This window comes from Bacillus sp. MHSD_36, assembly GCF_030757775.1.
Taxonomy (GTDB): domain Bacteria; phylum Bacillota; class Bacilli; order Bacillales; family Bacillaceae_G; genus Bacillus_A.
Window position 1 is genome coordinate 1 of the sequence record NZ_JAVBIS010000015.1, and the last position, 48,367, is coordinate 48,367.

Here is a 48,367-nt window from a genome sequence, read left to right on the forward strand (position 1 = left end):
TGTCTGCCGCTCAGAAGCGACTTTATCAATATAACATTTTGTTATATTTTCGTCAACAACTTTTTTCAATAAGTTGTTTTTCGTTTGTTTTGTTTGTTACCTTTCGTGGCAACGAATATAAATATACCAGTTTGATTATTAAAATGCAATAGTTTTTCTAATAAAATTTTTAACTTAGTAAAAAAGTATAAAAACAGCACATTTCTTCTATATAAATATAATTTCTCACACCATCAAACTTTACTACTCATACTTAAATAAAAAAGCTTTGGAGAAATCTCCAAAGCTTAGTCTTGCTTATGACGCATAGCAGGGAATAGTAGTACATCACGAATAGATGGTGCATTTGTTAATAGCATAACAAGACGATCAATACCAATTCCTAGTCCACCTGTAGGAGGCATACCGTACTCAAGAGCTTCGATATAATCATCATCCATCATGTGAGCTTCGTCATTACCTTGTTCACGTTCTTTTAATTGCGCTTCAAAACGTTCTTTTTGATCGATTGGATCATTTAACTCAGTGAATGCATTTGCATGCTCACGCGCAACGATAAATAATTCGAAACGATCTGTGAATCGTGGATCTTCGTCATTCTTTTTCGCAAGTGGCGAAATTTCTACAGGATGACCGTAAATGAATGTTGGTTGAATTAATTTATCTTCTACTTTTTGTTCGAAGAATTCATTTATAATATGACCAACTTCCATTGTATCCTTAATATCTACATTATGTTCTTTCGCAAGTTCACGCGCTTCTTCTACACTCATCGGATTCCAGAAGTCTGCTCCAGAATGTTCCTTAATTGCATCTACCATATGAAGACGTGTCCATTCTGGTTCTAGATTAATTTCATAATCACCATATTGGATTGTCGTTGTACCTAGTACCTGCTTCGCGATATGAGCAACCATATTTTCTGTTAGTTTCATAATATCTTTATAATCAGCATACGCTTCATATAATTCAATCATCGTAAATTCAGGGTTATGACGAGTTGATACACCCTCATTACGGAATACACGGCCGATTTCATAAACTTTTTCTAATCCACCCACAATAAGGCGTTTTAAATGAAGTTCAATCGCGATACGCATATATAATTCCATATCTAACGCATTATGATGCGTAATGAAAGGACGCGCAGAAGCTCCACCTGCAATTGCATGCATCATAGGTGTTTCCACTTCAAGATAACCATTGTCATCTAAGTATCTTCTCATTTCACGAATGATCTTACTACGAGTAACGAATGTTTCACGGCTTTCCATACTTGTAATTAAGTCTAAGTAACGTTGACGGTAGCGTTGTTCAACATCTTTTAATCCATGATATTTATCCGGTAATGGACGCAGAGATTTCGTTAATAGCGTAAAGCCAGTTGCTTTCACTGAAAGTTCTCCAACGTTCGTTTTGAACACTTTACCTTCAATACCTACTAAGTCACCTAAATCTGCTGTTTTAAATAATTCGTACTCTTCATCTCCAACAGCATCTTTACGAACATAAATTTGAACTTGTCCATGTAAATCTTGAATATGCGCAAATCCAGCTTTTCCTTTACCGCGCTTTGTCATAATACGACCAGCGATAGAAACAGAGATTTCTTTCTCTTCTAATTCTTCTTTAGAGAACTCTCCATATAAGCTTAATAAGTCATTTGTTGCATTTGTACGTTCAAATCTTTTACCGAACGGATCGATTCCTTGCTCACGTAAGTTATGTAGCTTTTCACGACGAACAAGCAATTGGTCGTTTAATTCTTCGTGGTTCATGTTATCCATGGTATTGATATCACTCCAGCTCTATTAATTTTTACAATATATACAGTATAGCATTTTCTACTCAACTAGAAAAACTGCCAGCGACTCACTGGCAGTTCTTCTTTCACGTAATTATAGGAAGTGTATAGAAGAATGTCAATCTTCCCTATCTATTATTAACCAACGTGAATTGTTTGTTGTTTCGCTTCTACTTCTTCTACAAATGCACCTAATACATTCGCAAGGTCTTCACGCGTATTACAAGCATTTATACCATTACGTACATTTGCATTACCACGAATACCTTTTAAATACCAAGCTGCATGCTTTCTCATCTCTCTTACAGCGACACTTTCGTTCTTTAAATCGATTAGACGATCTAGATGCAACATACATACGTCAATTTTCTCACGCACTGTCGGTTCCGGCATTAATTCACCTGTCTCTAAATACTTTACCGTACGATAAATCATCCAAGGATCTCCAAGGGCAGCGCGACCAATCATAACGCCATCTACACCAATTTCATCAATCATGCGTTTTGCATCTTGTGGAGTTGCAACATCACCATTTCCGATAACCGGGATATTTACAGCTTGCTTTACTTGTTTAATAATATCCCAATCCGCTTTCCCCTCATACATTTGTACTCGTGTACGTCCATGAACTGCTACCGCTTGTCCACCAGCACGCTCAACAGCTTTTGCATTCTCGATTGCGAAAATATGATCCTCATCCCAACCAATACGCATTTTAACTGTAACTGGTTTTTTTACAGCATCTACAACTGCCGCTACCATCTCATATATTTTATTTGGGTCTAACAGCCACTTTGCTCCTGCATCGCACTTAACGATTTTCGGTACCGGACATCCCATATTTATATCAATGATGTCTGCTGTCGTATATTGATCTACATATTTCGCAGCATCTACAAGAGTTTCTTTTTCTCCACCAAAAATTTGTAAACTTAATGGCTTTTCTCTCTCATCAATATATAACATATCTAACGTTCTTTTATTGTTCAGTAGTATCGCCTTATCACTTACCATTTCAGCACAAACTAGACCTGCACCAAATTCTTTTACTGTCAAACGGAATGCAGAGTTACACACTCCCGCCATCGGTGCTAATACAACTGGATTTTTCATCTCAATATTTGCGATTTTTAACACTCGATTTACTCCTTCCTTCCTGGTCACTTTGGCATTAACTCATCTATCGAGACCTTTAATGCTTTAGCAACTTCCACTACAAAATCTTGGGAAGGCGATCGATTTCCTCTCTCAACTTCACCTAAAACAGATACAGATACCCCTAATTCTTTTGCAAAACCTTCTTGCGTATAACCTTTTAGCTTTCGAAAAGCACGAATGCGTCTTCCCCATTTTTCTGCTTCCATACCGTTACTCCCTCTCGCCTTTTCATTTCTTCTACTTGTGAACGTGAAATGTTTTGTTTTATATCTTGATTAATCTCTAACAACGGAACGATAACAAAAGCTCTTTCGAACATCCGCGGATGCGGAACAATAAGATTCTCTGTTTCAATATTTTCTTGATTATATAGTAAAATGTCAAGGTCGATAGTCCTCGGCCCCCACCTGATTTCCCTTTTTCTTCCTAGGTCATTCTCTACTTTTTGCGTTACTTTCAATAATTCTTGCGGTGATAAATTGGTAGAAATTTTTATAACTAAATTTAAAAAGGAACTTTGGTCAGTATAGCCAACTGGTTCCGTTTCATATACAGACGAAACATTCTCAACTTGGATATATGGATTTTTATTTAGAAACTGAATCGCTTCAGTTAAATACGTATAACGCTCTCCAATATTTGAACCTAATGCAATGTAAGCTACATTATTCATGGACGTTCTCTCGTAATTTCCACTGCTACAGCACGATAATGCCCCGGTATCGGCGGATCTGGTTTAATCACCTTTATCGTACATCTTGAAATACTCTCATATTGTTTCAAGATATCTGCAGCGATATTTTCAGCAATGCTCTCTACAAGCTTATACGTTCTATCTTCAACAACTTTCCTACATAATTCAAAAAGCTCTCCATAATTGACGGAACGCTCTAGGTCATCACTTTCTCCAGCCTGCTTCAAATCCAATTCCACCGTTAAGTCCACTTTAAATCTTTGGCCCAATTTATTTTCCTCTGGGAATACACCATGGTAACCGTAAAACTCCATATCATGAATATAAATTTTATCCAATTACTTTACCCCCTTACCAATCATCGCGTCCATCATCTTAGCCATACGCGCCATTTCCTTCACATCATGAACACGAACAAACTCACAACCCTTTTCAATACCGAGACAAACGGTAGCTCCCGTTCCCTCAAGACGTTCCTCTACCGGTAAATCTAGCACATGCCCAATAAAGGACTTTCTTGAAGTACCTAAGAGAACTGGATAACCTAGTACGTTTAACTGTTCTAAATTACGCATCGCTTCTAAATTTTGTTCTGGTGTTTTAGCAAAGCCGATACCTGGGTCTAAAATGATATTCTCATCTCGTACGCCAGCATCTTTAGCAATTTTAATACTGTCATATAAATCAGCAATCATATCAGCCATTAAATTGCGGTAATTCATGTTATCGCGATTGTGCATTAAGATAATAGGTACATCGTAATGAGCTGCAACGTCAGCGATTTTGGGTTCCGCCTTCGCTCCCCAAATATCATTAATAATATGAGCACCAGCTTCGATTGCTTGTTTTGCAACGTCAGCTTTATACGTATCGATAGAAATAGGTAATTTCACTTCTCTTGAAACTGCCTGAATCATCGGAACAACTCGCTTTATCTCTTCTTCCACTGATACTTTAGCAAAACCCGGGCGAGTAGATTCACCACCGATATCAATAATATGAGCACCTTCATCTCGCATTTCTTTCGCATGGCGCACCGCAGCCTCTACCTCGTTGTAACTTCCACCATCGGAAAACGAATCTGGCGTTACATTTAAAATCCCCATAATTAAAGTTTTTTCATTTAAGTTCAATGTATATTCGCCGCAGCGCAAATCATAATCCCACTTCAAACTACACATCTCCTCTTCGCAATTCATTTCTGCTCCACAACTTCTCTCTCTGCATTTCATAAAGATTCATAAACCTCTTTGTAACCATACCTACTTTACCCGGGAAATCTCGTCCCTCTATACGATTAAGCGGAACAATTTCTTGCACCGAGTTTGTTACGAAGACTTCATCAGCTGAAAGTAATTCATCTTTTGTAAAGAAACCTTCCTTTACTTCTATGCCTAGTTCTTCAGCAACCTTTATAATAAACGCACGAGTGATACCATTTAAAATCCCCGTTTTTAACGAAGGTGTATATAAAATATCACCTTTTACAAAAAAGAGATTCGAAACAATACCCTCTGCAACATAACCTGTTTCAGTAAGGAAAATACCTTCCTTATTCATAACATTTCCTATTTCACGTTTCCCCAAAATGTTATTTAAATAATGGTGAGACTTCAAGCGAGATGCACCCTCTGGTGTATTTCGCACTTGATTTAAGACAACCCCTTCTTTTTCCACTACATCTCCCGGGGCCGCTAAAGGTTTTATAAAAACAATAATAGACGGCTCTTCATACATTTCTGTTTGCAATCCAATTTCATCTATACCCGCCGATACATTAAAACGGACATACGCATTCTCTAATTTATTCTTAATGAGTAAATTCTTCAAAATAAGCATTACTTCATCTTTCGTCATCGACCATTTAATTTGCAACGTATCAAGCGCATCTATTAAACGGTCATAATGATCATCCAATAAGAAAGGATGGCCATTATAAATACGAAACGTCTCAAAAACTCCAAGACCATATAAATAACCGTGGTCATACGGCGAAATTCTCGCTTCACTCGCTTCTACGTACTGACCATTTACGTAAATTAACATGACGTCACACTTGGACTGTATTTACGAATGAAATTCTGCAACAACTCTTTTCCGTGAGAAGTCATAATAGATTCCGGATGGAACTGCACACCTTCAATCGGTAATGTTTTATGACGGAGCGCCATAATTTCCCCTTCTTCTGTCCAAGATGTTACCTCTAAGCACTCCGGTAATGTCTCTTTCTTAACAATAAGGGAGTGATAGCGCGTCGCAGTAAATGGATTAGGAATATCCGAAAAAATCGTCTTTCCATCATGATGCATAGGTGACGTTTTCCCATGCATTAATCGTTCTGCACGGACAACCTCTCCCCCAAACACTTGCGCAATAGATTGATGCCCAAGACAAACCCCAAAAATCGGAATCTTTCCAGCGAAGTATCGAATAACCTCCATACTAATCCCTGCTTCATTCGGACTACATGGACCTGGCGAAATCATTAAAAAGTCTGGTTTCATATTCTCAATGTCTGAAATAGTCACTTCATCGTTACGTTTAACAACAAGCTCTTGTCCAAGTTCTCCAAGAAACTGTACTAAATTAAATGTAAAAGAATCATAATTATCAATCATTAATATCATTTCTCTCACCTAACCATTTCTTCGCTACGTTCTTTTGCACGCCATAAAGCAATCGCCTTTTTGAGCGACTCTTTATATTCATTTTCTGGATTTGAATCAATTACAATTCCCGCTCCTGCTTGTACATGAGCTTTTCCATCTTTAGCAAGAAGTGTTCTAATTACAATATTCAATTCTGTATCTCCAGAATAACCGATCCAACCAATTGAACCTGTATAAATCCCTCTGCGAACAGGCTCTAATTCTTCAATAATTTCCATCGTACGTATTTTCGGGGCACCAGTAATTGTTCCACCAGGGAATACAGCTTTCACTAAATCGAAAGCATCCTTATCTTCTTCCACCTCACCACGCACATTAGAAACGATATGCATCACATGTGAGTACTTTTCAATTACCATAAATTCATCTACTTCTACAGTGCCATATTTACAAATACGCCCTAAATCATTTCGTTCTAAATCTACAAGCATGACATGTTCTGCTCGTTCCTTTTCGTTCTCAATTAATTCCCTTGCTAATTCTTCATCCTCTTGTTCATTCGCACCGCGGGATCTTGTACCAGCAATTGGTCTTGTACTTACTTCTTGTCCTTGTTTCTTAATTAACAATTCAGGGGAAGCACTAACAATTTGAAAATCCCCAAGCTCCAAGTAACCCATATATGGAGATGGATTAATTTCACGAAGACTTGTATAAATTTCTAGCGGGTGTGTTTGTAACGTTCTTTCTTGCCTTGTCGACAAGTTTACTTGGAACACATCACCGGCCCCGATATATTCTTGAATACATTCAACCGCCTTCATAAAGTTTCCTTCGGTAAAAGCAACTGTTTCACTTTTCTTTTCAGGACATGCAAATGGTATAGTCACTTCCGGCGCCTCTGTCGCCCAAAGAATCTTCCACTCATTTAATCGCTCTTTTGCCTCTTCATACTTATCTACATAATGTGTAATAATCCATAATACTTTTTCTTCTTGATCATACACAAACACATCATCAAATAATAAAAAGAATATATCAGGTATATTAATATCATCCTCTGCAAGAGAAGGTAGTTTTTCAATATAACGGATGCAATCATAACTAAAGTAACCAATTGCACCACCTTGAAATGGCGGGTACCCCGGATTATAGTCTGTTTTCCATTGCTCCATATATTCCTGCATTAAGTCTAATGGATTTCCTCGCTTTATTGTTTCCTTACCACTTTCACTTATATGTAACGTTTCACCCTTCCCTTGGATTACCGCTACTGGGTTCAACCCCACAATGTTATAACGACCGCCACGTCCACTCTCTAACAAAATATGTTGCGGTTTATCCTTAGAAAGAAATTTATATTGCTTAAAGAAATCTAACTGATATGGAATAGAAAGCGCTAAAGATTTTCTTCGTTGCATATCAACACCCCGTCTTCTTTTATCCCACCTTCTTAAAGCAACCACCTCAAACTACATTTGTTATGTATACAGAAGGGTTATACTCGAAGGCTAGTGAAAATAAATTAATTATACTACATCTTATTTTACATGAAGTTTTCTAGTCATTCACTCTTTTCCTATTTCCAATCCAAAAAGAAAAAGCATCCTTTTTCAAGGATGCTTTTTCAATCACATATAATTAAGATTCAAATTGATAAAGTGGTGTACTTAAATAACGTTCACCGTTACTTGGGATAATAACAAGTACCTTTTTCCCTTTACCTAACTTTTTCGCAATTTCTGTTGCTGCATAAATAACTGCTCCAGAAGAGATACCCACTAAAATACCTTCCTCTTTCGCCACTCTTCTTGCATATTCAAATGCTTGTTCTGTTTTTACTTGAACAATTTCATCATATACTTCTACATCCAACGTCTCTGGGATGAATCCCGCCCCAATTCCTTGGATTTTATGTGGACCCGGTTTCCCACCAGATAATACTGGTGAATCCGCAGGTTCTACTGCATAAATTTTAATATCTTTATATGCTTCCTTCAGTACTTCACCAGCACCAGTAATCGTTCCACCTGTACCAATTCCTGCAATAAACGCATCTAATTGGTCGCCCATTTGTTCAACAATTTCTGGACCTGTTGTTAAGCGATGAATTTCTGGATTCGATTGGTTTTTGAACTGTTGTGGTATAAAGTAGCCATGCTCTTTCGCTAATTCAGTCGCTTGACGAATTGCTCCACCCATTCCTTCAGGACCTGGAGTTAATACTAATTCAGCACCGTAAGCACGTAATAAATTACGACGCTCAACACTCATTGTTTCTGGCATTACTAAAATTGCCTTATATCCTTTAGCAGCCGCTACCATCGCTAAACCAATTCCTGTGTTACCACTTGTTGGCTCAATGATTGTATCACCTTCTTTTAATAATCCCTTTTTTTCAGCATCTTCAATCATCGCTAATGCAATACGATCTTTAACACTGCTCCCTGGATTCATAAATTCTAATTTTAAGTATATATCTGCGCTGTCTGATTCTACGATGCGGTTCAACTTAACGATCGGCGTTTTCCCGATTAATTCTGAAACTGATTGTGCCACTCGCATTCCTGTCACTCCTAACACCGAGTATTTTTATTGGTTTTGTATATATTTAGATTTTGTCAGAAAATTCCCTGTTTGTCAATCTATTTAGAAGGTGAATCCCCTTAATTTCCCTTATTACAAATTCTCAATTAAATTTGTAATATCTTCTTTAGAAAACTTATATCGCTCATTACAGAAATGACAATGAACTTCTGTTTCCTCTTCTTCTTCACGAACTTGCTCTAACTCCGTTTTACCTAAACTAATTAATACACTCTCAATACGTTCGCGTGAGCATGTGCAATTAAATTGAACATCCATCGTTTCTAATACTTTTACTTTATCTTCTCCAAGAACTGCATACAGTAACTCTTCTGGAGAAAGCCCTTGTTCAATCAATGTTGATACAGGAGGAATCTTCTGCAAACGATTTTCAATGAATGAAATTGTTTCTTCCTGTGCACCCGGCATAATTTGAAGGATAAATCCACCTGCCGCTAATATGCTGTCATCTCCATTTACAAGAACGCCAACACCTACAGAAGAAGGCGTCTGCTCAGAAACTGCAAAATAATACGTGAAGTCTTCCCCTAATTCTCCTGAAACAATTGGAGATTGACCAATAAACGGCTCACGCATACCAATATCCTTAATTACTGTTACAAATCCTTCAGTACCTACAGCTTGATATACACGTAATTTCCCTTGTTCCGTTCCCTCAAAGTCAACATGTGGATTCGTTACGTAACCACGTACATCCCCATTTGCATGAGCATCTACTAAGATAGGACCAATCGGGCCATTACCTTCTACCTTAATCGTTAGCTTTTGGTCACCTTTTAACATTGCGCCCATCATTGTACCCGCAGTTAAAGAACGACCAAGTGCCGCTGAAGCTGTTCTCCATGTATCATGACGTCTTTGCGCCTCACTTACAGTATTAGTAGTACGTACACTATACGCACGCACTTCTCCATCAAACGCTAACGCTTTTACTAAATAATCTTTCATACTTATTTATTCACCTTTCTCATGCTGTAAATTTGCATTACGCTCGTATAACATATACAAACCTTTTAATGTTAGGAATGGATCTACAACATCAATTACATTCGATTCTTCTGAAATTAATTTCGCCAATCCACCTGTTGCAATAACTTTTGGTTCTTGTTTAGCTTCCTCTTTCATACGCTTAACAATACCTTCCACTTGTCCAACATAACCATAAAGAATACCAGATTGCATTGCACTTACCGTATTCTTCCCAACAACACTGCTTGGTTTTGTGATTTCAATACGAGGAAGTTTTGCCGCTCTACTGTATAAAGCCTCTGCTGAAATCATAATTCCCGGTGTAATAACGCCACCCATATAATGTTTTTCTTCGTTAATATAACAATATGTAGTAGCCGTACCGAAATCGACAATAATAAGCGGACTTCCATATAAGTGGATTCCAGCTACTGCATTTACAATTCGGTCCGCACCTACTTCACGTGGATTTTCATATTTAATATTTAGCCCGGTTTTTATTCCAGGACCTACTACAAGCGGTTTAATTTTAAAATACTTTTCACACATGCGCTCTAAAGCAAACATGATTGGTGGTACGACTGAAGACACGATAATACCTTTCACATCTTCAAATGAAAGACCCTCATGCTCAAGCAATTGCTTTACAAGCATTCCATATTCATCTTCTGTCTTATGACGATCTGTTTCCATGCGCCAATGTTGACGGAGTTCCCCCTCTTCAAACACGCCTAGTACAGCATTTGTGTTCCCTACATCCAATACAAAAATCATATTCTCACCACTTATCTTATTTAATCTATATTTGTGCAGTATGTATAAAACTTATAAAAACATCATATCACACATACTTATATAATCAGCTTTTCTATCCTCATCATTTTACAAAAAGATTACGCTTCATTTCAATTTTTAATACCATATTTATTTAAATTCTTTTTCTACTTCATTTCATTCCACAAATAAAAAAAGGAGTGACCATCGTCACTCCTTCATCTCTTACTTATCTTCTGATTCTTCATCGTCCTTCTTCATGTTGATGTTTACTTTCACATCAGCTGAAGATGTTGGACGTTCTGGCAATCTGCCGTAATCACATAAATGATTGATTTGCTCAGCATCTAACGTTTCTACTTCAAGTAACGTTTTTGCAATAAGGTCTAGCTTATCACGATTTTCAGTAAGAATGTCTTTTGCACGAGCATAACATTCTTTCATAATCGTTTGCATTTCCACATCGATGTCGTGTGCAATTGCATCACTGTAGTTTTGTTCTGAATGGAAGTCTCTTCCTAAGAACACTTGACCACCTTGCGAACTACCAAATTGCATTGGTCCAAGCTTATCACTCATACCGAATTCCGTAACCATACGTCTTGCAATGCCAGTCGCACGTTGGAAGTCGTTGTGAGCACCTGTACTCACTTCACCAAAAACAATCTCCTCAGCTACTCGACCACCAAGTAAACCAGTGATTTTATCAAGTAATTCTGGCTTTGTCATGAAGTAACGATCCTCTTTCGGAAGCATTACTGCATATCCACCAGCTTGACCACGAGGGACAATTGTTACTTTATGAACGACATCAGCTTCATCAAGAACAACACCAATTACAGTATGGCCCGCTTCATGGAAAGCAACGATATTACGTTCTTTTTCAGAGATAACACGACTTTTCTTAGCCGGACCTGCAATAACACGATCCGTTGCTTCATCAATGTCACTCATATCAATTTTCTTCTTATCTTGACGCGCAGCTACTAAAGCAGCTTCGTTTAATAAGTTTTCAAGATCAGCACCAGAGAATCCTGGCGTACGAGTTGCAATTGCTCTTAAGTTGATATTCTCATCAAGCGGCTTATTACGAGCATGTACTTTAAGTACAGCTTCACGACCATTTACATCTGGACGATCTACTGTAATTTGACGGTCAAAACGACCTGGACGTAATAATGCTGGGTCAAGAATATCAGGACGGTTTGTCGCAGCGATGATAATAATACCTTCGTTTGCACCGAATCCATCCATTTCAACAAGTAATTGGTTCAACGTTTGCTCGCGCTCGTCATGGCCACCACCAAGACCTGCGCCACGTTGACGTCCTACTGCATCAATTTCATCAATGAAAATGATACAAGGAGCATTTTTCTTTGCATTTTCAAATAAATCACGTACACGTGATGCACCGACACCTACAAACATCTCTACGAAGTCAGAACCACTGATAGAGAAGAACGGAACGCCTGCCTCACCTGCAACAGCACGTGCTAATAAAGTTTTACCTGTACCTGGAGGTCCAACTAATAGAACACCCTTCGGAATACGGGCACCAACTTCAGCGAACTTACGAGGATCTTTCAAGAATTCAACTACCTCAACAAGCTCTTGTTTCTCTTCATCCGCCCCAGCAACATCTCTGAAACGAACCTTTTTCTTTTCGTCATTATATAACTTCGCCTTACTTTTCCCGAAGTTCATAACACGGCTACCGCCGCCCTGAGCTTGGTTTAACAAGAAGAAGAATAAAATGAAGATAATAACAAACGGAATGATAGAAGTAAAGAATGTTACCCAAGCACTTGTTTCTTCTGCTGGTTGATACTTAACTTCAGCACCTTGCGCTTTGTCATTAATTTTCTTTTGTAATTCCTCAGTATTTGGTGCATAAGTAACAAATTGTTCTCCTTGGCTAGAGTTGTTAAATTGTCCTTTTACCTCAAATACACCATTTTTCGGTTGAAGTTGCACATTACGAACTTCACCTTTTTCTAGTTTAGTAATGAATTTATCGTAGCTAACTGATGTCGTTTTTTGTGTCGAACCATTAAAATAGCTCACGATTCCAATTACTACTAGGAATATCAGTAAATAAAAGATGGTATTACGGAAGATACGATTCATTCCTAACCTCCTCTCACGGCATAAACACTATAGTAAATCGTAACATAGAAAAACTTTCCTATACAATTGTGACGCCTGTATTTAATTAATTTGAGTAAACGCTTGGTTTTAATACTCCTACATAAGGAAGATTACGGTACTGCTCTTTATAATCTAACCCATACCCTACAACAAATTCATGCGGTACAGTAAATCCAACATAATCCGCTTTCAAATCTACCTTACGGCCTGTTGGTTTATCTAATAACGTAACAATTTTTACAGACTTCGCTTTACGATATTTAAATAGGTCTACTAAGTAGCTTAGCGTAAGACCGCTATCAATAATATCTTCAACGATTAAAATATCGCGACCTTCTACAGAAGTATCAAGGTCTTTTAAAATTTTCACTTCGCCTGTTGAAACAGTTGAGTGACCGTAACTAGATACAGCCATAAAATCCATTTCAAGATATGTATCTGTTCTCTTTAATAAATCTGCCATGAATGGCATTGCACCCTTTAGTACACCAATCGCAAGAGGTACTGTATTTTTATAATCCTCTGCAATAATTGCACCTAATTCGAGCACCTTTTCTTGTATTTGTTCTTCAGAAATTAATACTTTTTCGATATCTTGATTCATCATTTCATTATCCTCCCGGAAGACTCCTTGCTTTTGTAGTGAATAATCATATATTTATCCTTCTTTGTTACCTCTTTCGAGATAGCAAATGCAGATCGTTTCAACAAGGGTACCCAAATAATGTTCCCACTTGCATCACAAACGACCGGCCATTCTTCTCTTTTTTCTCTTGGTACTTTCGCTTCGATAAAAATAGCTTTTATCTTTTTGGTGCCATTCATACCTTGTATTGACATGCGATCTCCATTTTCTCTAGAACGAATACGAAGTGGATATGATATATCATTATACTTAGCAACAAAAACTGTTTCATTCATGTTACTTGGTATATCTTCGCTCACCTCCGTTACAAGCTTATCCCCGTTCGATAGCGTAATTGTGCCGGGAACTGATAAATCTTGTAAGAAAGGAGAAACAATTTCTTGTTTAAATCCAAAGCTGCACTCCTCGTATGCGCGAACAATTTTTAAATCACCTGGGAAATCAAGTGAACCCGAAGGTTGTGTCCGCTTAAAAAACTCAATCACTTTGTCAATATGTATAGAGGAAAGAGAAGATGGAATCTTATATTCATAAAGATAGTTTAATATTAGTTGAATCCCTCTTCTTTGTAAAGGCATAGACATGGATTCAAAGGCAGGAATTGATAAGCTAATTTGTTTATCACTTTTTTTTGTAATTACTTTATTCATTTTCTCAAAAGCTAATTCCTGCAAATACGCCTCATCCTCTTGCATCTGCATGCTAAATTTTTGGAATTTCTCATGCACTTGTGGATTTTCTTCTTTCAAATGAGGAAGAACATATTTACGTAATCGATTCCTTGTATATACTTCCTTTTTATTACTTGGATCTATACGAGGAATTATTTTTAGCTTATGACAGTAATCAACAATTTCTTCCTTCGTTACTCCAAGTAACGGCCTAATTAAATACCCATTATGAAAAGGACGCTTCACTGCAATTCCTGCATATCCTTTCGGAGTACTCCCTCGTACAAGCCGCATTAAAATCGTCTCTACTTGATCATCACCATGATGTCCAAGGGCTACATATCTCGCATCATATTTCTTCATTATTCTTTCCAAAAATGCATATCTGCATTCTCTAGCAGCAACTTGTGCATTCATCCCATATTGCTGTTGATATTGCGACACATTAATCCTTATCGTTTCGCAAATAACTCCCAGTCCTTTACAAAGGTCCTGCACAAACTGTAGGTCCTCATGAGATTCATCACCTCTAAACATATGATCCACATGCGCTACTACAATCTCAAACTGTTTTGCTGCTCTTTTTTCTAACAAATAATATAGAAGAGCTAAAGAGTCAGGACCACCAGAAACCCCTACAACAATTGTTGAGCGTTCCTTTAATACATCATGCTGCTTTACAAAGTCATCTACCTTTTCAACAAATGTATCTTTCAACTTCGTAATCACCTTTCATTAAACAAGAACAGCAACGTTAGTTACCTTGTTTATAATGGTACAACTTTTACAAACATTGTGCAAAAAAAAGATATACAAAAATTACATTTTTATCTTACATCATCCGTACATATTCACAAAAGTAATAATATTATCTTTTAAAGCAAAAAAACCTAGGCATCCACCTAGGTTTTAGAAAGAAACATCACACTTCAAATTTATTGCGCCTGCATTCCTACAATTGGAATGGTAGCCCACTTCGGCATATTTTTCTTCACTTTCGCTACTACAATAGTCATATCATCATTTATATAACCATCGCCAGAGCGAATCACCTCTTCCATAATGATATCAGCAATTTCTTGTGGATCTTCAGTTTGTAACTCTTTAATTTTCCGCTTCATCCATAACTCGTGATTCTCCACATGTTGCGCGCCCTCAAAAATCCCATCACTCATCATAATAAGAATATCGCCCGTCTTTAATTGCTCACCCACTACATCGACTTCAACATCCTCAATAATTCCCATCGGTAAATTACTTGCTTCAATTTTCAAAATATTATTTGCACGTTTAACAAAACTTGGCGTCGATCCAATCTTTAAAAACTTCGCACTTGCATCTCGCAAATCTACCATAGCTAAATCTAACGTCGTAAACATCTCTTCTGTTGTTCTTAAAGAAAGAATAGAGTTGATAGATTTAATCGCTATCTCCTCATCAATGCCTGACTGAAGTATTTTTTGTAATAATTTCACTGTTTCTTTACTCTCCATATGAGCTCTTTGCCCATTTCCCATACCATCACTAATTGCAAGAGCATATTTCCCAACACTTAAATCCATCATCGCATAAGAATCACCTGAAACAAACCCACCGCCTTTCGCAGCTGTGGCCAATCCAGTATCAAGAGAATACGTTTTTGCTGAACCAAATGATATTAAGCTGTGGCCATTCGGATAAGAAGATTTTTCTTCATGTTTTACAACTATATTTTCCTTTAAGATATCCGAAAGCATTGGTGCAACTAATTTTTCACACTCTCCATGTTCATTAGATGCAACTGGAATCAACATTTCAATATCAATACTTCCTCTATCTAAACAATAAATATCAACATGTTCTATTTCTACACCAAAATCACGAAATGCTTGCAAAATTTGTTCTTCCTGTACTTGATGATTTTCTCTTTCTCTTTGTATCTCCTTGGCAAAATCCTCCATAACTTTTGATACACCTAATAGTTGCTCCGCTACTATTCTACGATTTTCTTTCATCTGTTTTCTTAATTTTTGTCCCTCATAGAAGTGATCTAATTCACCTGCTACTAAATCCGTCACTTTCTTCCCTCTCACGCAATGCTTGTCCCATTCACGAACTAACTTCCGATTATGCTGCAGAGTTCCTTCTTCCGTTTCGCTCATTATTTGTTTCATATAATCGTACGTTTTATCGAAATTAACTACCCAGCATTGATCTTTCTTAAAACATGTTTGACATGTTTTTGCAGTAATTGTACTTAAGAACAAATCTGCCTCTGTCTCTTTATCTTCCTCTTCCACATATCCATATACAGAAAAGCTATTAGATAAAGCAGCAAATACATTGGCAAATTGATTGATTTTATTCGCTGTAACATCACGCATTCTTCTTAAATACTGTTGTTGATCTTGCGAATGCTCCTGTGTACCTGGCATGAATTTAGCAATACGATCCATAACAAGCTTCGGTGTTAATAAGAAGAAAGCAATCGCTACACCAGATTCAATTAAAGTTGTCACAATGTTTGTTTGCTTGTCTACATATAGCGTAATCAAGCTCGTCCCAATTAATAAACCCAAACTAACACCTAACCGCTTTCCTTCTTTTAGCAAACCACCAAGTAGCCCAGAAAAAGCAAGCAGGCTAAGTTGGGACAAACTGGAGACATTTGCCAAACTTAATATTAATCCAGTGACGACCCCCACTGTAGATCCTGTAGCTGCTCCTGCGATAAATGCAAACACGAGCACTAAATATCTAGTGAAAATATGTTGAATAGAAGCGTCATATACAAACCAATCTGTTGTACCTGTTAAAACAGATGCTAGTAATATAATTAAACAAACAATTTCTTCCGTCTCTAACGCTTGTTGTTTCCCTTTTCTTTCTACTAAAAGCGGGACACTTTGTAAAAATATCATAGTTAATACGAAGCTAAGCCCTGCCTCAATCGTACTAACGAGTAAATCGTACATGGTAACAGTTTGTTGTGCAAAATATACAACAACTAAATGTGCGGTTAATGCAGAGATAAATACTTGGAATGGTACAAGTCCAACAGTTTTACGTGTAAACCGACTAAAGAAGATATTATAAATGAAGAAAGTAAAGATAGATGCAAAGGTAAAGAATAAATTATCTATCGACACTGAAAGTGCGCCCCCCATTAGAGCCAAGAACGCGAGCGGCATTTTATCCCGCTTCATAACATAAACAGCAGCAAAAAACGGCAGTGCAAACGGTAAAATGTTTGTTAATATATATGCTCGTCCCAAAAGAAAACCAATAACAACAATAATAAATCCCCATCTGAAGAAAACTTGCTCAAACTTCATTCGCAACTTACTCGTCCACTTTACTCCTCCAAGCTGACCCTCATTCATTGCCAATGCACTTGTATTCATAGTATTCCTTCCTGCTTTAGGCATATTTTTAACACCACCTGCATAGTTTAATTACTGTCATTATAAAAGATGATTATTGGGATTTTTGTCAAAACAACAGTTTTCACTTTTATAATCGTTCGACTTTTTATTCGAAATAACTCTACATATATACACAGTATGTATTTTATCTTTAATATTTTAACCGAACATTCAGAAAATATAGGGTGATTTTGTAGAAGTGTTGTATGTCTTATTTTATTTAACAAAAAAAGATCATGCACATTTGCATGATCTTTTTAGATGACCCGTACGGGATTCGAACCCGTGTTACCGCCGTGAAAGGGCGGTGTCTTAACCACTTGACCAACGGGCCGTTAAATTAAATATAGCGGCGGAGGGGATCGAACCCCCGACCTCACGGGTATGAACCGTACGCTCTAGCCAGCTGAGCTACACCGCCATGTCGTCTTATTTAACGGACAATTAGTATCTTACCTCAGATATAATTTAAAGTCAACACATCTTTAAAACTTTTTTAAAAATATATTTTCACATATAAAAAAGCACCCCGAGCAATCGCCCTGGGCACCTCTCTATATACTAAGAATTAAACGTTCTTATTATCCGCGACGTGCGCCACGGCCACCACGTTTAGATTCTGTGTTACGCTTTAAAGAAGTTAAACGATCTTCGCTATCCTTTAAGAAACGTGCCATCTTTTGCTCGAATGTTTCTTTTGGAGCGCGGTCGTTACCGCCACCGCGGTTATCTCTGTTGAAAGAACGATTACGTTGTGGACGTCCAGAACGTTGTTGATCACCACCGCGTTGATATTCACCACGTGGACGATCTCCTTCTGTTTTTTCACGCTCTTTCGCCTTTTTAATAGATAGACCGATCTTACCATCTTTTTCAACGTTAATAACTTTTACTTCTACTTGGTCGCCCACTTTTAAGTGATCGTTAATATCTTTCACATAATTATCAGCAACTTCACTAATATGAACAAGACCCGTTAAGCCTTCTGGCAGCTCCACAAAAGCCCCAAAATTTGTAATACCTGTTACTTTACCCTGTAACTTGCTGCCTACCTCGATTGACATAAAAAAAATGCTCCTCCTTAGTGGTTAAAAAGTCAAATTTTACTTTATTATATATAATCCTAAAATATAGTGTCAATAAGACATACTCTACTTAGAAACAGGAAAAATTATCTCCCCTTTTCCAGAGAAGAAATAATCCCTTCTAGCAATCTTTAATACGTACTCTTCATCATTCAACTTTTGAACTTCGTCTTTTAGACTCTTTTCTTTATTCGTTAATGAATCCAGTTCTTTTTTCATGTCCTTAACTTTTGCTTCTTTTGCTTTAATGGAACTGTTTTGTTGATAAAACGTTACACTAATACTCGCAATAATTGTAAAAGCAAAGACAAGAAAAACCGCTAAACGGCGATAAAGTCGCTTCCTGTTCTCATCCGTTTGTATTATATGCTCTTTAACAGGATTTGGACTCTGTTTTTCGATTGTTCTTTGTCTCAGTTCCCTCATTTCCGAGGTCCCCCTAACTTCTTTTTTATACGCTCCCATAATTGGAAGATATGTTCCTTCAACTTTGCTATATATTGCAGGAACCCTACATGTTTCATTACAAAAAGTTTAACACGATTAGGGAGAAGTTTCCATATGAGCGAAGCAATAAATCGAACAGGCCAGAAAAAAACTTTCCATATGAAAAGTAATATCCAAATCACCATTTTCCATAACACATGTCCAATTGAAAGCAGTATACGAAATAAGAATAATATAAATGCAATAAATAGCTGCGCTATAATAATAACAGGTTTTATCATGAGTAGCTGTATAATTTGAACAAAAAAGTGTGTTATTTGCACAAAAATATAGATGAGAAAATTTAACAGTCTCATGTATATTGCCTTCAATAAGCTTTGGTATGCCGCAAAACCGCATAATAATGCCAAAAATACATATATACGCAGTTCAGCTTCATTTACAAGAAGCAATACGTAAAAAACGAATAATGCTTGGACAATCCAAAATAGTATATCATGTATAAATACAAGCCAACGTTTACGTTCCTGACGTTTTAAAAATCGTTGGTATGTATCTAAAGACGCTCCAATCCAAGCACCCATTCCGATCATTGAGAGCATCGTATACAACTGAATTGTTAAACTCATTTAAACAACTTACTAAAGAATCCTTTAGTTTTCTCCCCTTGATTCTCATCAATATACAACATCTCATGAACTTTCCCTTTAATCGATACAATGCCTTTTTCTACATCTAAATTTTTCATTTGCAAATTTTGACCACGAATTGTTAAAAAGCCCATTACGGTCTCAAGTAAAAACTCTTCGCTATCAAAACTCTCTACCTGCTTTACACCAGTAATATCAATTACACGCCTACCACGCATAATAATATCATGTTCTACAGAAACATTTTGTTGACTAGAAGACATAGGTGAGTAACCATTATTCACGTAAATCCCCCCATACATTTATACTAGCTAATAGTAATGTATGAAGGGATAATTGATTTTAGAACAAGCCTTCTTCAGCCTTTACTTTTTCTTCGCGAACTAAGCTATACATATTTGCTGCATCTTCTTTTTTAGTCGTTTCTTTCAATTCGTTTATCTTTACAGTTACTATTTTTTGACCAAAACGAATTGTTAATTCATCAGCCACTTTCACATCAGAACTCGCTTTCGCCACTTGACCATTAATGGATATTCTTCCTTGATCAGCTACTTCTTTTGCTAATGTTCTTCTTTTAATTAAACGTGATACTTTTAAAAACTTATCTAGACGCATATTAAATCCCCCTATTAACGCTCTGTTTGTTTTGCCTCTTCCCATAAAACATCCAACTGCTCTAATGATAAATCTTGCATCTCTTTATTCATTTCAGCTACCTTTGCTTCCATGTATAAGAAACGACTGACAAATTTCTCATTTGTTGAACGTAACGCTTCTTCTGGATCTATTTTATAATGACGAGCTATATTAACAAACGCAAATAGTAAATCACCAAATTCACTTAACATCTTTGCCTCATCCATGTTTGTAACTTCTTGTTGAAACTCGTGCCACTCTTCTAAGGCTTTCTCTATCATTGGTTGTACATCAACCCAATCAAAACCAACCTTGCCAGCTTTTTTCTGGATTTCATACGCACGTAGTAACTGTGGCAAACTTTTGGGAACTCCATTTAAAACGGATTCTTTCACAAATCCCTTTTCTTGTTTTTTAATTTCTTCCCAATTGACAAGTACTTCATCGGCACTATTTACATCTATATTCCCAAACACATGCGGATGGCGACGAACCATTTTCTCAGATAAAGTTCGAATAATATCATCTATAGAGAACCAACCTTCATCTTCTCCGATTTGAGCATGCAGCATAACTTGTAGTAATACATCACCTAGTTCCTCTACTAAATGATCGTCGTCCTCTTCATCAATTGCTTCCAACACTTCATAAGCTTCCTCAATTAAATACTTCTTTAAAGATTGATGCGTTTGCTTTTTATCCCACGGACAACCATTCGGGCCACGAAGGTCTGCAATAATTTCTCGAAGTACATCAAACTGTTGATACAAGGAAGCACGTTCCTGAACTGGTGGTACATATACGCTCGTTAAGTTATTCAACTCCGTTTCATGATCTAACATATACAACGGCACCTTTTTAACTTGTTCAAATGAAGTCCCTGCAGCTGTTACGATATACACTTCATAATCATCTGGTAGCATCTCCATTAATGTTAATTTCACATCAGATGCAACGAATGCGTCATATACTTGGCAAAAGATTAAATGTTGACGTAATTCTAATTGTCCTCTTTCAAATGATGTAGCATCAATTAATTGGAATCCTTCAATCGGATCAATCTTAAGACTTGCAAACATAGGATCAAGGAAACTTTGTCCACCTTCAATTCGCACTTCAATATTCGCTACTTCACTTTTTTCCAACAGTAGCTGAACCGTTCTTTCCGCTACAAGCGGATGCCCTGGAACAGCATAGATGATTTCTGCACCTTCAGCTTTTTCTAGCAATGTATTCGCAATTGTTTCATATACAATTTCAAATGTATCATGTGCTTCATATACATTGTCAAAAGCAGTATATTGTATACCTTCTTTTTCCAACTCTTCTATAACGGGATGTTCCTTCGTTCTAACAAACATGTGATCTGCTTCTTTTATTTTTCGATATACACCCATCGTTAACTGATCTAATTCACCAGCACCTAATCCTAAAATAGTAATGATTCCACTCACAACCTGCCACCTCTATCCACTCTTCTTCAATGAACCTTCTTTTTTCTCTTTTTTCATAACGGTTCCTATTTCCGCTTTTGTAAATACACGTAATTTTAAAATGAAAAACATATATGCTAATCCGCCGATAACTACACCTAATAATGCCTCAAGTGTCGCGATTCCTCTATGTTCCGTATCAATTACTAATCCAATCATTTGTAATACATGCATAAACATTATTAATACAAATCCCATACCGATACCACTAATAACTACACCTAACATATTCCCTTTGTCGATAAGCGATTCGGATACAGCCCTCATAAGTAATACACTATTTAGTACAGAAATTACAAGTAACGCAACTAACGTTGCAATTGCAGCTCCCTTTACACCAAAATATGGCATTAATATATAATTTAAAGCTAACTTTAAACAACCCCCAAATATAACGAATATTGCTGGTTTTAATGTTTGTCCTAACCCTTGCAAAATAGAAGCGGTTGTAATTGACAATGAACTAAATAAAATAGATAAAGATAAAATGGATAAAACATCTGACCCATCACTATTTTCAAACAACATAATATTTGTAGGCTGAATAATACAAGTTAATCCAATGGCCGCTGCAAATCCAATAACAAATGTTATTTTCATTGCTAACTTTACCTTTTCTTGAATAAAGGCAAGATCTCCTCTTTCCTTCGCTGCTGTTATAATTGGAATAAGCGACAACGAGAAAGAAGTTGTTACGACAGTACCTAATTGCATAAGCGGGATACTTCTGTCATAAACACCCTTTAACACCTTTGCGCTTTCAGCTTGTTCTCCTGCCCCAATAAGTAAAGAATAGAAAGAAACAGAATCAGCCATTTGTATAAAAATAAGCACTAAGTTACTAACACAAATCGCTAATCCTTGCCAAAACAGGATTTTAATGATTTTCTTTTTCCCTCTAATCCTCTTTACACTTTTGAAGAATATAGAACGAAAATCATGACGCATATAAAGTACAAGTACGATAATCCCAATCAGTCCACCTGCGATTGAACCTAACATAGCACCTGCACCAACTGTATATAAATCAAATCCGTGAGCAATTAGGAATAAAGATAAAAATACAATAATAGAAACACGAATTGTTTGTTCTATCACTTGCGAAACAGCTGTTGGCATCATATTATTGAACCCCTGAAAATATCCTCTTGCTACAGATAAAAACGGCATTAATATGAATGAAAAGGAAATAACACGTAATAGCTTATTTAAGTGTATATCGCCCATAGCTGTTGCAATTGCTTCGGCACCAAAGAACAATGTAAAAAATCCTATGAAACCAATCCCTAATAAAAACCAAAAAGATACACAAATAATTTCTTCTGCTTCTTGCTTTTTCCCTCGCTCTAATCGTTCCGCAACCATTTTTGAAATTATAATGGGGAACCCATAAGTAGCTAAAATTAAACAAAATCCATAAAACGGATAAATTTGCTGATAAATATAAAAACCAATGTCACCCGCTATATTTTGATATGGAATACGGTAAAAGGCGCTTAATACCTTTGTAACAAAACTTGCGATTGTTAATATAATAGCCCCACGCCAAAAGGCTTGATACTTCTTCGATTCCATACAAGAAAACTCCTTTTTCTATTCTCACCCCTCGTATTATATCATAAAGAAAAGGACAAGCTTCCTTACCTACACGAGTAATCATGCGTTCACACAACGCTAGAAATGTTCAACGAAAAAAGGTAGCAAAGCGCTACCTTCATTCAATATACATATATCTCCAAATGATTGATTTCTCAAGAAGAAATATCATAATTAGGAAAGATTGCTACTTCTAAAATTATAAATTCTTACTGTTCCATTTGTTTCGCTAAGAAACTTGCAGCAGTATTAACTGCTTTATGCTCAATCTCGCTTATAATAGCTTCTTTCGAAAAAATAATGACAGCTCCAATTGGGTCTCCATTTGCAACAATCGGTCCAACTGTATAAGAATGAACCTTTTCTGTTACACCATCAATAATGGAAATATCACTTTCGTCTGTCATAATAACAGACTTTCTTTCTTCCATCGTTTTTTCAATTAGATCGCCAACGCTTTTATTTAAGTATTCTTTTTTTGATACACCTGATACTGCGATAATAGAATCTCGATCGCATACAAGCACATTATGTCCTAAGCTATCATATAAAGCCTCTGCATATTCTTTTGCAAAATCACCTAGTTCGCTAATTGGAGAGTATTTCTTTAAAATTACTTCCCCATCGCGATCTACAAATATTTCTAGTGGGTCCCCTTCTCGAATACGTAAAGTTCTACGAATTTCCTTCGGGATTACTACCCTACCTAAATCATCAATTCGACGTACGATTCCAGTTGCTTTCATTCTAATGCTGCCTCACTTTCTACTGATGATCAAAGTGGTGAATTTACCTGTTCATGTAAAAATCACCAACTGTTAGACATAGTATTTTACACATTAGTTCTTCTATGCACGTCGAATTGCATTTTTTTATCTAATATTAGGCATTTATGACTTCTTTTTTTACATCTGGCAAGCCTTTTAATAAATTTTCAGCAATTGTTAACCATTTCGATGTCTCTAATCCATTTGTTTTCATAACGATTTTCAATTGTGATCCTTCCATTCCTAGACCAATCATACGTCCAAAACTATTTCCAAGCATGAATAATTTTCCGCCATCAATATTTTGACTCGCTTGTTCTGAGAACAGAATTGTTACTTCAAATTTATTTTGCTTAATTAACTCAATTTGTTCTTTCATTGCCAACACTTTAATATTTGCGATTTGTAATAAGTAACCAACTTCTTGCGGGTAATCACCAAATCTATCTATCATCTCTTCCTGCAACTCTTCAATATCCTCAATTGCAGAAACACCCCTAAATTGTTTATACATCATAATTTTTTGTTTACTATCTGAAATATAAGCATCCGGTAAATATGCATCTACTTCTAAATCAATTTCAACATTAACTGTATTTTCAACTCCGTCTGTCCCTCTACGCTGTTCAATTGCATCTTTTAACATTTGAGAATATAAATCAAAGCCGACAGAATCAATAAATCCATGTTGTTCGGCTCCTAACAAGTTACCCGCACCACGAATTGATAAGTCTCGCATCGCAATTTTGAAACCTGACCCAAGCTCTGTGAACTCTTTAATGGCTTGTAGACGCTTCTCGGCAACTTCTGACAACACTTTATCTCGTTTGTATGCAAAGTATGCATACGCAACACGATTAGAACGTCCAACACGTCCACGAAGCTGATACAACTGCGATAATCCCATACGATCTGCATCAAATACAATTAACGTATTTACATTCGGAATATCTACACCCGTCTCAATAATCGTTGTACTTACAAGAACGTCATGCTGACCTTCTAAAAACGATAGCATAACAGACTCTAATTCACTTTCGTTCATTTTCCCATGTGCATAAGTTACACGCGCGTCTGGAACTAACATCGAAATTTCATCTGCTTTTCGTTCGATATCCTCTACACGATTATATAGGAAGTAAACTTGACCACCTCTTGCAAGCTCTCGTTCTATCGCCTCTCGCATTAATGCTGGATTATACTCTACTACATACGTTTGAACTGGGAAACGATTTTCTGGCGGCGTCTCAATAACAGATAAATCACGCACACCAAGCATAGACATATGGAGCGTACGCGGAATTGGAGTTGCCGTTAATGTTAATACGTCAACATTTGCCTTTAATTGTTTAATTTTTTCTTTGTGCGTTACACCAAATCTTTGTTCTTCATCAATAATAAGAAGACCTAAATCTTTATAAGTAACATCTTTAGATAAAATACGATGTGTTCCGATTACAATGTCTACTGTTCCATCTTTCAAGCCCTTAATCGTTTCATTTTGCTGTTTTCTCGTACGGAATCTACTTAACAATCCTATATTGATTGGATAATCTTGAAAACGCTCTCGAATTGTTTCATAGTGTTGTTGTGCAAGGATCGTTGTCGGCACTAAAATCGCAACTTGCTTTTCATCCATAATTGCCTTAAACGCCGCACGAATAGCTACTTCTGTCTTTCCATACCCTACATCACCACAAAGAAGCCTATCCATTGGACGTCCGCGTTCCATATCCTTTTTAATCTCTTCAATAGAACGTAATTGATCCTCTGTCTCTTGATACGGGAAAGAAGACTCAAATTCTTGTTGTTCTGCCGTATCTGGTGTATATGCATAACCCTTTGAAGCTTCGCGCTCTGCATATAGTTTAATTAGGTCATCTGCAATATCTTGTACAGATTTTTCAACTTTCGTTTTGACCTTCTTCCAATCGTTTCCGCCCAATTTATAAACTTTCGGATCCTTACCTTCAGATCCTACATATTTTTGCACTTGGTCAATTTGTTCAATTGGAACGTATAACTTGTCATTACCTTGATATTTAATATTTAAATAATCTTTATGAACGCCATTAATCTCTAATGTCTCGATACCTAGAAATTTACCGATACCATGATTTACATGAACTACATAATCCCCAACTTTTAATTCCGAATAACTTTTAATACGTTCAGCATTAGATAACTTTTGCTTACGTTGTGATTTTTTAACTTTCTTATGAAAAAGCTCTTTTTCAGTAATGACAACAAGTTTTTGCATCGGCATTTCAAATCCTGCATGTAAATCACCTACAGCAATTTGTAACCTTCCAGGCAATAATATATCTGTACCCTCTACAATATCTGCCTCAATATCATAGTCACTTAAAATATGTTGTAGTTTTTTTACACGTTCATCATCTGTGCCTAGCACAACCGTCGTAAAATGTCCTTCATTCCATCTATCAATTTCAGTTTTCAATAACTGCATCTGTCCATGGAAATCTTGCATTGTCTTACATGTCACATTCACAATGTTTTGTGGGTGTGTATGGGCGATATGACGTAAGAATAACGTTAAATATACAAAGCTTCTTTTTTTATGATGAAGAAATTCTTCAAACGAGTGGGAGAATGATAAATCTTGAATAATCGTTCCCTCACCAAGAAGTGATATATACCATTCCGCTTCTTCCGTTTCAAGATGTGATGCTGTTTCTTGAATACGGGAAATCTCATCTAAAATCACAATACCGTCTTCTGGTAAATAATCTATCAGACTAGCAGGTTCGTTATAGAAAATAGATAAATATTTAAACATCTGTTCTATACTTTGCCCGTTTTTTAACATCTCAATTTCATGACTTACTGTCTCAAGCACTGTAGTCTTCAATTTATCATCGGAAAGTTTTTGCATCGTCTTAGTCAAGCCTTCTTCAAGATGCTTAATTCCCGCTTTCAATTCTTCCTGTGAAAATAAGAACTCTGTTGCTGGGCCGAATCTAACACTTTCTTTTTTATCTTGAGAGCGCTGTTCATCCACATCAAATAATCGAATAGAATCGACTTCTGTGTCGAAGAATTCAATACGAACTGGTAACTCTTCAGTTAGTGGGTAAATATCTAATATTCCCCCGCGCAAACTAAATTCCCCAGGAGCTTCTACCATCGACTTACGCTCATAGCCAATATGATGTAAGGTATGCAAGAATGTATCTAAATCAATCTCTTGCCCTAGACTGATTTCGATTTGCCTTTGCTTCCATAATTCTTTCATTGGTAAAAATCTGCGTAACCCTGCGACTGGCGCTACAATAACCCCGTGCTCTCCTGCAGCTAAGCGATTTAATACTTCAATGCGTTGCGCCTTCAATTCTGGGCTTGCAACACCAAGTTCTGATGCTATCAATTCATTTACTGGGTATAGCCACACATCTTTTTCACCAAGTAACGCCACTAAATCTTCGTGTACTTTTTGTGCTTGATATAGATTATGCGTCACAATAAGTTGTGATTTTTTTGTTTTTTTATATAAGGCCGCCATTAATAACGAACGAGAAGAGGTTGCCATACCTGATACAAGTTGCTCTTTTAAACCATCTTCTAATCCATTAATAACAGATTGAATCTCTTCATTTTTATAAAATTGCTCTAATAAACCTATCATTTTCAAAACCCCTCTCAACATAAAGAGCAAGCCACTGTATTTTATGCAAATATTTCGGAAAAAGAAAACAGAAAAATGCTTTGGACATGCCAAAGCGACAACATTTTATTGCAGAAATTTTTCATATTCATAATACTCAGGATAAGATGCTAGCGTTTCTTGACACAATTCACAAATCGTTTGTATATATATATTTCCATTCTCATGAAAATGAATCATCTCTACTACTTCTTGCTCTGTTAGTTGAAACAAAACGTCGCTATATACTTTTTCTGCGGTAACGGAGCCTACATTACTCCCGCAATGTCTGCAATAATAATACCCTTCCATACTAGCCTCCTATAAAATCCAATTACTGCTAGTATGTGTAAAAATAAAATAAAATATTCTCAATCATACCCTTAACTATTGAAAGTATTCATGATTTGAAGAAAAGGTTTATTTAACCATTCTTCACATGCATCCGCCGCTTTTTTAATAGAATGATTAACATCAGGAATTTCTTCTGATGTAAAACGTCCTAATACGTAATCTGCTACCTTCATTCCATTTTTCGGACGATCAATTCCCATGCGGATACGTTGAAACTCTTGTGTTCCTAAATGTGAAATTGTTGATTTCACACCATTATGTCCACCAGCACTACCTTTCATACGAAGGCGTAATTTACCTACAGGTATGTCTAAATCATCATACAGAACAACGAAGTCCTCTACATCAATTTTGTAATACTCCATAAGCGGACGAATGCTTTCCCCAGATGAATTCATATATGTAAGTGGCTTTAATAAGATTACTTTTTCTCCATTAACAAATCCTGCACCAAATACTCCTTTAAATTTTTGTTCGTTTAAAGAAATATTCCAACGCTTTGCAAGTTCATCAATTGCCATAAACCCAATATTATGCCTTGTTAATTCATATTCTCTACCCGGGTTCCCAAGTCCTACTATCAATTTCATTCTTGTACCACTACTTTCTTTTTTCGATACGAAAAGACGTAACCAATCTTGGTTACGTCTCATTCTATCCAATTAATTGAATAATACACTTACAGATTCTTCTTCGTATACACGAATGATTGCTTCTCCGATTAGTGGAGCAACTGAAAGTTCATGTACTTTGTCGATCTTCTTCTCTTCTGGTAATACGATAGAGTTCGTTACAACTAACTCTTTAATATTTGAGTTTTGAATACGCTCAATTGCTGGACCAGATAATACTGGGTGTGTACAGCAAGCATATACTTCAGAAGCACCGTTCTCAACAAGAGCGTTTGCTGCTAATGTAATTGTACCAGCTGTATCAATGATGTCATCAATTAAAATTGCTGTTTTACCTTCAATATTACCGATAATGTTCATTACCTCTGATACGTTTGGACGAGGACGACGCTTATCAATAATAGCGATTGGTGCTTTTAGGCGATCTGCCATTTTTCTAGCACGAGTTACTCCACCGTGATCAGGTGACACGATTACGATATCTTTAAGACCTTTTGTTTCAAAGTAATCTGAAAGAATCGGTACACCCATTAGGTGGTCGATTGGGATATCAAAGAACCCTTGAATTTGTGGAGCATGTAAATCTAGAGTGATTACACGAGTTGCACCTGCTGTTTCAAGCAAGTTTGCTACAAGTTTCGATGTAATTGGTTCACGAGAACGCGCTTTACGGTCTTGACGCGCATAACCATAGTAAGGAATAACAATATTAATTGTTTTTGCAGATGCACGCTTTAATGCATCGATCATAATAAGTAATTCCATGATATGTTCGTTTACTGGGAAGCTTGTAGATTGAATAATGAATACATCGCAACCACGGATACTTTCTTCAATGTTAATTTGAACTTCTCCATCACTAAAACGATCAACAGAACATTTTCCTAGCCCTACTCCAATGTGCTTTGCAATTTGCTCTGCAAGTTCCTTATTAGAGTTTAAAGAGAATACTTTCAAATTAGAATTTAGATATTGAGTCGACATCTAGATTAACCCTCCACATTATGATTTTTTCTTATTCAGCAATTGATCAACATAGTCTTCTTTGTTAACTTGACGTGCACGTGCTACAGATAATGCTTTTGATGGAACATTCTCTGTAATTGTAGAGCCTGCTGCCACATAAGCACCATCTTCAACTGTTACAGGAGCAACAAGGTTTGAATTACATCCAATAAATACCCCGTTACCAATCACAGTTTTGAATTTATTCTTACCGTCATAGTTCACCGTAATTGAACCACAACCAAGATTCACGTCTTCTCCAACTTGTGCATCCCCGATATAACTTAAGTGTGAAGCTTTACTTCTATTACCAAAGACAGTTTTTTTGATTTCCACGAAGTTTCCAACGCGTACTTCATCTCCAATAACTGAATCTGGGCGAATATGTGCAAATGGACCAACCGATACTTCTGTACCAAGTTTACTATCATGTACAGTAGATTGACGAATTGTCGTACGATCTCCAATTTCACTATCGCGAATTACTGTATGCGGTCCAATTTCACAATCAGAACCAATTACAGTGTTCCCCTCAATAATTGTTCCTGGATGAAGAACTGTATCACTACCGATAATTGCATCAGCAGAAATATATGTGTTACTTGGATCGATAATTGTAACACCATTTACCATATTCTTTCGGTTGATACGGTTTTTCATAATAATTTCCGCTTGCGATAGAGCGACTCTGTCGTTAACACCTAACGTTTCATCGAAGTGCTCTGTTTGATAAGCCGATACAATATGACCTTCATTTTTTAAAATCTCAATAACATCTGGCAGGTAATACTCACCTTGTACGTTATCATTTGAAACTTTAGAAAGTGAAGCGAATAAAGCTTTATTATCAAAACAATACGTACCTGTATTGATTTCTTTAATAGCTAATTCTTTCTCATTTGCATCCTTATGCTCAACAATCTTTTCAACATGACCATTCTCATTACGAACGATACGACCATATCCAGCAGGTTCTTCTATGTACGCTGTTAGCACCGTTGCCATTGCCCCTGCTTCTTTATGTTGCTGAAGTAATGCTTCCATCGTTTCAGCAGTTATTAGCGGCGTATCACCACAAATAACTAAAGTTGTTCCTTCTTCATTTGCAAGTACACTTGCAGCTTGATCTACAGCATGCGCTGTACCAAGTTGTTCTGCTTGTAATGCAAACTCACTTACGTTTCCTAGCTGTTCTTGTACCATTTCAGCACCATGTCCTACGACTGTTACAAGTTTCTGCAATCCTAATTGAGATACTTGATCGACAACATGTTGTACCATAGGTTTTCCACATACAGGATGAAGCACTTTGTATAGCTTAGACTTCATACGTGTGCCTTTACCTGCAGCTAGAATCACTGCAAATCTGTTTGACATATAGACCCTCCATCGCAACCTATTTATCCATTAACGATATTATCCTAAATCATCATATATTTCAAGAAACACATTTTAACTATTAAATTTTACCATAATTCTTATAAGATGTTTTACTCTTTAGTATCTTTTTTAAGAAATAAGCTATACTATTTAAAATGATTTTGAAAAAATTAGAAGTTTCCCTCTTTCTTTTATTTAATTTAGAATTTTCTAAATGAGATATATGTATAAACACAAAAAACAAACCCCTGTAAATGCTTACAGGAGTTTGTTGCAAAATTATAGGGCTTTCTCTAAAAAGCCCTTTTCATTCGAATTTTACGAAGCACCCGCTTCTTCAAACTCAACCTCTTCTAACTCGCCTAAACGATGATACTCTGTTAAAACCGCATCTTGAATTTTAGAGCGTGTACCAGAATTAATTGGGTGTGCAATGTCACGGAACTCTCCATCTGGAGTACGTTTACTTGGCATTGCTACAAATAATCCATTATTACCATCAATTACACGAATATCATGAACAACAAATTCATGGTCTAGAGTAATAGAGGCAATTGCTCTCATGCGGCCTTCTGTGTTTACGCGGCGTAATCTTACGTCAGTCACTTCCATCTTGTGTTCACCACCCTTTTCTAAATAAGCGATATATTTGTATAAATTCCACAAAATTTCTAATTTCCCTTTAATTTTTTAAAAATTTTTAAGATAAAAATTTTTAATGCAATTGAATATAGAGATTAGTGGAGGTTATCGCTTACAAAGAACTACTTAACTAGGGCAATTACCTCAATTTCAACTGAAACATCTTTCGGTAATTTTGCTACTTGTACACAAGACCGAGCTGGCTTATGAGCAGAGAAATAAGAGCCGTATACTTCATTAACAGCATTAAAATCATCCATATCTTTTAAGAATACTGTTGTTTTTACTACTGTATCAAATGAAGCACCTGCTTCTTCTAATACTGCTTGTAAATTTTGAAATACTTGCTCTGTTTGTACTGTCACGTCTCCCGCTACAAGCTCTCCACTTGCAGTTAACGGAATTTGTCCTGAACTGTAAAACATATTATTTACAATAATCCCTTGTGAGTATGGTCCAATCGCTTGTGGTGCATTGTTTGTTTGAACAACTTTCATATTTTTCACCCTTTTATTATTTATTTTTACTCTTTAAAAATAGTGCACGAAAAGCAGTTTGTCCATCTATTTTATAATTTATAAATATAATAAAAAAAAGATAAAGCTATTTGCTTTACCTTTTTACTCAGCCTCTACAAGTCCTTCATCAAATGGTGCCAATGAATAATTTCCTTTTTCCACTTGAATCGCTTTTTCTTTCACATCAACTTCTGATAGACGAATTAATGATACAAAGTTGTTAATTAGTCTTTCCTCAATATCAGTGGACTCTACTAATACACCAATACCAACAACATTGGCCTTAAACTCTTCTAACATACTCATCATACCTTGAATGGTTCCGCCAGCTTTCATGAAGTCATCAATAATTAGAACATTTGATCCTTCTGGAAGGCTACGCTTTGCTAACGTCATTGTTTGAATGCGTTTAGACGAACCTGATACATAATTAATACTAACAGTTGGGCCTTCTGTCACCTTATTATCTTTCCTTGCAATTACTACTGGTACATCTAAGTAATTCGCCACTGCATAAGCAAGTGGAATCCCTTTTGTTGCCACCGTCATAACTGCATCAATTGGTTGCCTAGCAAAAACAGAAGCAAATAAACGACCTGCGCCATTAATATGACGAGGATTACTTAAAAGATCTGTCATATATAAGTAACCTCCAGGCAAAATACGATCTGGATTTTCAAATAAGCTACAAAGCTCACCAATAATTAGATCTGCCTCTTCCTCACTTATATATGGTATATATTTCACTCCTCCTGCTGCTCCTGGTATCGTTTGCAATGTGCCGACCCCTTGTTGTTCAAACGTTTGCTTAATAATAACTAAATCTTCACTAATAGAAGACTTAGCTGATTGATACCTTTCAGCAAAAAAAGTGAGAGAAACTAGCTGACGAGGGTTTTGTAACAAGTAATAAGTCATATCGACTAATCTTGTACTTCGTCTAATTTTCATACTCTCACCTCAAATCACGAATATTCTAAACAAATCATAACGTATTATACGTCTTTATTCAAGCGTTTCTCGCTCTCCTAATAAACGTACTGCGTATACTTGTTCACAAAATCCTTTTAATCCGTTATATATACGATGCATTCGTGAATCATGGTGCACAAGACCGAATACAGTTGGGCCACTTCCACTCATTAATACTGCATCCGCCCCAAATCGCTTCATCTGTGCCTTAATACGTGCAACTTCAGGATGCATCGCAAACGTTACATCTTCTAAAACGTTACCAACAGTATCACAAATCCCTTTGTAGTCCCCAGCATTTATGACATCAACCATTTTATCTACATTCGGATGTGTAACTCGATTTAACTTTAAATTCCCATACACATCAGCAGTAGATACACCAATATGAGGTTTTGCTAAAATAACCCAGCAAGAAGGTGGAGTTTTTATATGCTCAATTTGCTCTCCTCTTCCAGTGGCAATCGCTGTCCCACCATATACGCAAAACGATACATCTGATCCAATTTCTGCGCCAAGCTCTGCTAATTGATCAATTGTAAGCCCTAAATTCCATAATTTATTAAGGCCACGTAATGTCGCTGCTGCATCACTACTTCCACCTGCTAATCCAGCTGCTACTGGAATCGTTTTTTCAATAGTAATAGACACGCCTTTTTTCACATTAAACTTCTCTTTTAATAATCTCGCTGCTTGATAAGCTAAATTTCTTTGGTCGTCTGGGACATACCGATTATGGGATAAAATTTCAATACGGTCTTCTGCTAATTCCATTAGTTCTAAACGATCCGCTAAATCAATTGTTGTCATAATCATTTTCACTTCATGATATCCGTCTTGTCTTTTTCCCAGTACATCTAACGACAGATTAATCTTTGCTGGTGCTTTCACTAGTAGCTTCAATCTATTCACCCACTCTATGTACTCAATCTTTTATCGTTTATTTTACCATAAATTTATAGTAAGACGATGACACTTCCCTAATTATAACGAAAAGCATTCAGAATGAAACTACTTATGTAAAATGATGGCACCTTTTATAGTACAAAAAGCCGAGGAATCACTCCTCGGCTACCGTAGCATAGAAAGTATCTTACAACTACTGGTTTTGTTTCATTAATTGCTGTTCTGCAATTTCTATAGCACGTTTCACCATGTTACCAGCATCTTTCGCACGAATTCCGCCCCATCCTTCTTTCTGAACAACATCATAAAAGCCTAGCTCTTTTGCAAGCTCTTCTTTAAATTGATTTGACATAACACCTCTTCGTCTACTCAATGCAGAGTCCCTCCTTATTTTGCTACGGTATAATTAGTATGCAAAATAATATAGCTTTTCATTTGTGGGAATATATGTAACGATACATGAATTATAAAATCGCTTCATTATGAGGTTCACCATAAAATGTTAACTCTACTGTCTCTGTTAAAACATCCGCATAGCTATACGATACACGTTGCAATGCATCTTCTTGTTGATCCAGTTGTACAACAAAAACAGAACGGTACGTTTCTGCAAGTACACCTGATTGTTCTACAGTTTTTCTTCTCCCACTGTTCGCCTTTAACATCAGTCTCTGTCCAAGATGGTGATCTAATTCGCTTTTAATTTCATCTAAACGTTTTGACATATACTTCGTTACACCTCGCTGTAATTTAGATTGAACACTTAAAACACGATATATCTATCCCAATTATTAACCGCAACTCACAGACAATATCATTATAAAAGCATTATGCGTTCGAATAGATAGAAGAAATACTATATTGTAAAAGTATCATTATGTAGTCTGTGCGTTCTTGTCTCTTTTTATCCAAGCTGATTTAAATCCTTTCGATACAAAAAAGCAAGATACATATGTACCTTGCTTATTCTTCATAATGTTGAAAGGGTAATCCAGTTCTTAAAATTCCCCTTGTCTCAATCCCACCAAGTCCCTTTTCGCCAGTAATCGTATTACGTACAACATCCCATACATTGACTCTCTCCATAAATGACGTAAAACTAATTTTACCAACCACATATACAGGATCTAGTGCGTGAATATTAATTCTAGATGGGGAGCTAGCAAAATTAGCGCCTGCTCGAATTAATGCTTCAAAGTGGGATTGACATGCCCCAGCAAAAATAACGAGTTGATCCAATGAAGGATATTTTTTTCTCACCTCTCTAACAGCCTGTACAAAATGCCTTGAATGCCTATATGCCGCTAAATCTCCCTTTACTCCTTTTGCTTTTGTATATGCATCGTGCCCTGTGATTACTAAAATGTCTGGGCGAAAATGGTCTATTAAATCTACTACCTTTTCATGCATCTCTGTTTCTTTACAATGAATACCTTGTACAGGAACACCAATTTTATTATATAAGTCTAGACACTTGCGCAAGTATAATGGGTCTCCATCTATATGCAATACACGTCCTGGCATTTGAAAATAATTCACCTCACTCGTATATCCACCAGTTGAAGTGTGTTCATGCCTTTGTTTCATTAATACATAATCTTGTTGAAACAAACGATACGTGCGCTCCATTGTTTCTTTCTCACGCTTCGCTCTCTTTTTATGTTCTCTTTGATCTATACTAATTAAATCTTCAAGCGGCGCATCTGCCACCAATCTAATTTCCTCTCCAAATAATATAGCTATCTCGCCTTTTATTTCTATAATACGAAAAAGAATATCCCTATTATGAGAATATCGTTCCACTAATTCTCCAACATGTAAAGCCATTCTCCTACCTCCAAACTCGTTAGGCCATCTTACCTGTTTTTAAAGTATGAATTTAGGAGGGGAAAGGTGACAAAAGGGACAGTTCAATTTGAACTGTCCCTTTTATATTCTTAGGATAATTTATGAAGAACTAATGCGTTACTTAATGTTGCAAACTCCTCGATAGATAGCGTCTCGCCTCTTCTTTTTGGATCAATTCCTACCTCTGTTAAAATTCGATCCAATAACTCTTTATCTTTCGGGAAACCATTTAAATTATTTGATAAATTATTCATTAAAGTTTTACGACGCTGTGCAAAACTTGCTCGTACTACTTCAAAGAAGAACGTCTCATCTGTTACTTCTACAACTGGTTTCGGGCGCTTTAGGAGGCGGATAATTGCAGAATCAACATTTGGTTGTGGTACAAACACTGTACGCGGTACAGTCATAACTGTTTCTACCTCTGTATAATATTGAATAGCAATTGATAAAGAACCATACTCTTTCGTTCCAGGTTTAGCAGCTAAACGATCCCCAACCTCTTTTTGCATCATCACGACAAATCCACGAACCGGTAATTTCTCTTCTAGCAATTTAAATAAAATTGGCGTTGTAATATAGTATGGTAAATTAGCTACTACCATTACATCTTGCCCTTCTTCAAATTGCTCACTAAACACCTCATGTACATCTGCCTTTAGTACATCTTTATTGATAACTGTAACGTTGCCATATGGAGCTAATGTCTCATCTAAAATTGGTAATAATCTTTGATCAATTTCAAAAGCCACCACTTTTTTAGCACGCTTCGCTAATTGTTCTGTTAATGCACCGATACCTGGTCCAATTTCAATTGCACCACTTTCCGGACCAATTTCAGCGTGATCTACGATACGATTTAATACATTCGTATCAATTAAAAAATTTTGCCCTAAACTTTTTTTGAATGAAAATCCATACTTTTCAACAATGTCTTTCGTACGATTTGGTGTTGCGATATCCTTCATTTTCTTTCCTCCTGTATGACTTGCTTATAGGCTTCTGCAAATGATTCTTTTGAAACTTGAAACATCTGTAAACGTTTATGTAACTGTTTTGCGTTTGTATAACCAATCTTTAATAGCTTACCCATTCTTTCTCTGCGACTCTTTGCCATTTCTCCGCCCACTAAACCTGCATCGACTAGATCGCTCCAACTAATTTCACTTGTGTAAGCTTCCATTTCTTCATGTATATTCTCTAAAGCACGGCGAATTGATTCATTAGAAGCATGTTCAATTCCCACACCTTTTTTCCTTTTAGCCAGTGCTTCTTCCTTCGGTAAAAAAGCATGTTTACATCCGGGTACCTTATCAGAAATAATTTTTCGAATACGCTCTCCAGGATAATCCGGATCTGTAAAAATAATAACGCCTCTTTTTTGCAGCGCTAATTTAACTTGCTCAATAACATGATCACCGATTGCTGAACCGTTCGTTTCAATTGTATCCGCATCAACAGCACGCTTAATCGCAACTGTATCATCTTTACCTTCTACAACGATAATCTCTTTAATTTTCATGCTTGCCTCCACACTCGTTTCGTCTCTACTTAGTAAAACAAAAAAATGACGACTTTTCCATTATTATTTTCCCCATTCTTACATTTTAAAAAATAGAATGTCCAAAACCTTGTTCTCTCTCCTTATTGTAACACTTCCTCATTCGCCCGTATTTTCTCTATCACTCCTCCTACTTTTTTATAAAAATAAAAAAAGAATGGGCTCTCCCACTCCTTTTTATTCAACACCAAATAAAGCTTTTGCGTTTTTCGTTGTCATTTCTGCTACTTCCTCATAAGAAATTCCTTTTAAGTTCGCAATTTCTTCTGCTACGAGTTTTACATAACTTGGTTCATTTCGTTTCCCTCGAAATGGATGCGGTGTTAAATACGGACAATCCGTCTCTATTAACAATTTCTCTAATGGAATCTCCGCAGCAACTTCTTTCGGCTTCTTAGCGTTTTTAAAGGTAACTGGTCCGCCTAACGAAATTAAAAAGTTCATATTAACACATCGCTCTGCTACTTCTACACTGCCACTAAAGCAATGCATAATGCCTCCTACTTCAGCTGCATTCTCTTCTTCTAGAATATCAACGATATCTTGAGTTGCATCGCGGTTATGTATAATAATCGGCAATTTTACTTTTTTGGCTAATGCAATTTGTTTACGGAATACTTCTTTCTGGATTTCTTTTGGAGACTTATCCCAATGATAATCTAAGCCCATCTCTCCAAGTGCAACAACTTTAGGATGAGAAGCAAGTTCTTCTAACCAAGCTAAATGCTCTTCTGTCATGTCGATTGCATCAACTGGATGCCATCCAACCGCAGCATAAATAAAATCATAGGCCTCAGCTAATTCAATCGCCTTTTTTATCGTTACTTCATCAAACCCAACAACAACTGTATAAGTAACTCCCGCTTCTTTCATTCGGGCAATAACTTCTTGCAAATCTTCTTCAAATTGCTCTGCATTTAAATGTGAATGTGTATCAAACAACATCATACATAACTCCTTTTATATTGAAATCAAGTTTATTCTACAAAAATAAGCTCTTTCATAACTTAACGATACCAATACTACAATCTTAATGCAAAATTGAGAGTGTAAAAAGAAAAAAGACGCTTCACACATGTTACACGTGAAACATCTCTTTTCTTGTCTTAATTACTTGATTTTTGTACCATTTGGTAGATTTTGGTCAATTGATGCTAATGACAATACGCCATTCTCTTCACCCGCTAAAATCATACCTTGTGATAATTCACCGCGTAATTTTACAGGTTTTAAGTTTGTTACACAAATAACCTTTTTACCTTTTAGTTCTTCTGGTGAATAGAATTTCGCAATTCCAGAAACAACTTGACGCTTTTCTGTGCCTAAGTCTAGTTGAATTTTTAACAACTTGTCTGCTTTTTTCACAGGTTCAGCAGACAGTACTTCAGCTACGCGTAATTCTACTTTAAAGAAATCATCAATTGTAATTTCTTCTGCCTTCGGTTCTTCTTCTTTTTTCTCTTCTACTTTAGGAGCAGAGGCTTTCATTTGTTCTTTAATGTATTCTACCTCTACTTCCATTTCTAAACGAGGGAAAATCGGGTTTCCTTTTTCTACTTTTGTTCCAGCTGGAATGCAGCCAATTGTAGACAGGCTTTCCCAAGATGTATGTGCTTCTTCAGCAAGGCCAAGCTGAGCAAACATCTTGCTTGGTGCTACTGTTAAGAATGGCATAAGCATAATACCTGTTTGACGAAGTACCTCTGCTAAGTGAGCCATTACAGAAGCTAACTTTTCACGATCATTTTCATCTTTTGCTAATACCCACGGTTGTGTTTCATCAATATATTTATTCGTACGGCTAACCAATTGCCAAATTGAACTTAGAGCTACAGAGAATTCCATATTCTCCATTGCTTCTTCTACTTTTTTCAATGTATCCTGTGCAAACGCTACTAACGTTTCATCAAATTCCGTTACATTTGCTTTAAATGCAGGGATTTCTCCGTTAAAGTATTTATCAATCATAGCTACTGTACGATTTAATAGGTTACCTAAGTCATTTGCTAAATCGAAATTAATACGCTCCACAAATCCTTCTGGTGTGAATACGCCATCAGATCCGAACGGAACTTCACGAAGTAAGTAATAACGTAATGCATCTAATCCGTAACGATCGATTAATGTAACTGGATCTACTACGTTACCTTTTGACTTACTCATTTTTCCATCCTTCATTAAAATCCAACCATGAGCAAATACTTTTTTCGGAAGAGGTAAATCTAATGCCATTAAAATGATTGGCCAATAAATTGTATGGAAACGAACGATTTCTTTTCCAACTAAATGCACGTCTGCTGGCCAGAACTTCTTATACATTTCTTCATTTTCTGTTCCATAACCTAATGCTGTAATGTAGTTAGATAATGCGTCAACCCATACGTAAATAACGTGTTTCGGGTTACCTGGAACACGAACTCCCCAGTCAAACGAAGTACGAGAAACTGCTAAATCTTCTAAGCCTGGTTTAATGAAGTTATTAATCATTTCATTCTTACGAGACTCTGGCTGAATGAAATGTGGATTATCTTCATAGAATTTTAATAGTCTGTCGACATATTTACCCATTCTAAAGAAATATGACTCTTCACGAACAAGTTCTACATTATGACCACTATCTGGACTTTTTCCTCCAACTACTTTGTCACCTTCCATAATTGGATCTACTAATTGATGCTCTGTATAGAATGTCTCATCCTGTACAGAATACCAACCTTCATATTCATCAAGGTAAATATCACCTTGATCTACTAGTTGTTTGAAGATTTTTTCAACAACATCTTTATGACGATCTTCCGTTGTACGAATAAAATCATCATAAGAGATATCCATCTTCTCCCAAAGTTCTTTAATTCCTGCAACGATGTTATCCACATATGCTTGTGGTGTAACGTTTAATTCTTCTGCTTTCTTTTGGATCTTCTGTCCATGCTCATCAGTTCCTGTTAAATAATGAACATTGTATCCTTGCATACGCTTATATCGTGCCATCGCATCTCCTGCTACCGTTGTATAAGCATGCCCAATGTGTAATTTTCCACTTGGATAATAAATTGGGGTAGTAATATAAAAGGATTTGTTTTCCTCTGTCATTGTTTTGGACCTCCCGGATAACCTCATATGTATTTATAAATAGTATATCAAAAACTTATATATAAAGTGAAACTTTAATCTGTAAGGGTCTTGTTCATTCCCACGGATTATTAGCCCGCACCAATTGGGCTTTTACGAATAATCCGGCCCCCACTTAAATTCTTTGCCCTAACCGAATTTTAAATTTAGAATCTTACTGCTCGTTAATGCAAAATAAAAACGAGTTCATATTTTGTATATTTATCATCTATTACTCATATTTCAAGAAAATATACAGTCATCACTTACAATTTATAAACTTTTCTGAAAATAAAGTGAAATAATAGTAGAAATTACTCACATTCTATTATATATAAGAAGTAAGAAATCTATAAATCTTTTTAAAAAATATAGAATTTAAGAATTGACGGAAATGTAAATGATTGGTATCATATGTCCATAGGGTATTTTGTCGAAAAATGACGAATCTAAAAATAGACTCGAAACTTATAAACTATTTCTTTAGGAGGAAAAGAATTATGAAATCTACTGGTATCGTTCGTAAAGTTGATGAATTAGGTCGTGTAGTAATTCCAATCGAATTACGCCGTACTTTAGGTATTGCAGAAAAGGATGCTCTTGAAATCTATGTTGATGACGAGAAAATCATCTTAAAAAAATATAAGCCAAACATGACTTGCCAAGTAACTGGTGAAGTATCTGATGGTAACCTATCTTTAGCTGAAGGTAAAATTATCTTAAGCAAAGAAGGCGCTGAGCAAATCTTAAACGAGCTTCAAGATTATATCGAAACAGCAAAATAAGCTTCTCAATTATGAGAAGCTTATTTTTTATCGACATGATAGATTTGATATACATCGCGTTTCGACAAATCTCGATCTTTAGCGACTGTTTTTATCGCCTCTTTTGAATTCATATCTTTTTCGTTTATATAATGTTCAATATGGTCATATACCGAAATAGATTCCCACCATTGTTCTTCTGGAGCTGGTTCTTCCGTTGAACCAGCTACTAAAATACAAAACTCACCACGAACTTCATTTTGTTTCGTCCACTCAATTGCTTCTTCAACTGTTCCACGAATAAATTCCTCGAATTTTTTCGTTAACTCTCGACATAATACAATTTCTCTATTCCCCAACACTTCTTGCATCGAGATTAAAGTATCATCCAGGCGGTGAGGTGCTTCATAAAACATCATTGTAGTTTGTATATAACGAAGCTTCTCTAACTCCTTTTTTCTTTCTTTTTTATTTCTTTGTAAAAATCCATAGAAATAAAACTGTTTTGTTTCAAGACCTGATGCAATTAATGCTGTAAGGGCTGCATTTGCCCCAGGAAGCGGGATAGCATGATACTGTTCCGCTACAGCCTCTACAACAATATCGTAACCTGGATCGGAAATACACGGCATACCAGCATCACTAACAAGTGCTACAGTCTTTCCTTCTTCTAGCTTCTCTAATATTTTCTTTCCACTTACTCCCTTATTATGCTCATGGTAACTCATAACAGGTGTTTCAATTTCGAAGTAATTACAAAGCTTTTTCGTTTGTCTCGTATCTTCAGCAGCAATTAAATCAGCTTCTTTTAAAATTCGGATTGCACGAAATGTCATATCTTCTAAATTCCCAATAGGGGTTGGTACTAAATATAAAACGCCCTTTTCATTTTGTTGAAAGCTTTTTTGTTGCCACATAAGGTTCTCCTTTTTGCATATATTCTTCTTTTTGTTTTCTATTTAATTGCTTAAAATAGTACTCTGCTTGCATAGCTGTACGCTTATCTTCATGAAATTCTACGTATTTTAAAGCAACAGGAAGTCTAGCACGCGTATACCTAGCCCCTTTTCCGCTATTATGGGTCTCAATCCGCTTCTCTATATGATTTGTATATCCAGCATAATAACTTCCATCAGAGCACTCTACTACATAAAAACAATGCTTATTCTTCTCCATATAAAATTGAAAGAATCTCCTTTGTGTATTCATTATTTTCTTCATATACAAAAAGAGGTGGCAATATTTTTAGATCTGCGTTTCCGTCCTTAATTCCTTCAATTAACAATGTATTCGCTTCTTTTCCTGCCTTAGGATAAACAAATCGTACACGCTTTGGTTCAATTTTGTATTTACGCATTAATGTAACAATGTCTAGTAAACGACCTGGACGATGTACAAATGCCACTTTCCCGCCTTGCTTTACTAACTGACTGCTTGCAGATACAACATCCTCTAATGTACACATAATCTCATGGCGAGCTATCGCTAAATGTTCATTCATATTTTTTTCAGACGTTGCAGGTGTTTGGAAATAAGGCGGATTACATGTGACAACATCATATTGATGACGTCCAAGTTTCTCCGGCATATTTTTCAAATCCCCGTGTATTAAGTGAATTCTTTCTTCTAACTTATTGTATTGGACACTTCTTATTCCCATATCATATAAGCGTTCTTGAATTTCTACACCAGTAATATTCCCTTTTGTTCTTGTACTTAATAGAAGGGGCACAACTGCATTACCTGTACACAAATCAAGTAAATTACCTTTTTGAATTGGCACCCAAGCAAAGTCTGCAAGTAAAACAGCATCTAACGAGAAATTAAATACTGATGGGCTTTGTATAATCTTCAAATCTTGTGCTAATAAGTAATCTAAACGTTCATCTTCATATAAATTCATATGTTACTCCTTTTCTTACACTTAACCTACCCTATTTCATCTTCAACTAATAAAGTAAAACTTTAATCAGTGGGGGTTTTCTTCATCCCCCACTGATTATTAGCCCTCACCAATCGGATTTTTATGGGCAGCCCGACCCCCACCTAAATTCTTTGCTTTCGCTGAATTTTGAGATGGGGGTCTTACTGCCCATTAAAGCGGGATAAAAAACATATTTCATTCTACTCTCATGTATAAAAAATTACCTTTCCAATTAACATTGGAAAGGTAATTTCACTTTTTATTTAAAAATGACAGGCAGAATAAACAATCTCCCTCTTTACGTACACTTCCATAATGCAGATTACAAATATGAAAACCTTCTTGATATAGTCTTGCTAAATTATCGTAGCCTTCACCAATATCTGTTTTCGGCTTCACTTCTTTACGTTTTTGAGTTTTTTGTTTTTCTTTAATCTGCACTTCTTCAAAGCGGTGTCGCAAATTTTCATTTTCCATTTTTATATGTTGGTTTTCTTCCAGCAACTCTGCAAGATGTTGCTTTAATTCTCCCAACTGTTTATATAAATGTCCAATTTGCTCTTCCATACTAGAAACCGATGCAAAAATATCTTTTTTCTCCACAAGCACCCACCTCATTAATCTGTGGTTTGACTCGAAACGACCCCTTTATTCACTAACTCATCTAACGTATATTCTACTATCCGTTCCTTGTCTACTAGTTCCACTTGAATTAATCTTTCTAAAATATTTAATCCGATAACACGGCCAGTACCATGCGGGGTTTGTATACGTTGATCTAAATCAGGAAGTTGTTCCTTTGCTGCCTCATATTCATCGTTCTCATATTTTAAGCAACACATTAAGCGACCACATAAACCAGAGATTTTTGCAGGATTTAATGATAAATTTTGATCCTTTGCCATCTTAATGGATACAGGTTCAAAATCTCCTAAAAAAGTAGAACAACAAAGCATACGACCACACGGACCAATACCACCAAGCATCTTCGCTTCATCACGAACACCAATTTGTCTTAGTTCAATTCTTGTCCTAAAAATTGCTGCTAAGTCCTTCACTAGTTCGCGGAAATCAATACGACCATCCGCAGTAAAGTAGAAAATAATCTTATTGCGATCGAACGTATACTCTACATCTACAAGTTTCATATCAAGATTATGTTCTACTACCTTTTGCTGACAAACTTGATATGCTTCTTTCGCAGCATGTTTGTTCTCTTCAACAATGGTACGATCATTTTCATTTGCAATACGAATAACCTTTTTTAGCGGTAATACAACGTCGTTTTCATCAACTTGCTTTTTGGTAATAACTACTTTTCCATATTCAATACCTCTTACAGTTTCTACAATTACAAACTCATTTTCAGAGATATCGAACTGATTTGGATCAAAGTAATACACCTTTCCGGCCTTCTTAAAGCGAACACCTACTACATCATACAAAACGGTCATCCCTCCTGCAACCGCAACACTAACTGTTCGAACACAAGCTGCGCATTTACATTAGCGTTGATTCTATTTTTTGCCTCTAATATATTAAAGAGAGCTGATACAATGCGCTTCTGAGCGTAGGAGAAAGATTCAAACATCTCTTTCTGCTCATGAAAAACAAGACGATCTTCTTCTCCAAGTTGAACATATAATAAATCCTTATAGATAAGGAGTAACATATCTAAACCTTGCTGTAATTGTTCTTTCTCTCCAAAGTGTTTTCCCCATTTTTCTTGTACAAAAAAAATAGAGGCTTTATCTTTTTCGAGCGCTTCACATAATTTTATCACTAAAGCTCGTGCTTGTGCAAACCATTCATCACTACATAAAGCTAAAGCTTCATCAAAACTATTTGTGAGTTGTGCGGCAAGTGTCGATAAAGATGTCGTAACACCTTCATCCTGTAATCTTCTAATTAAAGATTCCGTAGGTAAAGGTCTAAATGTAACAACTTGACAGCGAGATAAAATCGTATTTAAAATTTGATGACTTTGTTCAGTAAGTAAAATAGCTGTTGTATCACTACTTGGTTCTTCTAAAAATTTCAAAAGTGTATTCGCTGCATTTGCTGTCATACGGTCTGCGTGCTCAATAATATATACTTTTTTATTTGCTTCTAATCCTGTTTTTGAAAACTCTTCTTGTAAATCATGAATTTGCTGCTTTTTAATAGATAATCCGTCTGGTTTTACAATATGTAAGTTCGGGTGGTTACCTGAATCAATTCGCTTACAATTTGTACATACATGACAAGGCTCTACTCCATTCCGCTGAGAACAGAGAAAACTTTTTGCCATTTGAATTGCTGTCGCAAACTTTCCTGTCCCTTTCCCTCCCTCTAACAAATAAGCGTGGGATATACGCTCTTTTGCAATGCTATTCATCAACATTTTTACACCGATGGGTTGTATAGCAGAAAGCTGCTCCCACGTCTTCGTCATAATGCATACCTCACTTATTTCATTCTTTCCTTCTATTATAACAATTTATCTTCTATAACCTGAATAACTTCTTCTATAAGTTTTTCCATTGGCTGATCAGCATTTACCAATACAATACGATCCGAGAAACGTTCTACAACTTGTAAATATCCTTCACGCACACGTTTATGGAAAGAGATATCTTCCATATCTAATCGATTCACTTCACGTCCTGCATCTTTTGCAATTCGAGCTAAGCCAACCTCTGGCTCAATATCTAAGTAAATTGTTAAACTAGGCATACAGTCTTCTGTTGCGAAACGATTTATTTCAAATACTTTATCCATACCTAATCCTCTTGCATATCCTTGATACGCTAAAGAGCTATCTATAAAGCGATCACATAATACAAGGTAATCTTCATTAAGCGCCGGCATAACTTTTTCTACTAAATGCTGTCTACGTGCAGCAGCATACAGAAGCGCCTCTGTACGTGCTTCCATCATCGTATACTCTTGTTTATGTAAAATTGTTCTAATATCCTCAGAAATTGCAATACCACCTGGTTCTCTTGTCACCATTACCTTTTGTTCTTTTTGTTCAAAGTACGGTAATAAACTTTGAATTAACGTTGTTTTACCCGAGCCTTCTGGGCCTTCAATTGTTACAAATAATCCCTTCATCCTAAAACCTACTTTCTATATCATACACTTTCATATATTTCGTGCTGCCTTGAAAGCGAGCGCCTGCTTTCTCTAAATACGTAATTTGCTCTTTATGTTCTGAAGTAATTTTTTCTCCATACATAATCAATGGAATTCCAGGTGGATACGGAATTACCATTTCCGCCGCTATCATCCCAACTGCTTCTTCTACAGATACTACTTTTGTTTCATATCCTCCCAGTTGTTTATATGTATACGGTAAAGGAGAAATTTCTCCCTTATAAGTATAACGAATAGATTCTTTCTTGTCTTTCACCTCATAAGATTGCAATGCCACCCGGATCATCTCTATAGCTTTCATATACTTCTTATTTACTTGCAAAGGCAAAATAAATAAGACATTATATGGATCTGCCATTTCCGTATATATACCGACCTTTTCAAATACAGACTGTAATTCGTATCCTGATAACTGACAACGTGTCTGTACGGTAACTTTTAACTCATCTTGTAATGGATATTGTAAAATAGCTATTTGTGGGATAGAAGATAGTTCTTCTTTAAATTCCCGTGAAAACTCGACAATTTCATCATGTCCCTTTTCTTTTATACGCGCTATTGTAAAGCGTGCAATATCAAGAGAAGTCATAATTGGATAAGATGGACTACTAGATTGTAGCATACTTAAATAAGTAGAAACTTTTTCTTCTTTCACTAAGCCGCTATTTATATGTAAATAGGATCCCATCGTCATCGCAGGTAATGTTTTATGTGCGGAATGAACTACAATATCTGCACCATATGCTAAAGCTGACTTTGGAAATGCCCCGCCTAAACAAAAATGAGCCCCATGTGCTTCATCTACTAAAACAGGGATTTTATGTGCATGTGCATAAGCGATGCTTTCCTCTAAATCCATCCCCATACCATAATAATTAGGATGTGTTAAAATAAGTGCTTTCGCACTTGGATATTTTTCAATTGCTTCCTTAATAATTTCATTATGAATTCCCACGGGTACGTTATAAGCTTCATCAATCCATGGATCTAAAAAAATTGGATTTGCTCCTGCTAATTTTAAACCATTAATAATGGATTTATGACAATTTCTTTGTACAAGAACAATATCATGTTCCCCACAACAAGACAAAATCATTGCTAAGTTCCCGACTGTTGAACCATTGATTAAAAAATAACTTTTTTCTACTCCATATATATCAGCTAATAATTGTTGTGCCTCATCTATACATTCAAACGGACTATGTAAATCATCTAATCCTGATAACTCAGTTACATCGATAGATAGTATATCTTTAAACTCCTCTACTGCCTCCTGAGGGAAGTTTAAACCATTTTTATGACCTGGAACATGAAAAGATAATGGCCCTCTTTCTTTAAACTCTATTAATGCCTCATATAAAGGTATGCGATTTTGATTCATCTATATCTCTTCCTTATTATTTCATTCTTTCTCTATTATACAGAACAAAAAAAATAATAGGCATATGCCTATTTAAAAATATGATACTTCTAATTTCCGAAGCTGTTTTAAATAATATATATACTTCGGATCATTTGTCTCCGTATTCACCATGTCTTTTTCACATTCATCACATATTAAATTATTATAAACATATATTCCTTCTTTTCTTTCTGTCTCACAAACAATACAAACCTCGTTTTGTGATTTCATACCCTTCCCTCCCTATTCAAATGAACATATTTCATACTTCTATTCCTTAACAATTTCCGGAAAAATATACATCGATTTCTTATATAATATGATTCATCCTTGGGCAACGTGTTTGTATTATCACGACTTCTTTTTACGTACTGTTTGAAAACAC

General features: G+C 36.2%; 50 protein-coding genes and 2 tRNA genes. 1 reads left to right on the plus strand and 51 read right to left on the minus strand.

The features are described 5' to 3' along the window. Nucleotides 1-287 precede the first annotated feature (287 nt). The 42 genes from lysS to metG form a co-directional block, all read right to left on the minus strand. Nucleotides 288-1,787, minus strand: a complete 1,500-nt coding sequence (lysS, locus tag Q9B79_RS26110; protein ID WP_048526409.1) for a lysine--tRNA ligase — start codon at nucleotides 1,785-1,787, stop codon at nucleotides 288-290. A 155-nt stretch (nucleotides 1,788-1,942) separates the two neighbouring features. Beyond that, nucleotides 1,943-2,941 carry a tRNA dihydrouridine synthase DusB gene (gene dusB / locus Q9B79_RS26115; RefSeq protein ID WP_098254734.1) on the minus strand — a complete coding sequence of 333 codons (999 nt, stop codon included), beginning with the start codon at nucleotides 2,939-2,941 and terminating at the stop codon, nucleotides 1,943-1,945. Between the two features lie 23 nt (nucleotides 2,942-2,964). Next, complete coding sequence (locus tag Q9B79_RS26120; protein WP_000387027.1) at nucleotides 2,965-3,168, minus strand: helix-turn-helix domain-containing protein; 204 nt, start codon at nucleotides 3,166-3,168, stop codon at nucleotides 2,965-2,967. After that, the gene (gene folK, locus Q9B79_RS26125; protein ID WP_098254732.1) at nucleotides 3,120-3,635 is read right to left on the minus strand and encodes a 2-amino-4-hydroxy-6-hydroxymethyldihydropteridine diphosphokinase; all 516 of its coding nucleotides are present in this window, start codon (nucleotides 3,633-3,635) and stop codon (nucleotides 3,120-3,122) included. Before folK ends, Q9B79_RS26120 begins: the two co-directional genes overlap by 49 nt. Beyond that, nucleotides 3,632-3,994 carry a dihydroneopterin aldolase gene (gene folB, locus Q9B79_RS26130; protein ID WP_098254731.1) on the minus strand — a complete coding sequence of 121 codons (363 nt, stop codon included), beginning with the start codon at nucleotides 3,992-3,994 and terminating at the stop codon, nucleotides 3,632-3,634. The genes folK and folB overlap by 4 nt, the downstream gene beginning before the upstream one ends. Beyond that, nucleotides 3,995-4,855, minus strand: coding sequence for a dihydropteroate synthase (gene folP / locus Q9B79_RS26135; protein ID WP_306188850.1), 861 nt, complete (start codon nucleotides 4,853-4,855; stop codon nucleotides 3,995-3,997). Continuing rightward, entirely contained in the window at nucleotides 4,830-5,702 is an 873-nt protein-coding gene (pabC, locus tag Q9B79_RS26140) for an aminodeoxychorismate lyase (protein WP_306188853.1), read from the minus strand. Before pabC ends, folP begins: the two co-directional genes overlap by 26 nt. Further along, on the minus strand, nucleotides 5,696-6,283 hold the full coding sequence (pabA, locus tag Q9B79_RS26145; RefSeq protein WP_306188855.1) for an aminodeoxychorismate/anthranilate synthase component II: 588 nt from the start codon (nucleotides 6,281-6,283) through the stop codon (nucleotides 5,696-5,698). The genes pabC and pabA overlap by 7 nt, the downstream gene beginning before the upstream one ends. Nucleotides 6,284-6,288: 5 nt before the next feature. Beyond that, complete coding sequence (gene pabB, locus Q9B79_RS26150) at nucleotides 6,289-7,686, minus strand: aminodeoxychorismate synthase component I (protein ID WP_306188857.1); 1,398 nt, start codon at nucleotides 7,684-7,686, stop codon at nucleotides 6,289-6,291. Nucleotides 7,687-7,906: 220 nt separating this feature from the next. After that, a complete protein-coding gene (gene cysK / locus Q9B79_RS26155) occupies nucleotides 7,907-8,830 on the minus strand; it encodes a cysteine synthase A (RefSeq protein ID WP_099686265.1) in 924 nt (307 codons plus the stop codon). A 114-nt stretch (nucleotides 8,831-8,944) separates the two neighbouring features. After that, nucleotides 8,945-9,820, minus strand: a complete 876-nt coding sequence (gene hslO / locus Q9B79_RS26160) for a redox-regulated molecular chaperone HslO (protein WP_306188859.1) — start codon at nucleotides 9,818-9,820, stop codon at nucleotides 8,945-8,947. 6 nt (nucleotides 9,821-9,826) lie between these two features. After that, complete coding sequence (locus Q9B79_RS26165; RefSeq protein WP_000578367.1) at nucleotides 9,827-10,615, minus strand: type III pantothenate kinase; 789 nt, start codon at nucleotides 10,613-10,615, stop codon at nucleotides 9,827-9,829. Nucleotides 10,616-10,840: 225 nt separating this feature from the next. Then, nucleotides 10,841-12,742 carry an ATP-dependent zinc metalloprotease FtsH gene (ftsH, locus tag Q9B79_RS26170; protein ID WP_001079658.1) on the minus strand — a complete coding sequence of 634 codons (1,902 nt, stop codon included), beginning with the start codon at nucleotides 12,740-12,742 and terminating at the stop codon, nucleotides 10,841-10,843. A gap of 85 nt (nucleotides 12,743-12,827) precedes the next feature. Continuing rightward, nucleotides 12,828-13,370, minus strand: coding sequence for a hypoxanthine phosphoribosyltransferase (hpt, locus tag Q9B79_RS26175; protein ID WP_000981838.1), 543 nt, complete (start codon nucleotides 13,368-13,370; stop codon nucleotides 12,828-12,830). Further along, nucleotides 13,367-14,797 (minus strand): tRNA lysidine(34) synthetase TilS, encoded by a 1,431-nt coding sequence (tilS, locus tag Q9B79_RS26180; protein ID WP_306188863.1) that lies wholly within the window; start codon nucleotides 14,795-14,797, stop codon nucleotides 13,367-13,369. Before tilS ends, hpt begins: the two co-directional genes overlap by 4 nt. A 218-nt stretch (nucleotides 14,798-15,015) precedes the next feature. Continuing rightward, a complete protein-coding gene (spoIIE, locus tag Q9B79_RS26185) occupies nucleotides 15,016-17,487 on the minus strand; it encodes a stage II sporulation protein E (RefSeq protein WP_001123533.1) in 2,472 nt (823 codons plus the stop codon). A gap of 259 nt (nucleotides 17,488-17,746) precedes the next feature. Next, nucleotides 17,747-17,818: transfer RNA gene (locus tag Q9B79_RS26190), tRNA-Glu, on the minus strand. 13 nt (nucleotides 17,819-17,831) lie between these two features. Beyond that, nucleotides 17,832-17,905: transfer RNA gene (locus Q9B79_RS26195), tRNA-Met, on the minus strand. A gap of 160 nt (nucleotides 17,906-18,065) precedes the next feature. Beyond that, complete coding sequence (locus Q9B79_RS26200) at nucleotides 18,066-18,548, minus strand: S1 domain-containing RNA-binding protein (protein WP_000021452.1); 483 nt, start codon at nucleotides 18,546-18,548, stop codon at nucleotides 18,066-18,068. 87 nt (nucleotides 18,549-18,635) lie between these two features. Then, nucleotides 18,636-18,995 (minus strand): cell division protein DivIC, encoded by a 360-nt coding sequence (gene divIC / locus Q9B79_RS26205; RefSeq protein WP_001208736.1) that lies wholly within the window; start codon nucleotides 18,993-18,995, stop codon nucleotides 18,636-18,638. After that, a complete protein-coding gene (gene yabQ / locus Q9B79_RS26210) occupies nucleotides 18,992-19,645 on the minus strand; it encodes a spore cortex biosynthesis protein YabQ (protein ID WP_306188867.1) in 654 nt (217 codons plus the stop codon). The genes divIC and yabQ overlap by 4 nt, the downstream gene beginning before the upstream one ends. Then, entirely contained in the window at nucleotides 19,642-19,950 is a 309-nt protein-coding gene (gene yabP / locus Q9B79_RS26215) for a sporulation protein YabP (protein ID WP_306188869.1), read from the minus strand. The genes yabQ and yabP overlap by 4 nt, the downstream gene beginning before the upstream one ends. Nucleotides 19,951-20,008: 58 nt before the next feature. After that, nucleotides 20,009-20,284: an RNA-binding S4 domain-containing protein gene (locus Q9B79_RS26220; RefSeq protein ID WP_001234876.1), complete on the minus strand. Its 276-nt coding sequence runs from the start codon at nucleotides 20,282-20,284 to the stop codon at nucleotides 20,009-20,011. Nucleotides 20,285-20,298: 14 nt separating this feature from the next. Then, nucleotides 20,299-21,759 carry a bifunctional methyltransferase/pyrophosphohydrolase YabN gene (gene yabN, locus Q9B79_RS26225; RefSeq protein ID WP_306188872.1) on the minus strand — a complete coding sequence of 487 codons (1,461 nt, stop codon included), beginning with the start codon at nucleotides 21,757-21,759 and terminating at the stop codon, nucleotides 20,299-20,301. Between the two features lie 12 nt (nucleotides 21,760-21,771). Continuing rightward, nucleotides 21,772-23,373 (minus strand): putative polysaccharide biosynthesis protein, encoded by a 1,602-nt coding sequence (locus Q9B79_RS26230; RefSeq protein WP_306188874.1) that lies wholly within the window; start codon nucleotides 23,371-23,373, stop codon nucleotides 21,772-21,774. Between the two features lie 230 nt (nucleotides 23,374-23,603). Beyond that, nucleotides 23,604-24,140 carry a stage V sporulation protein T gene (spoVT, locus tag Q9B79_RS26235; RefSeq protein WP_000648306.1) on the minus strand — a complete coding sequence of 179 codons (537 nt, stop codon included), beginning with the start codon at nucleotides 24,138-24,140 and terminating at the stop codon, nucleotides 23,604-23,606. A 136-nt stretch (nucleotides 24,141-24,276) separates the two neighbouring features. Further along, entirely contained in the window at nucleotides 24,277-27,807 is a 3,531-nt protein-coding gene (gene mfd, locus Q9B79_RS26240; protein ID WP_306188877.1) for a transcription-repair coupling factor, read from the minus strand. 105 nt (nucleotides 27,808-27,912) lie between these two features. Then, on the minus strand, nucleotides 27,913-28,137 hold the full coding sequence (locus tag Q9B79_RS26245) for an anti-sigma-F factor Fin (RefSeq protein ID WP_098668009.1): 225 nt from the start codon (nucleotides 28,135-28,137) through the stop codon (nucleotides 27,913-27,915). 71 nt (nucleotides 28,138-28,208) lie between these two features. Then, complete coding sequence (pth, locus tag Q9B79_RS26250; protein WP_306188909.1) at nucleotides 28,209-28,769, minus strand: aminoacyl-tRNA hydrolase; 561 nt, start codon at nucleotides 28,767-28,769, stop codon at nucleotides 28,209-28,211. A 72-nt stretch (nucleotides 28,770-28,841) separates the two neighbouring features. Further along, nucleotides 28,842-29,795 carry a ribose-phosphate diphosphokinase gene (locus Q9B79_RS26255; protein WP_000107420.1) on the minus strand — a complete coding sequence of 318 codons (954 nt, stop codon included), beginning with the start codon at nucleotides 29,793-29,795 and terminating at the stop codon, nucleotides 28,842-28,844. Between the two features lie 18 nt (nucleotides 29,796-29,813). Next, complete coding sequence (glmU, locus tag Q9B79_RS26260) at nucleotides 29,814-31,193, minus strand: bifunctional UDP-N-acetylglucosamine diphosphorylase/glucosamine-1-phosphate N-acetyltransferase GlmU (RefSeq protein ID WP_000071036.1); 1,380 nt, start codon at nucleotides 31,191-31,193, stop codon at nucleotides 29,814-29,816. A 321-nt stretch (nucleotides 31,194-31,514) separates the two neighbouring features. Beyond that, nucleotides 31,515-31,808, minus strand: a complete 294-nt coding sequence (spoVG, locus tag Q9B79_RS26265; protein WP_000454041.1) for a septation regulator SpoVG — start codon at nucleotides 31,806-31,808, stop codon at nucleotides 31,515-31,517. 152 nt (nucleotides 31,809-31,960) lie between these two features. Then, nucleotides 31,961-32,335 carry a RidA family protein gene (locus Q9B79_RS26270; RefSeq protein WP_000869808.1) on the minus strand — a complete coding sequence of 125 codons (375 nt, stop codon included), beginning with the start codon at nucleotides 32,333-32,335 and terminating at the stop codon, nucleotides 31,961-31,963. Nucleotides 32,336-32,458: 123 nt separating this feature from the next. After that, the gene (purR, locus tag Q9B79_RS26275; RefSeq protein ID WP_000702473.1) at nucleotides 32,459-33,307 is read right to left on the minus strand and encodes a pur operon repressor; all 849 of its coding nucleotides are present in this window, start codon (nucleotides 33,305-33,307) and stop codon (nucleotides 32,459-32,461) included. 54 nt (nucleotides 33,308-33,361) lie between these two features. Beyond that, nucleotides 33,362-34,231, minus strand: coding sequence for a 4-(cytidine 5'-diphospho)-2-C-methyl-D-erythritol kinase (ispE, locus tag Q9B79_RS26280; protein WP_000772099.1), 870 nt, complete (start codon nucleotides 34,229-34,231; stop codon nucleotides 33,362-33,364). A gap of 196 nt (nucleotides 34,232-34,427) precedes the next feature. Then, on the minus strand, nucleotides 34,428-34,607 hold the full coding sequence (sspF, locus tag Q9B79_RS26285) for an acid-soluble spore protein SspF (RefSeq protein WP_001985066.1): 180 nt from the start codon (nucleotides 34,605-34,607) through the stop codon (nucleotides 34,428-34,430). A 91-nt stretch (nucleotides 34,608-34,698) separates the two neighbouring features. Then, nucleotides 34,699-34,959, minus strand: a complete 261-nt coding sequence (veg, locus tag Q9B79_RS26290) for a biofilm formation stimulator Veg (protein ID WP_098668012.1) — start codon at nucleotides 34,957-34,959, stop codon at nucleotides 34,699-34,701. A gap of 238 nt (nucleotides 34,960-35,197) precedes the next feature. Beyond that, the gene (gene yabG / locus Q9B79_RS26295) at nucleotides 35,198-36,061 is read right to left on the minus strand and encodes a sporulation peptidase YabG (protein ID WP_048526387.1); all 864 of its coding nucleotides are present in this window, start codon (nucleotides 36,059-36,061) and stop codon (nucleotides 35,198-35,200) included. Nucleotides 36,062-36,171: 110 nt separating this feature from the next. Further along, nucleotides 36,172-37,050 (minus strand): 16S rRNA (adenine(1518)-N(6)/adenine(1519)-N(6))-dimethyltransferase RsmA, encoded by an 879-nt coding sequence (gene rsmA, locus Q9B79_RS26300; protein ID WP_071758545.1) that lies wholly within the window; start codon nucleotides 37,048-37,050, stop codon nucleotides 36,172-36,174. After that, complete coding sequence (rnmV, locus tag Q9B79_RS26305) at nucleotides 37,047-37,604, minus strand: ribonuclease M5 (protein WP_000692830.1); 558 nt, start codon at nucleotides 37,602-37,604, stop codon at nucleotides 37,047-37,049. The genes rsmA and rnmV overlap by 4 nt, the downstream gene beginning before the upstream one ends. Nucleotides 37,605-37,820: 216 nt before the next feature. Next, entirely contained in the window at nucleotides 37,821-38,588 is a 768-nt protein-coding gene (locus Q9B79_RS26310; protein WP_306188888.1) for a TatD family hydrolase, read from the minus strand. 165 nt (nucleotides 38,589-38,753) lie between these two features. Beyond that, nucleotides 38,754-40,736 carry a methionine--tRNA ligase gene (gene metG, locus Q9B79_RS26315; RefSeq protein ID WP_306188890.1) on the minus strand — a complete coding sequence of 661 codons (1,983 nt, stop codon included), beginning with the start codon at nucleotides 40,734-40,736 and terminating at the stop codon, nucleotides 38,754-38,756. A gap of 518 nt (nucleotides 40,737-41,254) precedes the next feature. Here metG and Q9B79_RS26320 point away from each other — a divergent pair. Beyond that, nucleotides 41,255-41,539, plus strand: coding sequence for a transition state genes transcriptional regulator AbrB (locus tag Q9B79_RS26320; protein ID WP_000843036.1), 285 nt, complete (start codon nucleotides 41,255-41,257; stop codon nucleotides 41,537-41,539). Between the two features lie 20 nt (nucleotides 41,540-41,559). On the opposite strand, the gene rsmI is transcribed toward Q9B79_RS26320, so the two are convergent. From rsmI to Q9B79_RS26365, 9 genes are all read right to left on the minus strand, one after another. Continuing rightward, nucleotides 41,560-42,435 (minus strand): 16S rRNA (cytidine(1402)-2'-O)-methyltransferase, encoded by an 876-nt coding sequence (gene rsmI, locus Q9B79_RS26325; protein ID WP_306188893.1) that lies wholly within the window; start codon nucleotides 42,433-42,435, stop codon nucleotides 41,560-41,562. Further along, nucleotides 42,404-42,694 carry a GIY-YIG nuclease family protein gene (locus Q9B79_RS26330; RefSeq protein ID WP_306188895.1) on the minus strand — a complete coding sequence of 97 codons (291 nt, stop codon included), beginning with the start codon at nucleotides 42,692-42,694 and terminating at the stop codon, nucleotides 42,404-42,406. The genes rsmI and Q9B79_RS26330 overlap by 32 nt, the downstream gene beginning before the upstream one ends. After that, entirely contained in the window at nucleotides 42,681-43,421 is a 741-nt protein-coding gene (locus Q9B79_RS26335; protein ID WP_306188898.1) for a tRNA1(Val) (adenine(37)-N6)-methyltransferase, read from the minus strand. Before Q9B79_RS26335 ends, Q9B79_RS26330 begins: the two co-directional genes overlap by 14 nt. Nucleotides 43,422-43,694: 273 nt before the next feature. Continuing rightward, a complete protein-coding gene (yabA, locus tag Q9B79_RS26340; RefSeq protein ID WP_000412056.1) occupies nucleotides 43,695-44,045 on the minus strand; it encodes a DNA replication initiation control protein YabA in 351 nt (116 codons plus the stop codon). A gap of 14 nt (nucleotides 44,046-44,059) precedes the next feature. After that, on the minus strand, nucleotides 44,060-44,887 hold the full coding sequence (locus Q9B79_RS26345) for a PSP1 domain-containing protein (RefSeq protein WP_000272429.1): 828 nt from the start codon (nucleotides 44,885-44,887) through the stop codon (nucleotides 44,060-44,062). Between the two features lie 5 nt (nucleotides 44,888-44,892). Next, entirely contained in the window at nucleotides 44,893-45,876 is a 984-nt protein-coding gene (gene holB / locus Q9B79_RS26350) for a DNA polymerase III subunit delta' (protein WP_306188901.1), read from the minus strand. A gap of 35 nt (nucleotides 45,877-45,911) precedes the next feature. Then, a complete protein-coding gene (gene tmk / locus Q9B79_RS26355) occupies nucleotides 45,912-46,538 on the minus strand; it encodes a dTMP kinase (protein WP_306188903.1) in 627 nt (208 codons plus the stop codon). A gap of 1 nt (nucleotide 46,539) precedes the next feature. Beyond that, nucleotides 46,540-47,961, minus strand: a complete 1,422-nt coding sequence (locus Q9B79_RS26360) for an aminotransferase class I/II-fold pyridoxal phosphate-dependent enzyme (RefSeq protein WP_306188905.1) — start codon at nucleotides 47,959-47,961, stop codon at nucleotides 46,540-46,542. 72 nt (nucleotides 47,962-48,033) lie between these two features. Then, entirely contained in the window at nucleotides 48,034-48,213 is a 180-nt protein-coding gene (locus tag Q9B79_RS26365; RefSeq protein ID WP_306188907.1) for a sigma factor G inhibitor Gin, read from the minus strand. Nucleotides 48,214-48,367 lie beyond the last annotated feature (154 nt).

What these genes read in the sequence shown, in the direction of transcription:
- lysS (WP_048526409.1), bottom strand. Translation starts at nt 1,787, where the DNA reads ATGGATAACATGAACCACGAAGAATTAAACGACCAATTGCTTGTTCGT.
- Q9B79_RS26120 (WP_000387027.1), bottom strand. Translation starts at nt 3,168, where the DNA reads ATGGAAGCAGAAAAATGGGGAAGACGCATTCGTGCTTTTCGAAAGCTA.
- folK (WP_098254732.1), bottom strand. Translation starts at nt 3,635, where the DNA reads ATGAATAATGTAGCTTACATTGCATTAGGTTCAAATATTGGAGAGCGT.
- folP (WP_306188850.1), bottom strand. Translation starts at nt 4,855, where the DNA reads ATGAATTGCGAAGAGGAGATGTGTAGTTTGAAGTGGGATTATGATTTG.
- pabC (WP_306188853.1), bottom strand. Translation starts at nt 5,702, where the DNA reads ATGTTAATTTACGTAAATGGTCAGTACGTAGAAGCGAGTGAAGCGAGA.
- pabA (WP_306188855.1), bottom strand. Translation starts at nt 6,283, where the DNA reads ATGATATTAATGATTGATAATTATGATTCTTTTACATTTAATTTAGTA.
- pabB (WP_306188857.1), bottom strand. Translation starts at nt 7,686, where the DNA reads ATGCAACGAAGAAAATCTTTAGCGCTTTCTATTCCATATCAGTTAGAT.
- cysK (WP_099686265.1), bottom strand. Translation starts at nt 8,830, where the DNA reads ATGCGAGTGGCACAATCAGTTTCAGAATTAATCGGGAAAACGCCGATC.
- hslO (WP_306188859.1), bottom strand. Translation starts at nt 9,820, where the DNA reads ATGAAAGATTATTTAGTAAAAGCGTTAGCGTTTGATGGAGAAGTGCGT.
- Q9B79_RS26165 (WP_000578367.1), bottom strand. Translation starts at nt 10,615, where the DNA reads ATGATTTTTGTATTGGATGTAGGGAACACAAATGCTGTACTAGGCGTG.
- ftsH (WP_001079658.1), bottom strand. Translation starts at nt 12,742, where the DNA reads ATGAATCGTATCTTCCGTAATACCATCTTTTATTTACTGATATTCCTA.
- hpt (WP_000981838.1), bottom strand. Translation starts at nt 13,370, where the DNA reads ATGATGAATCAAGATATCGAAAAAGTATTAATTTCTGAAGAACAAATA.
- spoIIE (WP_001123533.1), bottom strand. Translation starts at nt 17,487, where the DNA reads ATGCCTAAAGCAGGAAGGAATACTATGAATACAAGTGCATTGGCAATG.
- Q9B79_RS26200 (WP_000021452.1), bottom strand. Translation starts at nt 18,548, where the DNA reads ATGTCAATCGAGGTAGGCAGCAAGTTACAGGGTAAAGTAACAGGTATT.
- divIC (WP_001208736.1), bottom strand. Translation starts at nt 18,995, where the DNA reads ATGAGGGAACTGAGACAAAGAACAATCGAAAAACAGAGTCCAAATCCT.
- yabQ (WP_306188867.1), bottom strand. Translation starts at nt 19,645, where the DNA reads ATGAGTTTAACAATTCAGTTGTATACGATGCTCTCAATGATCGGAATG.
- Q9B79_RS26220 (WP_001234876.1), bottom strand. Translation starts at nt 20,284, where the DNA reads ATGCGTCTAGATAAGTTTTTAAAAGTATCACGTTTAATTAAAAGAAGA.
- Q9B79_RS26230 (WP_306188874.1), bottom strand. Translation starts at nt 23,373, where the DNA reads ATGGAATCGAAGAAGTATCAAGCCTTTTGGCGTGGGGCTATTATATTA.
- spoVT (WP_000648306.1), bottom strand. Translation starts at nt 24,140, where the DNA reads ATGAAAGCAACTGGAATCGTACGTCGAATTGATGATTTAGGTAGGGTA.
- mfd (WP_306188877.1), bottom strand. Translation starts at nt 27,807, where the DNA reads ATGATAGGTTTATTAGAGCAATTTTATAAAAATGAAGAGATTCAATCT.
- Q9B79_RS26245 (WP_098668009.1), bottom strand. Translation starts at nt 28,137, where the DNA reads ATGGAAGGGTATTATTATTGCAGACATTGCGGGAGTAATGTAGGCTCC.
- pth (WP_306188909.1), bottom strand. Translation starts at nt 28,769, where the DNA reads ATGAAATTGATAGTAGGACTTGGGAACCCGGGTAGAGAATATGAATTA.
- Q9B79_RS26255 (WP_000107420.1), bottom strand. Translation starts at nt 29,795, where the DNA reads ATGTCGACTCAATATCTAAATTCTAATTTGAAAGTATTCTCTTTAAAC.
- glmU (WP_000071036.1), bottom strand. Translation starts at nt 31,193, where the DNA reads ATGTCAAACAGATTTGCAGTGATTCTAGCTGCAGGTAAAGGCACACGT.
- spoVG (WP_000454041.1), bottom strand. Translation starts at nt 31,808, where the DNA reads ATGGAAGTGACTGACGTAAGATTACGCCGCGTAAACACAGAAGGCCGC.
- Q9B79_RS26270 (WP_000869808.1), bottom strand. Translation starts at nt 32,335, where the DNA reads ATGAAAGTTGTTCAAACAAACAATGCACCACAAGCGATTGGACCATAC.
- purR (WP_000702473.1), bottom strand. Translation starts at nt 33,307, where the DNA reads ATGAAAATTAGACGAAGTACAAGATTAGTCGATATGACTTATTACTTG.
- veg (WP_098668012.1), bottom strand. Translation starts at nt 34,959, where the DNA reads ATGTCAAAACGTTTAGATGAAATTAAAAGCGAATTAGATCACCATCTT.
- yabG (WP_048526387.1), bottom strand. Translation starts at nt 36,061, where the DNA reads ATGGCTTTACATGTTGGAGAATTAGTGGAACGATATTCTCATAATAGG.
- rsmA (WP_071758545.1), bottom strand. Translation starts at nt 37,050, where the DNA reads ATGAAGGATATCGCAACACCAAATCGTACGAAAGACATTGTTGAAAAG.
- rnmV (WP_000692830.1), bottom strand. Translation starts at nt 37,604, where the DNA reads ATGAAAATTAAAGAGATTATCGTTGTAGAAGGTAAAGATGATACAGTT.
- Q9B79_RS26310 (WP_306188888.1), bottom strand. Translation starts at nt 38,588, where the DNA reads ATGTTGTTTGATACACATTCACATTTAAATGCAGAGCAATTTGAAGAA.
- metG (WP_306188890.1), bottom strand. Translation starts at nt 40,736, where the DNA reads ATGACAGAGGAAAACAAATCCTTTTATATTACTACCCCAATTTATTAT.
- Q9B79_RS26320 (WP_000843036.1), top strand. Translation starts at nt 41,255, where the DNA reads ATGAAATCTACTGGTATCGTTCGTAAAGTTGATGAATTAGGTCGTGTA.
- rsmI (WP_306188893.1), bottom strand. Translation starts at nt 42,435, where the DNA reads ATGTGGCAACAAAAAAGCTTTCAACAAAATGAAAAGGGCGTTTTATAT.
- Q9B79_RS26330 (WP_306188895.1), bottom strand. Translation starts at nt 42,694, where the DNA reads ATGGAGAAGAATAAGCATTGTTTTTATGTAGTAGAGTGCTCTGATGGA.
- Q9B79_RS26335 (WP_306188898.1), bottom strand. Translation starts at nt 43,421, where the DNA reads ATGAATTTATATGAAGATGAACGTTTAGATTACTTATTAGCACAAGAT.
- holB (WP_306188901.1), bottom strand. Translation starts at nt 45,876, where the DNA reads ATGACGAAGACGTGGGAGCAGCTTTCTGCTATACAACCCATCGGTGTA.
- tmk (WP_306188903.1), bottom strand. Translation starts at nt 46,538, where the DNA reads ATGAAGGGATTATTTGTAACAATTGAAGGCCCAGAAGGCTCGGGTAAA.
- Q9B79_RS26360 (WP_306188905.1), bottom strand. Translation starts at nt 47,961, where the DNA reads ATGAATCAAAATCGCATACCTTTATATGAGGCATTAATAGAGTTTAAA.
- Q9B79_RS26365 (WP_306188907.1), bottom strand. Translation starts at nt 48,213, where the DNA reads ATGAAATCACAAAACGAGGTTTGTATTGTTTGTGAGACAGAAAGAAAA.